This is a genomic window from Paenibacillus sp. Y280 (assembly GCF_056786335.1).
Genome location: NZ_JBXCIW010000012.1, coordinates 115343 through 173013, shown reverse-complemented (window position 1 = coordinate 173013; position 57671 = coordinate 115343). Strand labels below are relative to the sequence as shown.

Annotated in this window: 55 protein-coding genes, 1 tRNA gene, 1 other RNA gene and 1 pseudogene (2 of these 58 running past the window's edge); 48 read left to right on the top strand and 10 right to left on the bottom strand. The window is 47.5% G+C overall.

Annotated features, from left to right (window positions below; genetic code table 11):
• The 24 genes from AC1TPC_RS17035 to AC1TPC_RS16920 form a co-directional block, all read left to right on the top strand.
• On the top strand, positions 1 to 874 hold the 3' portion of the coding sequence (locus AC1TPC_RS17035) for a PucR family transcriptional regulator (protein WP_482068007.1). It extends 269 nt beyond the left edge of the window; only the last 874 of its 1143 coding nucleotides appear in the window; its start codon lies beyond the left edge, outside the window; its stop codon occupies positions 872 to 874.
• 89 nt (positions 875 to 963) lie between these two features.
• Positions 964 to 2085: an ABC transporter ATP-binding protein gene (locus AC1TPC_RS17030; protein ID WP_482068006.1), complete on the top strand. Its 1122-nt coding sequence runs from the start codon at positions 964 to 966 to the stop codon at positions 2083 to 2085.
• 143 nt (positions 2086 to 2228) lie between these two features.
• Complete coding sequence (locus AC1TPC_RS17025; RefSeq protein WP_482068005.1) at positions 2229 to 2819, top strand: sigma-70 family RNA polymerase sigma factor; 591 nt, start codon at positions 2229 to 2231, stop codon at positions 2817 to 2819.
• Complete coding sequence (locus AC1TPC_RS17020) at positions 2764 to 4128, top strand: DUF4179 domain-containing protein (protein ID WP_482068004.1); 1365 nt, start codon at positions 2764 to 2766, stop codon at positions 4126 to 4128. Before AC1TPC_RS17025 ends, AC1TPC_RS17020 begins: the two co-directional genes overlap by 56 nt.
• Positions 4129 to 4249: 121 nt before the next feature.
• Positions 4250 to 5188: an HPr(Ser) kinase/phosphatase gene (hprK, locus tag AC1TPC_RS17015; RefSeq protein WP_482068003.1), complete on the top strand. Its 939-nt coding sequence runs from the start codon at positions 4250 to 4252 to the stop codon at positions 5186 to 5188.
• A gap of 21 nt (positions 5189 to 5209) precedes the next feature.
• Positions 5210 to 6211, top strand: a complete 1002-nt coding sequence (gene lgt, locus AC1TPC_RS17010; protein ID WP_482068002.1) for a prolipoprotein diacylglyceryl transferase — start codon at positions 5210 to 5212, stop codon at positions 6209 to 6211.
• A gap of 19 nt (positions 6212 to 6230) precedes the next feature.
• A complete protein-coding gene (ppaX, locus tag AC1TPC_RS17005) occupies positions 6231 to 6902 on the top strand; it encodes a pyrophosphatase PpaX (protein ID WP_482068001.1) in 672 nt (223 codons plus the stop codon).
• On the top strand, positions 6889 to 7425 hold the full coding sequence (locus AC1TPC_RS17000) for an acyltransferase (protein ID WP_482068000.1): 537 nt from the start codon (positions 6889 to 6891) through the stop codon (positions 7423 to 7425). Before ppaX ends, AC1TPC_RS17000 begins: the two co-directional genes overlap by 14 nt.
• A gap of 213 nt (positions 7426 to 7638) precedes the next feature.
• Positions 7639 to 8871 (top strand): ATP phosphoribosyltransferase regulatory subunit, encoded by a 1233-nt coding sequence (locus AC1TPC_RS16995; RefSeq protein ID WP_482067999.1) that lies wholly within the window; start codon positions 7639 to 7641, stop codon positions 8869 to 8871.
• Positions 8868 to 9512, top strand: a complete 645-nt coding sequence (hisG, locus tag AC1TPC_RS16990; RefSeq protein WP_482067998.1) for an ATP phosphoribosyltransferase — start codon at positions 8868 to 8870, stop codon at positions 9510 to 9512. The genes AC1TPC_RS16995 and hisG overlap by 4 nt, the downstream gene beginning before the upstream one ends.
• Positions 9513 to 9810: 298 nt before the next feature.
• Entirely contained in the window at positions 9811 to 11097 is a 1287-nt protein-coding gene (gene hisD / locus AC1TPC_RS16985) for a histidinol dehydrogenase (RefSeq protein ID WP_482067997.1), read from the top strand.
• Positions 11098 to 11526: 429 nt separating this feature from the next.
• Positions 11527 to 12126 (top strand): imidazoleglycerol-phosphate dehydratase HisB, encoded by a 600-nt coding sequence (gene hisB, locus AC1TPC_RS16980; protein WP_482067996.1) that lies wholly within the window; start codon positions 11527 to 11529, stop codon positions 12124 to 12126.
• Between the two features lies 1 nt (position 12127).
• Entirely contained in the window at positions 12128 to 12751 is a 624-nt protein-coding gene (gene hisH / locus AC1TPC_RS16975) for an imidazole glycerol phosphate synthase subunit HisH (RefSeq protein WP_482067995.1), read from the top strand.
• 59 nt (positions 12752 to 12810) lie between these two features.
• Entirely contained in the window at positions 12811 to 13569 is a 759-nt protein-coding gene (gene hisF / locus AC1TPC_RS16970) for an imidazole glycerol phosphate synthase subunit HisF (RefSeq protein WP_482067994.1), read from the top strand.
• Positions 13566 to 14258 (top strand): bifunctional phosphoribosyl-AMP cyclohydrolase/phosphoribosyl-ATP diphosphatase HisIE, encoded by a 693-nt coding sequence (hisIE, locus tag AC1TPC_RS16965; RefSeq protein ID WP_482067993.1) that lies wholly within the window; start codon positions 13566 to 13568, stop codon positions 14256 to 14258. Before hisF ends, hisIE begins: the two co-directional genes overlap by 4 nt.
• Positions 14259 to 14304: 46 nt before the next feature.
• On the top strand, positions 14305 to 15111 hold the full coding sequence (hisJ, locus tag AC1TPC_RS16960) for a histidinol-phosphatase HisJ (protein ID WP_169091114.1): 807 nt from the start codon (positions 14305 to 14307) through the stop codon (positions 15109 to 15111).
• A 115-nt stretch (positions 15112 to 15226) separates the two neighbouring features.
• On the top strand, positions 15227 to 16177 hold the full coding sequence (locus AC1TPC_RS16955; RefSeq protein ID WP_482067992.1) for a ribose-phosphate diphosphokinase: 951 nt from the start codon (positions 15227 to 15229) through the stop codon (positions 16175 to 16177).
• A 163-nt stretch (positions 16178 to 16340) separates the two neighbouring features.
• Positions 16341 to 18092 carry a tetratricopeptide repeat protein gene (locus AC1TPC_RS16950; protein WP_482067991.1) on the top strand — a complete coding sequence of 584 codons (1752 nt, stop codon included), beginning with the start codon at positions 16341 to 16343 and terminating at the stop codon, positions 18090 to 18092.
• Between the two features lie 20 nt (positions 18093 to 18112).
• Positions 18113 to 19060 (top strand): thioredoxin-disulfide reductase, encoded by a 948-nt coding sequence (gene trxB, locus AC1TPC_RS16945; RefSeq protein WP_482067990.1) that lies wholly within the window; start codon positions 18113 to 18115, stop codon positions 19058 to 19060.
• 185 nt (positions 19061 to 19245) lie between these two features.
• Positions 19246 to 20196 (top strand): ROK family glucokinase, encoded by a 951-nt coding sequence (locus AC1TPC_RS16940; RefSeq protein ID WP_482067989.1) that lies wholly within the window; start codon positions 19246 to 19248, stop codon positions 20194 to 20196.
• Between the two features lie 130 nt (positions 20197 to 20326).
• Positions 20327 to 21214 carry an RNase adapter RapZ gene (gene rapZ / locus AC1TPC_RS16935; protein ID WP_482067988.1) on the top strand — a complete coding sequence of 296 codons (888 nt, stop codon included), beginning with the start codon at positions 20327 to 20329 and terminating at the stop codon, positions 21212 to 21214.
• A gap of 12 nt (positions 21215 to 21226) precedes the next feature.
• Positions 21227 to 22213, top strand: a complete 987-nt coding sequence (locus AC1TPC_RS16930) for a gluconeogenesis factor YvcK family protein (RefSeq protein WP_482067987.1) — start codon at positions 21227 to 21229, stop codon at positions 22211 to 22213.
• 6 nt (positions 22214 to 22219) lie between these two features.
• Complete coding sequence (gene whiA, locus AC1TPC_RS16925) at positions 22220 to 23149, top strand: DNA-binding protein WhiA (RefSeq protein ID WP_482067986.1); 930 nt, start codon at positions 22220 to 22222, stop codon at positions 23147 to 23149.
• Positions 23150 to 23343: 194 nt separating this feature from the next.
• Positions 23344 to 23613: an HPr family phosphocarrier protein gene (locus AC1TPC_RS16920; RefSeq protein WP_028609180.1), complete on the top strand. Its 270-nt coding sequence runs from the start codon at positions 23344 to 23346 to the stop codon at positions 23611 to 23613.
• Between the two features lie 162 nt (positions 23614 to 23775).
• Here the strand turns inward: AC1TPC_RS16920 and clpP are convergent, their stop codons facing one another.
• Both clpP and AC1TPC_RS16910 read right to left on the bottom strand, forming a co-directional pair.
• Positions 23776 to 24360 carry an ATP-dependent Clp endopeptidase proteolytic subunit ClpP gene (gene clpP / locus AC1TPC_RS16915; protein ID WP_482068015.1) on the bottom strand — a complete coding sequence of 195 codons (585 nt, stop codon included), beginning with the start codon at positions 24358 to 24360 and terminating at the stop codon, positions 23776 to 23778.
• A 191-nt stretch (positions 24361 to 24551) separates the two neighbouring features.
• Positions 24552 to 24626 (bottom strand) — tRNA-Arg (locus tag AC1TPC_RS16910).
• 241 nt (positions 24627 to 24867) lie between these two features.
• On the opposite strand from AC1TPC_RS16910, the gene AC1TPC_RS16905 reads away from it, so the two are divergent.
• The 16 genes from AC1TPC_RS16905 (at position 24868) to AC1TPC_RS16830 (ending at position 42831) form a co-directional block, all read left to right on the top strand.
• A complete protein-coding gene (locus AC1TPC_RS16905; protein ID WP_482067985.1) occupies positions 24868 to 25905 on the top strand; it encodes a sugar-binding transcriptional regulator in 1038 nt (345 codons plus the stop codon).
• A gap of 123 nt (positions 25906 to 26028) precedes the next feature.
• Positions 26029 to 27033, top strand: a complete 1005-nt coding sequence (gene gap / locus AC1TPC_RS16900; RefSeq protein WP_053373234.1) for a type I glyceraldehyde-3-phosphate dehydrogenase — start codon at positions 26029 to 26031, stop codon at positions 27031 to 27033.
• A gap of 175 nt (positions 27034 to 27208) precedes the next feature.
• Positions 27209 to 28393, top strand: a complete 1185-nt coding sequence (locus AC1TPC_RS16895) for a phosphoglycerate kinase (protein ID WP_482067984.1) — start codon at positions 27209 to 27211, stop codon at positions 28391 to 28393.
• A gap of 38 nt (positions 28394 to 28431) precedes the next feature.
• A complete protein-coding gene (tpiA, locus tag AC1TPC_RS16890; RefSeq protein ID WP_482067983.1) occupies positions 28432 to 29190 on the top strand; it encodes a triose-phosphate isomerase in 759 nt (252 codons plus the stop codon).
• Between the two features lies 1 nt (position 29191).
• A complete protein-coding gene (gene gpmI / locus AC1TPC_RS16885; RefSeq protein WP_482067982.1) occupies positions 29192 to 30730 on the top strand; it encodes a 2,3-bisphosphoglycerate-independent phosphoglycerate mutase in 1539 nt (512 codons plus the stop codon).
• 26 nt (positions 30731 to 30756) lie between these two features.
• Complete coding sequence (eno, locus tag AC1TPC_RS16880) at positions 30757 to 32049, top strand: phosphopyruvate hydratase (RefSeq protein WP_482067981.1); 1293 nt, start codon at positions 30757 to 30759, stop codon at positions 32047 to 32049.
• Positions 32050 to 32184: 135 nt separating this feature from the next.
• Positions 32185 to 32952 (top strand): sugar phosphate isomerase/epimerase family protein, encoded by a 768-nt coding sequence (locus AC1TPC_RS16875; RefSeq protein ID WP_482067980.1) that lies wholly within the window; start codon positions 32185 to 32187, stop codon positions 32950 to 32952.
• Between the two features lie 99 nt (positions 32953 to 33051).
• Positions 33052 to 33288, top strand: coding sequence for a preprotein translocase subunit SecG (gene secG / locus AC1TPC_RS16870; protein ID WP_169091086.1), 237 nt, complete (start codon positions 33052 to 33054; stop codon positions 33286 to 33288).
• 169 nt (positions 33289 to 33457) lie between these two features.
• Positions 33458 to 36589 (top strand): ribonuclease R, encoded by a 3132-nt coding sequence (gene rnr, locus AC1TPC_RS16865; RefSeq protein WP_482067979.1) that lies wholly within the window; start codon positions 33458 to 33460, stop codon positions 36587 to 36589.
• A gap of 258 nt (positions 36590 to 36847) precedes the next feature.
• Positions 36848 to 37048, top strand: coding sequence for a cold-shock protein (locus AC1TPC_RS16860; RefSeq protein ID WP_028609190.1), 201 nt, complete (start codon positions 36848 to 36850; stop codon positions 37046 to 37048).
• Positions 37049 to 37344: 296 nt separating this feature from the next.
• Positions 37345 to 37824 (top strand): SsrA-binding protein SmpB, encoded by a 480-nt coding sequence (smpB, locus tag AC1TPC_RS16855; RefSeq protein WP_053373226.1) that lies wholly within the window; start codon positions 37345 to 37347, stop codon positions 37822 to 37824.
• 264 nt (positions 37825 to 38088) lie between these two features.
• Positions 38089 to 38454: a transfer-messenger RNA gene (gene ssrA / locus AC1TPC_RS16850) on the top strand.
• Between the two features lie 148 nt (positions 38455 to 38602).
• Positions 38603 to 38896 carry an AbrB/MazE/SpoVT family DNA-binding domain-containing protein gene (locus AC1TPC_RS16845; protein ID WP_482067978.1) on the top strand — a complete coding sequence of 98 codons (294 nt, stop codon included), beginning with the start codon at positions 38603 to 38605 and terminating at the stop codon, positions 38894 to 38896.
• Between the two features lies 1 nt (position 38897).
• Positions 38898 to 39290 (top strand): type II toxin-antitoxin system death-on-curing family toxin, encoded by a 393-nt coding sequence (locus AC1TPC_RS16840; RefSeq protein WP_482067977.1) that lies wholly within the window; start codon positions 38898 to 38900, stop codon positions 39288 to 39290.
• Between the two features lie 343 nt (positions 39291 to 39633).
• Complete coding sequence (locus AC1TPC_RS16835; RefSeq protein WP_482067976.1) at positions 39634 to 40812, top strand: beta-ketoacyl synthase N-terminal-like domain-containing protein; 1179 nt, start codon at positions 39634 to 39636, stop codon at positions 40810 to 40812.
• Between the two features lie 267 nt (positions 40813 to 41079).
• A complete protein-coding gene (locus tag AC1TPC_RS16830; protein ID WP_482067975.1) occupies positions 41080 to 42831 on the top strand; it encodes a putative bifunctional diguanylate cyclase/phosphodiesterase in 1752 nt (583 codons plus the stop codon).
• Positions 42832 to 42950: 119 nt separating this feature from the next.
• Here the strand turns inward: AC1TPC_RS16830 and AC1TPC_RS16825 are convergent, their stop codons facing one another.
• Together AC1TPC_RS16825 and AC1TPC_RS16820 are read right to left on the bottom strand one after the other, a co-directional pair.
• Positions 42951 to 43373: a CHRD domain-containing protein gene (locus AC1TPC_RS16825; RefSeq protein ID WP_482067974.1), complete on the bottom strand. Its 423-nt coding sequence runs from the start codon at positions 43371 to 43373 to the stop codon at positions 42951 to 42953.
• 156 nt (positions 43374 to 43529) lie between these two features.
• Positions 43530 to 43814 (bottom strand): hypothetical protein, encoded by a 285-nt coding sequence (locus tag AC1TPC_RS16820; RefSeq protein WP_482067973.1) that lies wholly within the window; start codon positions 43812 to 43814, stop codon positions 43530 to 43532.
• Between the two features lie 219 nt (positions 43815 to 44033).
• Here AC1TPC_RS16820 and AC1TPC_RS16815 point away from each other — a divergent pair, with 219 nt between their 5' ends.
• Entirely contained in the window at positions 44034 to 45086 is a 1053-nt protein-coding gene (locus AC1TPC_RS16815; protein WP_482068014.1) for a phosphatidylglycerol lysyltransferase domain-containing protein, read from the top strand.
• On the opposite strand, the gene AC1TPC_RS16810 is transcribed toward AC1TPC_RS16815, so the two are convergent.
• Together AC1TPC_RS16810 and AC1TPC_RS16805 are read right to left on the bottom strand one after the other, a co-directional pair.
• The gene (locus AC1TPC_RS16810; protein ID WP_482067972.1) at positions 44990 to 45421 is read right to left on the bottom strand and encodes a helix-turn-helix transcriptional regulator; all 432 of its coding nucleotides are present in this window, start codon (positions 45419 to 45421) and stop codon (positions 44990 to 44992) included. The two genes, AC1TPC_RS16815 and AC1TPC_RS16810, sit on opposite strands and share 97 nt — an antisense overlap.
• Before the next feature lie 434 nt (positions 45422 to 45855).
• Positions 45856 to 48300, bottom strand: coding sequence for a TOTE conflict system archaeo-eukaryotic primase domain-containing protein (locus AC1TPC_RS16805; protein WP_482067971.1), 2445 nt, complete (start codon positions 48298 to 48300; stop codon positions 45856 to 45858).
• Positions 48301 to 48391: 91 nt separating this feature from the next.
• Between AC1TPC_RS16805 and AC1TPC_RS16800 the strand changes: the two genes are divergently transcribed.
• From AC1TPC_RS16800 to AC1TPC_RS16780, 5 genes are all read left to right on the top strand, one after another.
• Complete coding sequence (locus AC1TPC_RS16800; protein ID WP_482067970.1) at positions 48392 to 48931, top strand: DUF6155 family protein; 540 nt, start codon at positions 48392 to 48394, stop codon at positions 48929 to 48931.
• 84 nt (positions 48932 to 49015) lie between these two features.
• Complete coding sequence (locus AC1TPC_RS16795) at positions 49016 to 49213, top strand: hypothetical protein (RefSeq protein ID WP_482067969.1); 198 nt, start codon at positions 49016 to 49018, stop codon at positions 49211 to 49213.
• Positions 49214 to 50000: 787 nt separating this feature from the next.
• Positions 50001 to 52217: a hypothetical protein gene (locus AC1TPC_RS16790; RefSeq protein ID WP_482067968.1), complete on the top strand. Its 2217-nt coding sequence runs from the start codon at positions 50001 to 50003 to the stop codon at positions 52215 to 52217.
• Positions 52218 to 52404: 187 nt separating this feature from the next.
• On the top strand, positions 52405 to 53067 hold the full coding sequence (locus AC1TPC_RS16785; RefSeq protein ID WP_482068013.1) for a TetR/AcrR family transcriptional regulator: 663 nt from the start codon (positions 52405 to 52407) through the stop codon (positions 53065 to 53067).
• 29 nt (positions 53068 to 53096) lie between these two features.
• Positions 53097 to 53861: a CPBP family glutamic-type intramembrane protease gene (locus tag AC1TPC_RS16780; RefSeq protein WP_482067967.1), complete on the top strand. Its 765-nt coding sequence runs from the start codon at positions 53097 to 53099 to the stop codon at positions 53859 to 53861.
• Between the two features lie 258 nt (positions 53862 to 54119).
• Here the strand turns inward: AC1TPC_RS16780 and AC1TPC_RS16775 are convergent.
• From AC1TPC_RS16775 to AC1TPC_RS16765, 3 genes and pseudogenes are all read right to left on the bottom strand, one after another.
• Positions 54120 to 54338 (bottom strand): annotated as a pseudogene (locus tag AC1TPC_RS16775) (group II intron reverse transcriptase/maturase); the annotation flags it as partial.
• Positions 54339 to 55034: 696 nt separating this feature from the next.
• Positions 55035 to 55286: an IS3 family transposase gene (locus tag AC1TPC_RS16770; RefSeq protein ID WP_482068012.1), complete on the bottom strand. Its 252-nt coding sequence runs from the start codon at positions 55284 to 55286 to the stop codon at positions 55035 to 55037.
• Complete coding sequence (locus AC1TPC_RS16765) at positions 55240 to 55497, bottom strand: DDE-type integrase/transposase/recombinase (protein WP_482067966.1); 258 nt, start codon at positions 55495 to 55497, stop codon at positions 55240 to 55242. Before AC1TPC_RS16765 ends, AC1TPC_RS16770 begins: the two co-directional genes overlap by 47 nt.
• Positions 55498 to 55776: 279 nt before the next feature.
• Between AC1TPC_RS16765 and AC1TPC_RS16760 the strand changes: the two genes are divergently transcribed.
• The gene (locus AC1TPC_RS16760) at positions 55777 to 56061 is read left to right on the top strand and encodes a type II toxin-antitoxin system death-on-curing family toxin (RefSeq protein WP_482067965.1); all 285 of its coding nucleotides are present in this window, start codon (positions 55777 to 55779) and stop codon (positions 56059 to 56061) included.
• A 166-nt stretch (positions 56062 to 56227) separates the two neighbouring features.
• Here AC1TPC_RS16760 and AC1TPC_RS16755 read toward each other — a convergent pair whose 3' ends face one another.
• Positions 56228 to 56623 (bottom strand): VOC family protein, encoded by a 396-nt coding sequence (locus AC1TPC_RS16755; RefSeq protein WP_482067964.1) that lies wholly within the window; start codon positions 56621 to 56623, stop codon positions 56228 to 56230.
• A gap of 237 nt (positions 56624 to 56860) precedes the next feature.
• On the opposite strand from AC1TPC_RS16755, the gene AC1TPC_RS16750 reads away from it, so the two are divergent.
• On the top strand, positions 56861 to 57671 hold the start of the coding sequence (locus tag AC1TPC_RS16750) for an S-layer homology domain-containing protein (RefSeq protein WP_482067963.1). It continues 3398 nt past the right edge of the window; the window shows 811 of its 4209 coding nt (coding positions 1–811); it begins with the start codon at positions 56861 to 56863; its stop codon lies off the right edge, out of view.

Below are 57671 nucleotides of genomic sequence, written 5' to 3'. Positions count from 1 at the left end.
CTGGACGCTCCAGCTTAATCGCGGAGCTTTGGCGGAGAAAAAGACAGCGTCGCTTTCTGAAACAGAAAGACAAGCACTTAAGCTAGGCGATTGGATACAGAAGCAGCTGGAGTCGAATGAGCCTGCCTATTCTTTACCGGATCATTTGACCGTCGGCAGCCGATTGTTCAATGAGATGATTCCATTCTTGCTCGTGACCGAACAGTCAGGGACGAAGCAAGCCACGTACACCGAGCTGGAGAAGCTGCTTCGCTCGTTTATGTCTGATGATGTACTGCTCATTCCGCTCAAAAGCCAGGAGTGGCTCATCTGGGGGTCGATGTCGTTATTGAAAGATGAGGATTCGGATGCATTCGACGAGCAGGAGGAAGAAACGCTGGAGGACAGCTTAGCTTCGATTGGGCTTGGACTTCACGAGATGCTTGCCAGCGAGTGGATCGGGGAATGCCATCTAGCAGTCGCTCATCCAACTTCACCAGCCAAGGGGATGGTCGAGACGACCATGCTTCTAAGGGAGACGGTTAATCTCGGCCGCAAATTTCATGTCGGAACGAGTATTCATTTGCCGTGGATGCTTCAACTGGAGCGTCTACTAAACGCGATTCCCGAGGTGCAGCGATCCAAATATTTGGAGCAATCGCTAAAAAGAGCCGATTTGTTCGTAGAGTCGGAAATGCTAAGCACGCTAGACACTTTTTTTACGCTAGATTGTAATGTTAGTGAAACAGCAAAGAAATTATACATTCATCGCAATACGCTATTATATCGTTTGGACAAGCTCAAACAGGAGACTGGACTTGATGTTCGCCAGTTTCGCGATGCCGTATTAGTCAAAATTATATTGCTATTGTACAAAGTTACGAAAAGAAATTAGTTTTTTTGTAAAGAATGTGCATAGTCACAGCTTCCCCAGTGGGATAAGATATAGGCATATCGAAATTTCTTTTTAGGGGGAAAATTATCATGGCAGGCGTACGTTTAGAAGGCATTTACAAAAAATACCCGGGTACTGACAAAGCATCGGTTACTGACGTTAACTTAGATATTAAAGACAAAGAGTTTCTCGTATTGGTCGGACCATCTGGTTGCGGTAAATCGACAACTCTTCGTATGATTGCAGGCCTTGAAGAAATTTCAGAAGGCAAATTGTTCATCGGCGACCGCCTTGTGAACGATGTTGCTCCTAAAGACCGCGACATCGCGATGGTATTCCAATCCTACGCGTTGTACCCGCACATGAACGTTTACCAAAACATGGCTTTCGGCCTTAAACTTCGTAAATTCAAAAAAGCAGACATCGACAAACGTGTTCGTGAAGCTGCTAAAATTCTAGATATCGAGCATTTGCTTGACCGTAAGCCAAAAGCACTTTCCGGTGGTCAACGTCAACGTGTCGCTCTAGGACGCGCAATCGTTCGTGAGCCGCAAGTATTCTTGATGGATGAGCCGCTTTCCAACTTGGACGCGAAACTTCGTGGACAAATGCGCGCGGAAATCAGCAAGCTTACTAAACGTCTTGAAACGACAACTATCTATGTAACGCATGACCAAATCGAAGCAATGACAATGGGTGACCGTATCGTTGTTATGAAAGACGGTTTCATTCAACAAACAGCTTCTCCTGAAGAGCTGTACAACCACCCTGTTAATATCTTCGTAGCTGGCTTCATCGGCGCTCCTTCGATGAACTTCATCAGCGGTTCCCTTACAGAGCAAGGCGGCGCGCTTCGCTTCAAAGCTAGCGGCGTTGACGTCGTTGTTCCAGAAGGCAAAGCAGCAGTGCTTCGCTCGAAAGGCTACATCGGCAAAGAAGTGATTCTTGGCATTCGTCCAGAGGATCTTCACGAAGAGCCAGTATTCTTGGAAGCTTCCCCGCAAACAATCGTGAACGCGAATGTTGAGGTTGCTGAGAACCTTGGTCACGAAATGTACCTATACCTGAACGGTATCGGCACTGACACAGTTATCGCTCGTGTTGACGGCCGCTCCGGTCTACGTGATGGCACAAGCGTTAAGCTTGCGCTTGACATGAACAAAGTGCATTTGTTCGACAAAGCAACTGAACTTAACATTTTCGAAGCTTAATAAATAGGATAGAAGAAGGACGATCGGATTATCCGGTCGTTCTTTTTTTGCGTTTAATCGAAAACCGTTTGAGCGCCCCGTCCGTCTAATAGAGAAAGGAAGCTGAAGGAAAAAGTGGCAGTCTTGGCACAGGGGGTGGAAGCATGAATAAAGAGGAGTTGGCTGAGGCAGCGATTAAAGGCGATGAAGAAGCTTTCCTGCAGCATGTTGAGCTGGATAAGCACCAAATGTATGGCATCGCCTATTCCTATATGAGGAATGAAGCGGATGCGCTGGAAGCAATTCAAGAGACGGTATGTCGGATTTGGGCGAAGCGGCGCGGTTTAAGAGAACCGAAATTTTTTACGACATGGTCGATTCGAATTTTAATACGCGTATGTATGGATGCAAGGAAGAAGCAGACGCGGGAGCGTCCGACTGAGGCTATAACGCAGCAGTATGGCAACGGCATGAAAGCAGACGATGTGGACGCAGCAGCACGGCTGGATATGGCTGCACAGGTGAAGCTGCTTCCAGCTAACTATCGGATGGTCATCGTATTAAAATATTACAGGGACATGACGATTACGGAAATTGCAGAGCTGCTCGAGAAGCCTGATGGGACGATTCGAACTTGGCTGAACAAAGGCTTGAAATGCTTAAGGGCGGATATGACAGAAATGAAGGAGGAGATATGGGATGAACGTGGAAAAGGAACCGGACTACGAGCTGGCCAGTCAAAAGCTGCGGAGTGACAAGGAGCAAATAGAGCTGGAGCTTGAGAAGCTGCCTGATCAACTGCTGGATGATGCGATCCGAAGAGGACTTGAGCAGGGGCGAAAACGAGCGGTACGCGGAAGAAGGAAGAGAATGAGTCTGAGTATAATGGCTTCCGCATTATGTATGTTTTTGCTGCTCACCGCGTTCGTGCGCGTATCTCCTGCTTTTGCGGGAATGCTGAAGGATATACCGGGATTCACCGGATATGTTGATTTCATTCAAGGTGACAAGTCGCTGCTGTCGGCTGTCGAAAATCATTTTTTTCAGCCCGTAAATCTCTCTGACGAGAGAAATGGCTACAAATTCACGGTAGAAGATATTTTGGCAGATGATCAACGATTAGTCATTTTGTATACGGCTGAAGGGCCTGGCATAAACAACAATACAGGTTTCCTAGATTTCGAATTAAAAACGAGCGATGGCGCCGATTTGATGGCTACTATAAGCTCATCGCATTTTCCAAGTGATGATGCCGAGGGCGATAGCGTCCCGGTACATGATTATTTGGATGTTTTATTGGGAGATGATGTTCCAATGCCTGAGAGCCTGCAATTCAGCTTATTGTTGGGTGATCAGTGGCTGAGGGTTGAGTTTCCGATTGAGCATGAACGGTTCGCGGGGATGCGGGAGGATATCTCTATCGAGCAGCCATTCGAGGTTGGTGGACAACGGTTTACGGTGAAGGATGCCATCATCACACCTCTTCAAATATCGCTATCCTTTGAAGCCGATCCGAGCAATAATTTGCGCGCCAATGACTTTATTAATCTAGCTCTAGTTGACGAGAAGGGCAGACGATATGAAACAAATTCGGGCCGTGGCGACCTCAACACCTCATTAACGCGTCATTTCAAGAGCAGCTATTTCGAGAGGCCAAAGAAGCTGACTTTAGTGGCTGACGGAGTGTATTTATCGGAATATCATTTAAGCTTAACGATTGACACGGATAAGATGGAGACGATATCCTCACCGCACAACAGATTTCTGTTAGCTAGTAAAGAGGAGATCCCGGAGGGGTATGAAATAAAGTTGGATTTGCTGGAATTAGATGAAATTGATAAGAAGTCAGGGTACACGCTGTTTGCGCATGGGGGGTCCTTTAAGGATGCGGCTGGCGTATCCTATCCGGTCTCGGATAAGCGCGGGGTGCAGTGGAATTTATTAGAGGATAAAGTAACCCATGTCTTTCAGATTCCAAAGGCAGACTACAAGCAGCCGTTGACGATCGACATCGAGCAGTTTCCCGGCTATGTATTGAAGCCAATAAGCATACCTATTCAGTAATGGAAAGGCGCTGGGCAGCGGAGGAAACGTTGCGTTCAGCGCCTTTTTCCTTTACGATGAAGACATTGGAAAATACCATACATACACACACAAGCAGTTGTCATATGAGGGAGGCCCTACGATGCCGAAAAAAGTGAAAGTATCTGAGCTCGTCAAACAATTTCAGCTCGAAATTATAGCTGGCGAGGACGGAATGAAGCGTGCCATTACGGTAGATGATTTGTATCGGCCAGGCCTTGAAATGGCCGGTTATTTCCATTACCATCCAAGCGAGCGGGTACAGCTGCTTGGCCGAACGGAAATATCGTTCTTGAATATGCTGGACAGCGAGGAACGCAAGGATCGAATGGTGCGTCTATGCAACGAGGACACGCCATGTATTATTTTGACCCGGGGACTGGAAGCGCCTCAGGAGCTCATCGAGCAATCGGGCCTGATGCAAATTCCGCTGCTGCGCAGCAATGTGGCAACGACTATTTTGTCCAGCAGAATTACTGACTTTCTGGAGAGAAAACTGGCGCCAACCGCGACGATTCATGGCGTTCTCGTTGACGTTTACGGCGTAGGCATGCTCATTACAGGCGGCAGCGGCATAGGCAAGAGCGAGACGGCGCTAGAGCTTGTCAAACGCGGACACCGGCTTGTGGCCGATGATGCGGTCGAGATCATGCAAACCTCAGACGCTCAGCTGCACGGCAGCGCGCCGGAGCTCATTCGTCACCTGCTTGAAATTAGAGGACTCGGGATCATTAACGTGATGACGCTGTTCGGTGCGGGCGCGGTACGCACGCAGAAGCGTATTGGACTAGTTATCAAGCTCGAAAATTGGCAGCAGGACAAGCAGTATGACCGCCTCGGTCTGGACGAAGAAACAACGCGCATTATCGACACGGATATTCCGCTCGTTACCGTGCCTGTACGTCCAGGTCGTAACTTAGCAGTCATTATCGAGGTTGCTGCGATGAACTTCCGTTTGAAGCGGATGGGCTACAACGCGGCGCTGCAATTTACGAATAAGCTGACGGAAACGATTGCCGATGATATGGACGAATACGATTGAACCTAAAGGGGATATAAAAGAATGAAGACATTGATACTAAATCCAATTGCCTTCACGTTAGGATCGATTGAAGTGCATTGGTATGGCATTATTTTGGGAACGGCTGCTTTAGTAGGCTTGCTGTTCGCTGTGCAGGAAGGGAAGCGATTCGGCATTAAGCCGGATTTGTTTATGGACTTGCTGCTGCTCGGCGTTCCTTCCGCCATTATTGGCGCGCGAATTTATTATGTCGCGTTCAAGTGGGAAGATTATAAAGGCAACTTTATTGATGTGTTCAAAATATGGAATGGAGGCATCGCGATTTATGGTGCCATTATCGGAGCCTTTATTTGCGGATTCTTCTACTTCCGCTACAAAGGCTATAACTTCTGGCGTCTGGTGGACATTTGTGTGCCCGGACTGCTTGCGGGCCAAATGATCGGACGCTGGGGCAACTTTATGAATCAGGAAGCTTACGGCGGAGAGGTTAGCGAGTCCTTCCTGCGCGAAACGCTGCATTTGCCATCTTTTATCGTTGATCAAATGCTCGTGCAAGGCGTATACCGCCATCCTGCCTTTTTGTATGAATCGATATGGAGCTTAGTCGGTATTATCATATTGCTTGTGCTGCGCCGCCAAAAGTTTTTGCGTGCGGGCGAGCTGATGGCAAGTTACTTTATCTGGTATTCCATTGGCCGTTTCTTCATTGAAGCGCTGCGTACGGACAGCTTGGCATTTATGGGACCAGCGTGGCTTGCTTCATTCATTAATGGACTATGGACGCCGATGGAAGTTCTATTTAAGCAAGGTTATCTAGATCCTTCATACGGCAATGTTAGAATCTCGCAGGTGTTTGCGTTGCTTCTCATTATTGGGGCTATTGTGCTCATTATTGTACGCCGCAAGACAGGCCTTGCATCAGCGCGTTATCTTGATCCGATTGCAACAACGAAGCCGGAGAGAAACGGCGGCTCGGATGCTGCAGCTAAATTGGAAGATGCGGCTACGGTTAAAGAGGAAGAAGCCGGCAAACGACAAGAGTAATTTTCAGGGAGGTCTTACGATGACGGGCAAAATCAAAACGATGCTGTTCGACTTGGACGGCACGATTATTGACACCAATGAGCTCATCATTCGCTCGTTCATAGAATCTTTGCAGGGCGTGACGCCGGAGGGCTTCGGCAGGGAGCATATCATCCCAAGCATGGGACAGCCGCTTACGGACCAAATGAAGCTTTTCTCAGGACTAGAGGATGTCACTCATCTTGTTGCAGCGTATCGCGAAGTTAATTTGCGGTTGCATGACGAGTATGTAAAAGCATTCGATTACGTCAACGAGGTTATCGAAAGACTGCATAAGCATGGGATTCAAATCGGGATCGTTACGACCAAAATGCGTCTGACGACTGAACGCGGTTTGAAATACACGGGATTGTTCGATTACGTGGATGCAATCGTCACGATTGACGATGTCGTCAATCCTAAGCCTCATGCCGAGCCTGTGAGCAAAGCGATTGGGCTGCTTGGAGCAGATCCGGCAACGACTATCATGGTCGGCGACAGTACGGTGGATATCGAATCCGCGATTGCAGCTGGTGCCATTGCGGTAGGCGTAGCTTGGTCACTTAAGGGCGAGCTGAAGCTCAAGGATGCCGGAGCGCATCATGTTATTCATGATATGCGCGATCTTTATTCATTTGTAGGATTGGAGCGGGAGACGCTTGCGCAAAGTTGATCGATATCCAGTGGAAGGACCAAATGCGCTGTGGCAGGTATATTCGACAGTAAGCCGATTGAAGTCGGTCCGTAATTTTATTTTTATCCAGCTTGCGCGTTACTGTCCGGTTCTTCCGCTCAAAAATTGGATTTACCGCCGTTTGCTCGGCATGAAGGTCGGAGAGCATACCGCTTTTGCGTTAATGGTGATGGTCGATGTCTTCTTTCCCGAACGTATTACGGTCGGCAATAATACGATTATTGGATATAATACAACGATTCTAACCCATGAATATTTGATCAAGGAGTATCGGCTCGGCAACGTGGTTATCGGCTCTCATGTCATGATCGGCGCAAATTCGACGATCCTTCCCGGCGTTACGATTGGTGATCATGCGGTAATAGCCGCGGGCTCAGTCGTTCATAAGGACGTGCCTGCTTATGCATTTGTAGGAGGCAATCCGATGCGGGAGATCAAGCGGAGCGAAGCGGCTGCGAGCGGCGAGATTGAAGAGAGCGTACGGAGCTTTTTAAACGAATAGCTGTCAAAAAAGCCTCGTCCAGACGCGTTCGTTTCGCTTCTGGGCGGGGTTTCTTTTTGGCATGCAGAGGGCTGTATTCGAGCTGCATTCGGGCCGCGTTCGGCTTGACGAATTTAAGCTTTTCATGCTAATATTACGATTAAACTCTTTAATTTGTTAGCATGGTAACATGGTATCGCTTTAAACTACTAAAGTAAATGAAGGTGATCATATATGTCCAAACCAAAAGTTTTTGAGAAGCCGACTGGCGTTAAAGATTATTTGCCTGGCGCGGTAGCGAAGCTAAGACACATAGAACGTCAGGTGCTGGCTTGCATGCAGGGCTGGGGCTATGAGCAAATTATTACACCTACGATGGAATATTACGATACGGTAGGCGTTGCCAGCTCCACGTCGGATCGGAAGCTGTTCAAGCTGCTCAACAATCGGGGTACGACGCTGGTGCTGCGCTCGGACATGACGGCGCCAATCGCTCGCGTTGTATCATCGTTATTGAAGCAAGCTGATTTCCCGCAGCGCTTGTCGTACCACTCGAACGTGTTCCGCGCTATTGAGGAAGAGGCAGGCCGCGAGGCGGAGTTTTTCCAAACGGGAGTAGAGCTCGTCGGCGACTCTTCGGCTGAAGCGGATGCGGAGGTCGTTGCTCTTGCGATTGCATCACTGAAAGCGGCTGGCGTTGAACGCTTCAAAATAGCGATTGGGCATGTCGGCTTCCTGAACGGACTCATGGAAGAATCTCTTCCAGGGCAAGTGGAAGCGCAGGAGCAGCTTAAGAGCTGCCTGCTTGGACGTGATTTTGTCGGTTACCGCCAGCAGCTGCGCGAGCTGTCTATTGATGAGTCGGTGCAGCAGGAGCTTGAAGGCATTTTGCGTTTGCGCGGCGGCCAAGAGATTTGTGATCAAGCATTGCAGCTAAGCGTGGATGATAACGCACGCTCATCGATTCGCCATCTCTGCGAAATTTGGGATGTGCTGAAGGCGTATGGCGTTTGCGAGCATGTGCTCATTGACCTGACGATGATTGGGGACTTCTCCTATTATACTGGCATGACGTTCGAAGGTTATGCAGCTGATCTCGGATTCCCGGTTGTGAGCGGCGGACGCTACGACAACCTGCTGGCTCAGTTCGGCAGACCAGCACCTGCAACGGGATTTGCGCTGAAGACGACGCGTATTTTGGAGCTGCTGGGTGATCAAGCGGAGATTGAAACGAAGCGTACGCTAGTTGTCTATGATACTGCGGGTCGCGGAGACGCGCTTGTCAAAGCGCAGGAGCTGCGCGCGCAGGGCGTTAGCGTTGTTACAGAGCGGTTCGATGAGAAGACCGGCGCTCTTATAGAAGGATTGAAATCGAAGGTGCAGAGCTCGTTTACGCATAAAGGCGTGAATTATACGGCTTTGCTGACGTTTAGCGGAAATGGAATTAAAGGAGGCAGCGCCACATGAGCGGAGAAACTAAAGATATATTGAAAGTGGCGATGCCGAAGGGTCGCATTTATAAGGTGGCGTCGAAGCTGTTCCGCGAGGCGGGGCTGCCGATTCCGAGTGATTTTGACGATACGCGCAAGCTGATCATTGAGCTGCCTGAGGTAGGCATGGAGTTTATTATGGCGAAGCCGGTCGACGTGCCGACCTACGTAGAATACGGTGTGGCGGATATCGGCATCGTCGGCAAAGACGTGCTCATGGAGGAAAATAAAGATGTCTATGAGCTGCTTGATCTTGGCATAGCCAAATGCCGCATGTCGGTTATAGGTATGCCCGATTGGAAGCCGACGATCAATCCTCGCGTTGCGACCAAGTATCCGAATGTAGCTTCCGCTTATTTCCGAGAGCTTGGTCAACAGGTTGAGGTGATTAAGCTGAATGGCTCAATCGAGCTTGCGCCGATGATCGGACTGGCGGATCGTATCGTCGATATGGTGGAAACGGGCCAAACGCTGCGCGAGAACGGGCTTGTGGAGATGGAATCGATCTTCGGCATTACGAGCCGCTTGATTGCAAATCGGGTAAGCTACCGGATGAAGAACGAGGCGATTCAGAGCTTGTGTGATCGGCTGCAGGTGACTTTGGCTGCGCGGGTTTAAGGGGCGAAAAGAATACGATTACGTGCTTGAGCTGGTGATCGGGGTGATCACACGCGGGGTTGAGAGCTGGATCGAGCAGCGATGAGCAACTGCGCTGTAGCCAGCGAATTGTCGATAAGAACCTATATCGAGTTTGAGTGAATGCGTGGCGAGTTAGTGCAGTCTCTCGGGGAGCTGGATCGAGTGACAGGGATGATCGACTGTGTTGTCGAGCTAGAACGAATAAGTGCGGGTAAGATACTGGGATGTTTGAGAACACATAGATGAGTAAGTCGAGTATTTGGAAGGAGCGGATGATATGCGCATTATGCGAGCGGAGCAGTTTGGATTAAAGCGCGAGGTGGAGTATGGAACACCGGAGCAAAATGAAGCGGCCTTGAAAATCGTCGCAGACGTAAAGGCCGAGGGAGACGCGGCGCTGCTGAGATATACGGAGCAGCATGACCGCGTTAAGCTGGATGCGGCGTCGCTGCGCGTGACGCAGGAGGAAATTCAGGCGGCGTATGCGCTTGTCGACGCCGACTTCCTCACGGCGATTCGCGAAGCAGCCGTGAATGTTCGGACATTCCACGAGAAGCAAATGCGGACCTCGTGGATGGACCTGCAGCAGGACGGAACGCTGCTCGGGCAAATTATGCGGCCGCTGAAGCGGGTCGGCGTATACGTGCCCGGAGGCAAGGCGGCTTATCCGTCGTCCGTGCTGATGAATGTGATTCCGGCACAGGTAGCCGGCGTGCCGGAGATCGTCATGGTGACGCCGCCTGCAACCGGCGGCACTGCGGGCATCGACCCGTATATTCTCGTTGCCGCCGCGGAAGCGGGCGTCAAGGAGATGTACCGGGTCGGCGGAGCTCAAGCCATTGCCGCGCTTGCGTACGGCACGGCCAGCATTGCTCCGGTCGACAAAATTTGCGGACCGGGCAACATTTACGTGGCGCTGGCGAAGCGCGCCGTATTCGGTGCCGTCGATATCGATAGCATCGCCGGGCCAAGTGAAATCGTCGTGCTTGCTGACGATTCAGCTGATCCCGCGTACGTAGCCGCGGATCTATTGTCGCAGGCAGAGCACGATGAAATGGCGTCGGCGATACTGGTTACGCCGTCGCAGCAGCTTGCGGAGGCGGTTGCAGTGGAGGTGGAGCGCCAGCTGTCCACGCTGCCGCGACAAGACATTGCCCGCAGCTCCATAGACAGCTACGGGGCAGTGCTGCTCGTCGATTCGCTTGAAGCGGGAATCGACGTTGTCAATCAGCTGGCACCTGAGCATCTTGAGGTGCTGACGGTTGATCCAATGCGTCTGCTCGGCTACATTCAGAACGCGGGTGCTATTTTCCTCGGGCCTTACAGCTCGGAGCCTGTAGGAGATTATTTTGCAGGGCCGAATCACATCATTCCGACAAACGGCACGGCACGCTTCTCCTCGCCGGTCAACGTGGATGATTTCTTGAAGAAATCAAGCCTGATCTACTATAGCAAAGAAGCGCTGCTTGCCAATGGTGAAAAAATCATGACGCTTGCTCGCCATGAGGGACTCGAAGGCCACGCTCGCGCAATTGAGATTCGTCTGGAGAAGGAACGGGAATAAACATCTCCTGATGAACTTCGGAACTGTTATATACGAAAATAAATTATAATATTGCGTTGCAGTGTTAATATGAAAGTAATCACTCTTGCGTCCAAAAGCCAGTGCGGATATTTGCTACTCTATGATATTCGCCGGAAGCTGCTGAGCATGGCTACGCTGCAGAAAGTGCAATAGAAACCTGACATGAATCATCGTTTGAGGAGCTACGTTGCAGAAATGCAGCAGAAACCGCCTCGAGTACGGGAGTTCGGATGGATAATGGGGATTCTGTTGCACAAACTGCAACGTAGCTCAGAAACGCAGCTAATCATAAACTTACGTTACACATAGCATAAGAGCTCCAACTAAGCTCCAACTAATCAGATAATTATTTTGCAGAACAGCAACAAAGCTAAAAAACAAACACATCCCAAGAAAGAAGGAATGAAAGTGTCGGAAAATCGGGTACGCGAGGCATCGGTGGCACGCAAGACGAACGAGACGGATATTAAGCTTACATTTGCAGTCGACGGAACAGGCGAAACAAAAATTGATACGGATGTGCCTTTCCTTAACCATATGCTTGATTTGTTTACGAAGCATGGCCAGTTCAATCTAGAAGTGGAAGCGCGCGGCGACATCGACATCGACGATCACCACACGGTGGAGGATATCGGTATTTGCATCGGCCAAACGCTTCGCGAAGCACTCGGCGACAAACGCGGCATTAAGCGTTACGCCAGCGTATTCGTACCTATGGATGAGGCGCTTGCACAGGTCATTATCGACGTCAGCAACCGTCCGCATTTTGAATATCGTGCAGAGTACCCTTCTACTCAGGTAGGCAGCTTCTCTACTGAGCTTGTTCATGAGTTTCTGTGGAAGCTGGCGCTTGAATCGCGCATTACGCTTCATGTCATCGTGCACTATGGCCAAAACACGCATCACATGATTGAAGCGGTGTTCAAGGCTCTTGGACGTGCGCTTGATGAAGCAACGAGCATTGATCCTCGCGTGCAAGGAGTGCCTTCTACGAAAGGAGTGCTGTAGCATGATCGCGATCATCGATTACGGCATGGGCAATCTGCACAGCGTAAGCAAGGCGGTTGAACGTCTTGGTTATGAGGCTGTTATTACGGATAATCCGGAAACGATCGCTGCAGCGGACGGCGCTATCCTTCCAGGCGTTGGCGCCTTTGGGGATGCGATGCAAAACCTGCGCGAAACGAAGTTGGATGAGGTAGCCAAAGCCTATGCAGCCTCCGGCAAACCGATGCTGGGCATTTGTCTTGGCATGCAGCTGCTCTTCAGCGAAAGCGACGAGTACGGTACGAACGAGGGTTTGAATCTGCTGCCGGGCAATGTTATTCGCTTCGCAGGCGGATACAAAATTCCGCATATGGGCTGGAACAAGCTTTCGTTCCTACAGGAGCAGTCGCCGTTATTCAACGGATTGACTGAGGGACATGTCTATTTCGTTCATTCGTTCCACGCGAAGCCGGAGCTAGAGGCCGACCTGCTTGCGACGACGGACTATTATCAGCAGGTGACGGCTATTGTCGGTCGCGGCAATGTATACGGCATGCAGTTCCACCCAGAGAAGAGCGGTGAGCTCGGCATGCAGCTGCTGGGCAATTTTCTTGCGCTTACAAGCAGCCAAGGCCAAAACGACTAGTTAATAAAAGGCAGACATATAGATGAGGCCCGACTAACGGGCATAAAGGAGAGGGCAACATGCTGGCGAAACGTATCATTCCGTGTCTGGACGTGAAGGATGGCCGCGTTGTGAAGGGCGTTAACTTCGTGAACCTGCGCGATGCGGGCGATCCCGTCGAGCTGGCGGCTACCTATGACCAAGAGGGCGCCGATGAGCTCGTATTTTTGGACATTTCGGCTTCCGTCGAGGGACGCGCAACAATGATTGAGGTCGTTAAGCGGACGGCTGGAGAAATTACGATACCCTTTACGGTGGGCGGCGGCATTTCCCATGTCGATGACATGAAGCGGCTGCTTCGCGCTGGAGCGGACAAGATCGGCATCAACACAGCAGCTGTATTGAACCCTTCCCTCGTCAAAGAAGGCTCACGGAAATTCGGCTCACAATGCATCGTAGTGGCAATTGACGCCAAGTTCAATGCGGAGTGGGGCGAGTGGGAGGTATACACGCACGGCGGACGCAAAACAACGGGCATCAAGGCGCTGGAGTGGACGCGTGAAGTAGAGCGTCTGGGCGCAGGTGAGATTTTGCTGACGAGCATGGATGCTGACGGAACGAAGGATGGCTTCGATATCAAGCTTACGCAGGCGGTATCGGATTCGCTTGGCATACCGGTTATCGCTTCTGGCGGAGCGGGTAGAGTCGAGCACTTCAACGATGTGTTCCAGCAGGCTCATGCGGATGCGGCGCTGGCGGCTACGATTTTTCACTATAAAGAAATGACGATCCGTGAAGTGAAGGATGATTTGCGGTTGAAGGGAGTAGAGGTACGATGACGGAAAACAACCAGAGCGAGCTTAGCTCAAAAATCAAATGGGATGATGCAGGGCTTGTGCCTGCCGTTGTGCAGGACGCGCAGAGCAAAGAAGTGCTGATGATGGCTTACATGAACAAGGAGTCGCTGCAGCTTTCCGTGGAATCCGGCGTAACGTGGTTTTGGAGCCGTTCGCGGGGCGAGCTTTGGAACAAAGGCGCGACAAGCGGCCATACGCAGCGCATCGTCTCGTTGGCTTACGACTGCGACGGCGACACACTGCTCGTTAAGGTAGAACAGAAGGGACCTGCTTGCCACACAGGACGTTATAGCTGCTTCTTTAATTCGGTTGAAGTGAGCGGCAATGCAGAAGCATCCTCAGAGGCTGCAGGCGCATCCAGTGACCGCTTCGCTACGCTGGGCCAGCTGGAGAGCGTCATTGCCGAGCGTTACGCAGAGCGCCCTGAGGGCTCTTATACGACCTACCTGTTCGACAAAGGGGTAGATAAGATTTTGAAAAAGGTTGGCGAGGAAGCGTCGGAGGTCATTATCGCAGCGAAAAATCAAGATAACGACGAGCTTCGCAGCGAGGTTGGCGATCTGATTTTCCACTTGATGGTATTGCTCCGCGAGCGCGGTCTGCCTTTTGATGATGTCATCAGCGAAATCAGCAGCCGCCATGGCAAGCCAACGACTAACAAAATGAGATAAATATACATTTGTCATCGAAACTCAATATAGAAAGGCCGGTATGCACATGTTTATCGACTATCATACCCACCACGCCCGCTGCGGTCATGCCGTCGGCGAGCTGGAGGAATACGTAAAGAAGGGGATTGAGATCGGACTCGTGCAGCTCGGCCTCTCCGATCATATGCCGCTGCTCCATGTTGATCCAGCAACTTACTATCCCGAAATGGCAATGCCGATGGATGAGCTCCCGCGTTATGTGGAAGAATGCCTAAATCTCAAAGAAAAGTATAAAGGCCAAATCGACATCCGAGTTGGTCTTGAAGGCGATTATATCGAAGGCTGCGAGGAGCAGATCGGATCGATCGTGAATGCTTACCCTTGGGATTATGTGATCGGCTCCGTTCATTTTTTAGGCGAATGGGATATTACCGATTTCCGTCAAACCGGAGGCTGGGAAGGCCGTGATCGCATGGCGGTGTATGAGCAGTACTACGATGCAGTAGGCAAGGCAGCTGCGAGCGGCTTCTATGATTACATCGGGCATATTGACGTAATCAAGCGTTTTGGCTATCAGCCAGAGGGCGACGTCATTCATTTGGAAAATGCTGCACTGGAGGCGGTTAAGCGGAATGGGCTTGCGATCGAGCTTAATGCATCCGGGCTTCGGACGCCTGCCGCTGAGATGTTTCCGAGCCGCAGAATGCTTGAATATGCACGGGAATTAGGCATTCCGCTGACGGTAGGATCGGACGCTCATCAGCCCGAAAGGCTGGGTCAATATCTGGATCAAGCGTACGCTGTGCTCAAAGAAGTCGGATATACGCAGCTAGCGACATTTAATTGTCGAAAATTAGTGATGATTGATTTTTGAAATATCGCAAATTCCATGTATAATATAGATGATCAAACAAGCTTTGTCGAATGATCCGACAAGGACGAGTACTTGTTCCGTAAAATTAATTGGTTTTAACGCTCAGGAGGGTATCATGTTAAGCGACAAGGTGCGTATTTTTTCGGGTTCGTCTAATCCGGTATTGGCTCAGAAAATTAGTGCGGAGCTTGGTCTGACGCTAGGCGCGATTAAAATGTCCCGTTTCAAAAGCGGTGAGATTTACGTGCATTACGAAGAAACGATTCGGAATTGCGACGTTTTCCTCGTGCAATCATTCTCGCATCCGATCAACGAGCATTTTGTCGAATTGCTTGTTATGATTGATGCGGCGAAGCGTGCTTCCGCAAGAACGGTCAACATCATCATGCCGTATTACGGCTATGCGCGTCAGGAGCGCAAGGCAGCACCTCGGGAGCCGATTTCAGCGAAAATGCTGGCGGATGTGCTCACGACAGTTGGAGCGAACCGCGTTATCACAATCGACCTACATGCTCCAGCTATTCAAGGCTTCTTCAACATTCCAGTCGATCATATGACTGCGCTTGATCTAATCAGCGATTATTTGAAGTCCAAAAACATCAAGAACCCGGTTGTCGTATCGCCGGATGCAGGCCGTGCTTCAACTGCAGAGAAACTAGCGAACTACTTGGATACATCGTTTGCGATCATGATCAAGAAACGTCCGGCACACAATGAATCGGTTATTACACACGTAATCGGGGATGTCGAAGGGCAGACTCCGATTATAATCGAGGATCTGATCGACACGGGATCTACGATTGTCAACGTTGTTGAAGGCTTGAAGGAGCGCGGTGCAGAGGATGTATACGTATGCGCTACGCACCCGTTATTCTCCGGCTCGGCCATTGAGCGTTTGGATCATCCCCATATTAAAGAGGTCATTGTTACCGACTCGATCAGCTTGCCTGAATCGACGCCGGAACGATTCAAAGTACTTTCCGTTGCGCCGCTTCTTGCAGAGGCGACTCGCATTATTTTGGAAGGCGGCTCCATCAGTACGTTGTTCAAAAACAATGGCGTTTAAGCGTTCAGCTTGATTGCTTAGCATGCGAAATGAATAGTAATGCCGCGAAAATCGCGGGTGGCGCTTCTGCCATCCGCGATTTTCCCACATTTCTTTCGTGTTTTGTTGGGTATGGCTATGGTATAATCGTAGAAAATCGGAAGTAACGGGAGGTGCCTTGACAGTGAAAGAGAAGAATCGTGTTGCCGTAGATCAACAGACGAAAGTCATACCGGTTCAATGGGACGCTACGTTTTTTTTCGAACGTGCGGTTCGGTCGCTTGATCGATTCCATTATGACAAGGCACTTAAATATTTTCGTCGCGCCGTAGAATACGAGCCGGAAAACCCGGTAAACCATTGCAATATGGCAGGCATTCTTTCTGAGCTTGGCAATTATGAAGAGTCGAATCGTATTTTAGGCTGGATTGTGGATGAGCTTGATCCCACCATGACGGAGTGCCATTTCTATATGGCGAACAATTTTGCCAATATGGAGCAATATGAAGCGGCCGAGGGCTCGCTTATTAAATATTTGGAAGAGGATTCTGAAGGGCAATTTCTTGATGAAGCGGAAGATATGATGGATCTGCTGCATTTTGAGCTGGAGCGCCCTACGCGTCTGACGAACATTAAATCGCGTGAAGGCATGGTTGAGCATGACCTGGCCCGGACCCTTCTTGAGGAAGGCAAATTCACCGAGGCTGTTCGCATATTGGAAAAAATAATCGAAGGCCAGCCGGACTTTCTGGCTGCGCGCAACAATTTGGCGTTAGCCTATTACTATATGGGCATGTTCGATAAAGCGATGGATACGATTCATGAGGTGCTGGAGATTGAATCCGGCAATCTGCATGCGCTTTGCAACCTTGCTATTTTCTATCAGCATAAGAATGATGAGCAAAGCTTGCAGCCGCTTGTTGAGCTGCTTACGAAGACGGTGCCGTTTCATCAGGAGCATGTGTTTAAACTAGCAACCACTATGGGCATCTTAGGAGAGCACGGAGCTGCTCATAAGCACTTCACCAGGCTGCTGAAAGACTCGGAGCTGACTCAGGATCCTAGCCTGTATCATTATGCGGCTGTCGCCGCTTGCAATATCGGGCGATTGCAGGAAGCCGAGCGGCTGTGGAAGCAAACGATCAAGCTCGATCCGACATCGGGCATTCCACATTATTATATGGAGCAGCTGGAGCTTGTCCGCAGCGGAGAGCATACGGCGTCCATCAGCTATCACTACCATCTGCCCTTTGAGGAGCAGTTCAAGCTATGGGAGAAGTCCTCGGACGGCATTCCCGATCATCTCAAGCGCGATCCGCTTGTACGCTCGTCGTTTTTCTGGGCCTTGCGCCATGGCGACCAGCATACGAAGCTGCAGGTCATTCAAGCGCTCGGCATGATTGCCGACAGCGAAGTGAAGGATGTGCTTCAGACCTTCCTGCTGGAGCGGGATGAGGATGATTACTTAAAGCGCATAGCCATTTTCGTGCTTCGAACGATGGGCGTTCAGGAGCCCTTGCGCGTGGTGCTCGAAGGGAAAGAAACGATCATCGAGCCGAATCGTGTACCTTCAAGACTGCCGGTATGGGAAGATAAATGGCAAGCTGTCGTCGAGACGGCACTGGGCCGCATGAGCAAGCAATATGACTTGGTTCAGCAGCATGATCTGATGACGTTGTGGGTAGAGTTCCTGTCGCGCGTGTATCCGGACGTTCCGAAGCTGACCAAGCCGGAGGGCTGGGCTGCTGCTTTGGAATATTTGACGGCAAAGATGCATCGCCGGGCAATTTCTTACCACGAGGTTTCGGTGCGCTATGGCACTTCGATTGCTACAGTCAGCAAGAACGTCAAAATGATTGACGAGGTTTGCGGCATCAAAGAGAAGATGAAATCAATTAGCAATGTATTCGCTACACAGGAAATGCAGGACGAATAAACTTTTACGAGGTGAATGTTATGTACAAATCCATTATTATCGGTACCGGCCCTGCCGGTCTTACAGCGGCTATTTACTTGGCTCGCGCCAACATGAGCCCGCTTATTATTGAAGGTCCTGAGCCAGGCGGACAGTTGACGACAACGACAGAAGTCGAGAACTTTCCTGGTTTTCCGGAAGGCATTATGGGTCCAGAGCTTATGGAGAACATGCGCAAGCAAGCGGAGCGCTTCGGCGCTAAGTTTATTACCGGCTGGGTGAACAGCGTAGATATGTCCGAGCGTCCTTTCAAGCTTCAAGTGGAAGGTCACGGCGAGCTGGTAGGGGAGAGCATTATCATCTCTACAGGGGCATCGGCTAGATATCTTGGCATCCCAGGCGAGAAAGAAAATGTCGGACGCGGTGTTAGCACATGCGCGACTTGCGACGGCTTCTTCTTCCGCGGCAAGAAGATCATCGTTGTTGGCGGCGGCGACTCTGCGATGGAGGAAGCAAGCTTCCTTACGCGATTTGCATCGAACGTGGAGCTCGTTAACCGCCGGGATGAGCTTCGCGCATCCAAGATCATGCAGGACCGCGCTCGCGAGAACGAGAAAATCAGCTGGAGCCTGAATCGCACGCCGGTTGAGGTTGTTGCAAGCGGCATGGGCGTTACGGGACTTAAAGTGCGTGACAATGCAACAGGTGAAGAGGACGTTATTGAAACGGACGGTATTTTCATCGCAATCGGCCACACGCCGAATACGAAGTTCCTTGCCGGACAAATTGATACAGACGATCATGGCTACATTGTCGTGAAACCGGGCACATCCGAAACGAATATACCGGGCGTATTCGCATGCGGCGATGTGCAAGACAGCAAATACCGTCAAGCGATCACAGCAGCGGGAAGCGGCTGTATGGCTGCTCTGGATTGCGAAAGATTCCTTGAAGGCGCAGTTACGCATGACTGGAGCAAATCGCTTTAATGATTGGCGGACCTGCTTCATAGGATAAAGAAGGGGCTATACCAGCAGAGCGATACGCTTGACGGTATAGCCTTTTCAATAGCCGAGAGCGCTTGATTTACAAGCATTGCGCTATCTTGACCAGAGTGTGAAGGTCGCTTATAGTGTTACAGAGAAGATTAACATATTGATGAGGTGGACTAGTGATGTCTGAAAAGATTTACGTTGGAGTCGATGTCGGCGGAACTGCTATTAAGGTTGGCATTTGCAATGCGGATGGACAATTGCTTCATACGTATGAAGGTCCGACGGAAGCGAGTAAAGGAACGGACACTATCCTTCAAAATATTGCAAAATACACGCAGCAAATCGTAGTCGAATCAGATTATGATTGGGAGCAGGTTGACGGGGTAGGCGTCGGTATTGCAGGCTTCCTGGACATTCCAAACGGAATTGTGAAATTTGCGCCAAACCTGAAAATTGAAAATGTCAATTTGAAGGCTTACTTGGAGCAAGCGCTGAACAAGACAGTAAAGGTTAATAATGATGCAAATGTTGCTGCATTAGGCGAAGCTTGGGGCGGAGCGGGTAAAGGCATTGGGCACTGCGTATGCTACACGCTCGGAACAGGCGTAGGCGGCGGTATTATTATAGAGGGTAAAATCGTTGAGGGTTACATGGGCATGGCAGGCGAGCTGGGTCATATGGCCATTGTGCCTGATCTGGAAGCTATTCAATGCGGCTGCGGGAAGATGGGCTGCTTGGAATCCGTTTCCTCGGCAACGGGCATTATCCGTATGGCGAAGGATGCTGTAGAACGCGGCGATCGCACATCGCTCTCGCAGGTAGAGGATATTATGGCGAAGGACGTTCTTGATGCAGCAAAAGCTGGAGACGAAGTAGCGAAACGTATCGTTAATCGCGCAGCTTATTATTTGGGCAAATCGATGGCGATGATCGCGATCGTGCTTAATCCGCAATATTTCATTATTGGCGGCGGCGTATCGAAAGCGGGAGATTTCCTGTTCGATCAAATTCGCGAAGTATTTGAAAAGTATACGCAAGATCAAGCTAAAGAGAACGTGAAAATCGTTGCGGCAACGCTTGGCAACAACGCTGGTGTCGTTGGTGCAGCAGGTCTTATTCTAAGAGGCTAGTATCCTTACGAAGTGACTTTGCATTCGCAAAGTCTAAGTATATCCTTACGAAGTGACTTTGCATTCGCAAAGTCTAAGCATATCCTTACGAAGTAGGTTTGCATTCGCAAACCTTTTGGGAGGTTTATTCATGGAAACGACAGCAACAGTAGCGAAGCTTGTCATAATAACCGGGATGTCTGGCGCGGGCAAGACCATTGCTGTTCAAAGCCTGGAAGATCTCGGTTTCTTCTGCGTAGATAATTTGCCGCCTGTTCTTATACCTAAATTCGCAGAGCTGATAGAGCAGTCGAACGGTAAAATCGGAAACGTTGCGCTTGTAATTGATTTGCGCGGACGAGAATTTTTTACGGCGCTGTCCGAATCGCTAGCTTACATCAAAGAGCATTATACGATTAGCTGCGAAATATTATTTTTGGATGCAACTGATGCTGTGCTTGTTCAGCGCTACAAAGAAAGCCGTCGTCGCCATCCGCTTGCCCCTGACGGAATGCCGCTTGAAGGCATTCGCAATGAACGCCGCCTGCTTGAGGACTTGAAGGGCTGGGCGTCACAAGTTATCGATACGAGTATTTTAAAACCGGCTCACTTGAAGGAACGGATTATTTCTCACTTCACGAATTTGGAGCAAAACAGCCTGTCGATAAACGTAACCTCCTTCGGTTTCAAATACGGCATTCCGATTGATGCTGACCTCATTTACGACGTTCGCTTTTTGCCTAATCCGCATTATATCGAGCATCTGCGCCCGAATACCGGTCAAAATCCCGATGTTTACGATTACGTCATGAAATGGCCCGAAACTCAGCAGTTTCTTACAAAGCTGCTAGACATGCTGCAGTTCCTTATTCCGCTGTATCGCAAAGAAGGGAAAAGTCAGGTTGTTATCGGCATTGGCTGTACGGGTGGAAAGCATCGTTCCGTTGCTATTGCTGAATATCTGGGACGCATGCTCGGCAGCAGTGATACGGAACGTGTGCGTGTCAGCCATCGCGATGCCGAACGTGACAAGCATTGACGGGGTGAGAGAATGCAGAGTAGACACAAAATTTTGAGACGTCCGAAGATCGTCGTAATTGGCGGCGGTACCGGACTCTCTGTCATGCTGCGAGGGCTGAAGGAAAAGCCGCTCGATATTACGGCTATCGTGACGGTAGCCGACGATGGAGGCAGCTCGGGTATTTTGCGCAATGAGCTGCAGATCCCTCCTCCTGGCGATATTCGAAACGTGCTTATGGCACTGGCTGATGCGGAACCTTTGCTCACCGAGGTGCTGCAGTATCGTTTCAAAACGGTGCCAGGGCTTGCGGGACATAGTCTCGGCAACCTCATGCTTGCAGCGATGACCGATATTTCAGGTGACTTCGTCACTGGCATTCGCGAGCTAAGCCGTGTCCTTGCCGTTCGAGGAAGAGTGCTCCCAGCAGCGGGCCGATCGATTGTGCTTAAAGCGGAAATGGCCGATGGTTCCTTTGTTACCGGGGAATCGATGATTCCGAAGGCGGGCAAGGTAATCAAGCGGGTGTTTCTGGAGCCTGCCGATGTGGAGCCGCTGCAAGAAGCAGTTGAGGCGATTGAGCAGGCTGACGCTATTTTGATCGGGCCTGGCAGCTTGTATACAAGTATCATTCCCAATTTGCTCGTTCCAAAGCTTGCGAATGCGATTGTAGAATCAGAGGCAGTTAAGCTATTTGTTTGCAATGTGATGACTCAGCCCGGCGAGACGGATAATTACTCGGTTGGCGATCATTTGGATGCGATTCATGCTCATATCGGTCATCATTTATTTGATTATGTCATTGTGAATGACGGCGAAATTCCGCCGCAAATCGAAAGCAAGTATGCAGAGATGGGCGCGAAAGCCGTTTATTTGGATCTAGATGCGGTTACGCAAAAGGGTTATGAGGTCATTGCGGATAAACTTGTTTTATTCCGTACTTTTTTAAGGCATGATGCTGAACGTTTAAGCCATCATATATATAAGCTGGTAGAGAATTGGATGTTACGAAAGAGGTGATACACAATGTCGTTTGCGGCACAAACAAAGAAAGAGCTGACATTGATTGAAGCGGACAGCTGTTGTGAGAGAGCGGAGCTATCCGCGCTCATACGGATGAATGGTTCGGTTAGCGTATCTAGCCGCAAAGTCGTTTTGGACATCTCAACGGAAAATGCCGCGATCGCCAGAAGAATTTATTCCCTGCTCAAAAAACATTATGAGCTGCATGTTGAGCTGCTCGTCCGCAAGAAGATGAGGCTCAAAAAAAATAATGTATATATTGTCCGTATTCCAGCAGGCGTACAGGAATTATTGAGCGAGCTCAAAATTGTATCCGAAGGCTTTATGTTCAATCTTGGCATCGACAAGGAAATCATTCGCAAGCCATGCTGCAAGCGTTCCTATTTGCGCGGCGCGTTCCTTGCGGGAGGTTCCGTTAACAACCCGGAGGGCTCCTCTTATCATTTGGAGATATCGTCGATGTACCAGGAGCATTGCGAGGCGCTCGTTGACCTTGCGAACAAATTTGATCTAAACGCTAGATGCATTGAACGTAAAAAGGGTTTTATCTTCTACATCAAAGAGGGCGAGAAAATAATCGAGCTTCTCAATATTATTGGCGCGCATCAAGCCTTATTCAAGTTTGAGGATGTCCGAATCATGCGTGATATGCGAAATTCGGTAAACCGAATCGTCAATTGCGAGACAGCCAATCTGAACAAAACGATTGGAGCAGCTGTTCGTCAGATCGAGAACATCAAGCTGCTGCAGCGTGAGGTTGGCCTCGATAGCCTCCCTGATAAGTTGAAGGAGGTAGCCGAAATCAGGCTGCTGCATCCGGATATGAATCTGACAGAGGTTGGCGAAATGCTTAGTGGAAAGGTCAGCAAGTCAGGCGTGAATCACCGTTTACGCAAAATTGACGAACTTGCGGAAAAAATCCGTGGGGTCTGAGCTTTTATCCTAGTGCATGAGCTGGTATAATGATATAATAATTCAAAAGACTTAATTTAAAAAAGATAAGGAAGCCAAGCTATACTTATCTTTGATCGGAAACGAGCTTTTGCAGCCAGAAGACGGCAAATTAGAGCCGTTAACGCTTTTGCCGCATGCTAATGATTGAGTAAAATATAGGGGGTATGGTTTCCATGACAAGGCTTCCGGTTGTTGTTCGTCTTAAGACGGGACTTCATGCAAGACCTGCAGCATTATTCGTACAAGAAGCGAACAAATTTTCCTCCGAAGTATTTGTAGAGAAAGACGACAAAAAAGTGAATGCGAAATCCATAATGGGAATTATGAGCTTAGCAATCAGCTCTGGCACTGAAGTATCCATTAGTGCAGAGGGTTCGGACGCAGAACAGGCTGTAAACGCTTTAGTCGCTTTGGTAAGCAAAGAAGAGTTGGAGAATCAGTAAGAAAAAGGGAGAAGTCACGCAGGTTCGTTCAGAGCTTGCGGCGACAGCTCTTTTTTTTGTATACAGGGTACAAAAAAGTCATACATGAAATGCAAACAGCAAAAAGAGCAGGTCCGGAGATTCCTCCGACCTGCTCTTTTTGCTTATCCGCTAACTTAACAATTAGGCCAGCTTCTCGATTACTTTATCGACCAAGCCGTACTCTTTGGCTTCAGTTGCGCTCATGAAGTAGTCGCGGTCCGTATCCTTCTCGATACGCTCCAGCGACTGTCCGCTGCGTTCTGCCAATATGCCGTTCAGCTTGTCGCGCATGCCGATGATGCGTTTCGCACGAATGGCAATATCGCTTGCTTGGCCTTCTGCGCCGCCAAGCGGCTGGTGAATCATTACTTCGCTGTTCGGAAGCGCGTAACGTTTGCCGATCGCGCCTGCAGTAAGCAAGAAAGCACCCATGGATGCGGCCATGCCGACGCAAATGGTGGACACGTCCGGTTTAATGTACTGCATCGTATCGTAGATAGCCATGCCTGCCGTAATCGAGCCGCCCGGGCTGTTAATATAAAGAGAAATGTCCTTCTCTGGGTCGTCTGCTGCCAGGAAAAGCAATTGAGCGATGATGGAGTTGGCCACCACGTCATTTACACCTGATCCTAGAAAAATAATGCGGTCTTTCAATAGGCGAGAGTAAATGTCATACGCACGCTCACCTCGATTGTTTTGCTCAATAACCATAGGAACGAAATTCATATCCAACGTAAGCCCCCTCCTCAAAAACAATGAATGGTTAAATCGTATTCTCATAATAACGGATGAATAGTCAAAAGTCAAAGATAGTCAAACAATTCTATCCATCCAATAAAAAAACCGTTCCTGCGTATAGGAACGGTTAGTCTGTATCATTATAGGTGTTGCAAGCCTGAACGGCTGATTAGTTGTAATGGCGCGCCCGCAAGGAATCGAACCTAGATCTCAGCCTTCGGAGGGCTGCGTCATATCCATTGGACCACGGGCGCATATGGTTAAAATAGTCGCAAAAATGATTATATGATATTAAAGATGTTAAAGCAAGGGGCGTTCAAAAATTAAATTTGTGAAAAATGTGACGGTAACCGTTTTCAATAGGAAATCGGCTATTGCTACTATCACCAATTTCCGATAAACTAAGGGTGGGACTTGAAATGATACCGCGGGACATAATGAGTCCAATGCATTTGAACCGAATACGCTAGAGGCCGATGGAGTGAAGGATGAGAGATGCGTCAGATCGTTGAACTGCAGCAGCAGCTTGTGCCTGATCTGCTCGACGTCATGAAGAAACGGTATTCGATCCTGCATCAGGTGATGCTGTCGGATTTAATCGGACGTCGCACATTGGCGTCAACATTATCGATGACGGAGCGCATGCTTCGTGCGGAGACCGATTTTCTGAAATCGCAGGGACTGCTCGAGATTCATTCGGGGGGCATGCGAATTAGCGATTCAGGCAAGCTTTTATTAGAACAGCTTGAGCCTTTCTACAAGACGATGTTCGGACTATCCGAGCTCGAGGAAACGATCCGCAATCATTATGGATTGTCGCAGGTCGTCATTGTAGCCGGCGATTCCGAGACGTCTGCTCAGACGAAGCGAGAGCTTGGCCGTGCAGGAAGTCAGGTGCTTAACAAGGTTATGCAGCCACATGACGTGGTCGCGGTAACAGGCGGAACGACGATCGCACAGGTAGCAAATCAATTGGTAAGCTCCTCGCAGCTCAAAACGAACTGGTTTGTACCAGCTAGAGGCGGCCTTGGAGAGAGCTTGGACTATCAGGCCAATACGATTGCTTCTATGATGGCTAAACGTACAGGAGCGCAATACAGGCTTCTACACGTACCTGATCATTTGGGCGAGGAAGCGTTCGCGTCCATCATGCAGGAGCCTAACATTAAAGAAATCGTGGATGTCATCCGCAGTGCTCGCATCGTTGTACATGGAATCGGAGATGCTATGGTCATGGCAAGGCGCAGGCGGCTTGACCGCGAGATTATCGATGCTATGGAAGCTGAAGAAGTGCTTGCAGAGTCGTTCGGATTCTATTTTGACCGCAAGGGCGCTGTCGTGCACAAAATGCAGACGGTGGGGTTACGGCTTGAGGATATTGTGAACACTGAGGTTGTTATTGGCGTAGCCGGCGGCAAGAGCAAAGGCGAGGCTATAGCGGCGATTATGCGCTTCGGACACAATGACGTACTCGTAACAGATGAAGCGGCAGCAATGGAAATAGTAGCCTTAACCGAGCAAGAGAAAGATTAAGCAGCAAAGAAGCTATTGGAATCATGATGATTTGCAAGGTGCTATACTCGCAAACCAGCAAACCAGCAAAACATCTTGAAATATATTTATTAATCTTTTAAAAATGCTTAGGAGGAAACAAAAATGGTTAAAGTTGGTATTAATGGTTTTGGTCGCATCGGCCGTAACGTATTCCGCGCAGCACTGAACAATCCTGATGTTCAAATCGTAGCAGTAAACGATCTTACGGATACTGCAACACTAGCACATCTTCTGAAATATGACACAACACACGGTCAACTTGACGGTACTGTTGAAGCAAAAGAAGGCGCGCTTATCGTTAATGGACGCGAAATCAAAGTTTTCGCAGAGCGCAACCCTGCAGATCTTCCTTGGGGATCCGTTGGCGTTGAGATCGTAGTTGAATCAACTGGTATTTTCACAGCTAAAGAAAAAGCTGAGCTTCACTTGCAAGGCGGCGCTAAAAAAGTTATCATTTCCGCTCCGGCAACGAACGAAGATATTACAGTAGTTATCGGCGTTAACGAAGATAAATACGACCCTGCGGCACACACCATTGTTTCCAACGCTTCATGTACAACTAACTGTCTTGCTCCTTTCGCAAAAGTATTGAACGACAAATTCGGAATCGTCAAAGGTATGATGACAACTATTCACTCATACACAAATGACCAATCCGTTCTAGACGTTCCTCATAAAGACCTGCGCCGCGCTCGTGCAGCTGCAGAAAACATCATTCCTTCTTCAACAGGCGCAGCGAAAGCTGTTTCGCTAGTTCTTCCAGAGCTTAAAGGTAAATTGAACGGTATGGCTATGCGTGTTCCTACGCCTAACGTTTCCGTAACTGACCTTGTTGCTGAGCTTAAAGTTAACGTAACGGTTGAAGAAGTTAACGCTGCTTTCAAAGAAGCTTCAGAAGGCGCTCTTAAAGGCATCATGAACTACAACGAATTGCCGCTTGTATCAAGCGACTACAACACGGATCCTGCTTCTTCCACAATCGATGGTCTTTCGACTATGGTTGTTGAAGGCAACATGGTTAAAGTTATTTCTTGGTACGACAACGAGTGGGGCTACTCGAACCGCGTAGTTGATCTTGCTGCTTATATTGCAAGCAAAGGTCTGTAAGCAAAGAAGGCGGACGGATCTCGGCTTTCGCCCATGCGGAGCACAAGGTCTTTGATTTGCGGCTTCTAGGAGTCGTGAATCATGGGGGCGTTTCTTCTTTGAAGGAACGCCCTTCTTTTTTTTGTGGTCCTCTATTTATACCTTTCCATAAACACATTCTCGGGAGGTTTCATTGATGAACAAGAAAAGTGTACGTGATGTAGCAGAGCTAGCTGGTAAACGGGTATTTGTTCGCGTTGATTTTAACGTGCCGCTAGAGGATGGCAAGATAACGGATGACAAACGGATTCGCGAGACGCTTCCTACAATTAACTACCTGATCGAAAAAGGCGCTAAAGTTATTCTTGCAAGCCACCTTGGCCGTCCGAATGGTCAAGTAGTAGAGGAGCTTCGCCACACGGCTTCCGCAGTACGCTTGTCTGAGCTGCTTGGCAAGCAAGTAACGAAAGCAAATGAAGCAATCGGTGAAGCGGTAGAAGCTCAAGTTGCTGCACTCAATAACGGAGATGTTCTTTTGCTTGAAAACGTACGTTTCTACGAGGGCGAAGAGAAGAACGATCCGGAACTGGCAAAAGCATTCGCTAAGCTTGCTGACCTATTCGTAAACGACGCTTTTGGCGCTGCTCACCGCGCTCACGCTTCAACGGAGGGCATTGCGCATGTTCTTCCGGCTGTATCTGGTCTGCTTATGGAAAGAGAGCTTGAAGTACTAGGCAAAGCGCTGAACAACCCTGAGCGTCCTTTCACGGCTATCGTTGGCGGTTCCAAAGTAAAAGACAAAATCGCGGTTATCGACAAAATGCTTGAAATTGCAGACAATGTAATCATCGGCGGCGGCTTGTCTTATACATTCTTCAAAGCACAAGGCCATGAAATCGGCAAATCGCTCGTTGACAACAGCAAGCTTGATTTGGCGCTTGAGTTCATAGAAAAAGCGAAGAAGCTCGGCAAAAACTTCTTGATTCCGGTTGATATCGTAGTAACTGACGATTTCAGCGCAACAGCTAACACGCAAATCGTTGACGTTGACAGCATTCCTGCTGATTGGGAAGGCATCGACATCGGACCGAAAACACGCGAGCTTTATGCGGATGTCATCAAAAACTCCAAATTGGTCGTATGGAACGGACCTATGGGCGTATTTGAAATCGAGCCATTCTCCCACGGTACTCTAGCGGTTGCTCGCGCATGCGCAGAAACAACGGGCTATACGGTTATCGGCGGCGGCGATTCTGCTGCGGCAGCTGAGAAGTTTGGTCTTGCTGACCAAATGGATTTCATCTCGACAGGCGGCGGCGCTTCCCTAGAGTTTATGGAAGGCAAAGTGCTTCCAGGCGTTGTAGCTCTTAACGATAAATAATAGCTTTATCCCTATACATGAAATGAGGAGGATTACGCATGAGCACTAGAACACCAATTATTGCTGGTAACTGGAAAATGTTCAAAACGGTATCCGAGGCTGTTACATTTTTCTCCGAAATAAAAGGCAAGGCTGAGGTAGAAGGCGTAGAGAGCGTTATTTGCGCGCCATACACAACGCTTCCGGCACTTGTTGAAGCTGCAAAAGGAACTTCGATCGCGATTGGAGCTCAAAACGTTCACTTCGAGGACAACGGCGCATTCACAGGTGAAATCAGCGGCGTTATGCTGAAGGATCTTGGCGTAAAATACGTGATTATCGGCCACTCCGAGCGTCGCGCTTATTTTGCAGAGTCGGATGAGATCGTGAACAAGAAAGTCCATGCTTCATTCAAAAACGGCCTTCTGCCAATCGTCTGTGTAGGCGAGAAGCTTGAAGAGCGCGAAGCAGGACAAACGAAGGACGTATGCAAAGTGCAAACGGAAGCGGCTTTCCAAGGCGTATCCGCAGCACAAGCAGCTGAAGTTGTAATCGCATATGAGCCAATCTGGGCAATCGGAACAGGCAAATCGTCAACTTCCGAGGATGCACAGGACGTTATCGGTTATATCCGCGGCGTGGTTGCAGATCTTTATGATCAAGCTACAGCTGACGCGGTTCGCATTCAATACGGCGGCAGCGTTAAACCTAACAATGTGGCTGAGTACTTGGGTCAAAAGGATATCGACGGCGCGCTTGTCGGAGGCGCTAGCCTAGAGCCAGCATCGTACATCGCACTGGTCGAGGGGGCCAAGTAAGATGTCTGCTCCGAAACCTGTAGCGCTTATTATTCTTGATGGCTTCGGTTTGCGCGATGATGTGACAGGCAATGCGGTCGCACAAGCAAAGAAACCGAACTATGACCGTTACTGGTCAACTTATCCGCATACGACACTGACGGCATCTGGCGAAGCAGTTGGCTTGCCGGAAGGTCAAATGGGCAACTCTGAGGTTGGCCATCTGAACATCGGTGCAGGCCGCATCGTGTATCAGGATTTGACTCGTATCAGCAAGTCGATTCGCGACGGTGAGTTTTACGAGAATGAAACGATTCTTGGCGCCGTACGTCATGTGAAAACAAATAGCAAGAAGCTTCACCTGTATGGCCTTCTGTCGGACGGCGGCGTACACAGCCACATTGAGCACTTGTTCGCTTTGCTTGATCTAGCGAAGAAGGAAGAGCTTGAGGAAGTATACATTCATGCTTTCCTAGACGGTCGCGACGTGTCTCCGGACAGTGCGAAGGGTTACCTAGAGCGTCTGCAGGCGAAAATCGAAGAGGTTGGCGTAGGCCGCATCGCAACGGTCCAAGGCCGTTACTATGCGATGGACCGCGACAAGCGCTGGGAGCGTACGGAGAAATCCTACCGCGCCATGGTGTACGGCGAAGGCCCTCAATATTTCGATCCGATTCAAGCGGTAGTTGAATCCTACGAGAAATCGGTTTATGATGAATTCGTTATGCCAACGGTTATCGTAGACGGGGAAAACAAGCCAGTTGGTCTTGTTGAATCCGAGGACGCTGTTATTTTCTTCAACTTCCGTCCTGACCGTGCGATTCAATTGTCGCAAGTGTTTACGAATGAGGACTTCCGCGGTTTTGACCGCGGCGAGAACCATCCGGTTAATCTGTATTTCGTCTGCTTGACGCTATTCAGTGAAACCGTTGGCGGTTTCGTAGCGTATTCACCGAAGAACCTTGACAATACGCTTGGCGAAGTGCTCGTGCAAAACAACAAGACACAGCTGCGTACTGCAGAAACCGAAAAGTATCCGCATGTAACGTTTTTCTTCAGCGGCGGACGCGATCATGAGCTTCCTGGCGAAACTCGCGTGCTTATCAATTCCCCTAAGGTCGCAACGTACGACCTGAAGCCGGAAATGAGCGCGTATGAGCTTGCCGAGTCGACCGTTCGCGAGATTGAATCAGACAAGCATGATGCAATCATTCTAAACTTCGCTAACCCGGATATGGTTGGCCACTCCGGCATGCTGGAGCCAACGATCAAAGCGGTTGAAGCGACGGATGAATGCCTTGGCAAAGTCGTTGAAGCGGTGCTCGCCAAAGGCGGCGTTTGCATCATCACAGCTGACCACGGCAATGCAGACATGGTATTCGATGAGAATGGCCGTCCGTTTACGGCACATACGACGAATCCGGTTCCGCTTATCGTAACGAAAGCAGGACAAACGCTTCGCGAAGGCGGCATTCTTGCCGATATCGCGCCGACGCTTCTTGATTTGCTTGAGCTGGCTAAGCCGATTGAAATGACTGGCGTTACTCTAATTAACAAATAAAAAATTTTAAAGGAGTGTTTTCTCTCATGTCAATTATCGTTGATGTATACGCACGCGAAGTACTGGATTCCCGCGGGAATCCAACGGTTGAAGTAGAAGTTTCCCTTGAGTCCGGCGGCAAAGGCCGTGCAATCGTTCCATCCGGCGCTTCCACTGGCGCTTACGAGGCTGTTGAGCTTCGTGACGGCGACAAATCCCGTTACCTTGGTAAAGGCGTTTTGAAAGCTGTAGAAAATGTTAACACTGAAATCGCTCCTGAAATCATCGGCCTAGATGCTCTTGATCAAGTAGCTATCGACCGTAAAATGATCGAGCTTGACGGTACACCAAACAAAGCTAAGCTTGGCGCTAACGCGATCCTAGCTGTATCGATGGCAGTAGCTCGCGCAGCTGCTGACGCGCTTGATGTACCTCTTTACACTTACCTTGGCGGATTCAACGCTAAGACGCTTCCAGTTCCAATGATGAACATCATCAACGGCGGCGAGCACGCTGACAACAACATCGACGTTCAAGAATTTATGGTTCTTCCTGTCGGTGCTGAAAACTTCAAAGAAGCGCTTCGTATCGGCGCTGAAATCTTCCACAACCTTAAAGCAGTATTGCACGATAAAGGCCTTAACACAGCTGTAGGCGACGAAGGCGGCTTTGCTCCTAACCTTGGTTCCAACGAAGAAGCAATCACAACAATCATCTCCGCTATCGAGCGCGCAGGCTACAAGCCAGGCGTTGACGTATTCCTTGGTATGGACGTTGCTTCGACTGAGTTCTTCAAAGACGGCAAATACGTGCTTGCAGGCGAAGGCAAATCGTTCACACCTGCTGAGTTCGTTGACCTTCTTGCTTCATGGGCTGACAAATACCCAATCCTTACAATCGAAGACGGCTGCTCCGAAGACGATTGGGATGGTTGGAAATTGCTTACTGAGAAGCTTGGCGGCAAAGTACAACTCGTTGGTGACGATCTGTTCGTAACGAACACGGAGCGTCTATCCGATGGTATCGACAAAGGCGTAGGCAACTCGATCCTGGTTAAAGTTAACCAAATCGGTACGCTTACCGAAACGTTTGATGCAATTGAAATGGCTAAACGCGCTGGTTACACAGCAGTTATCTCTCACCGTTCAGGCGAGAGCGAAGACAGCACAATTGCTGACATCGCAGTAGCTACAAACGCTGGTCAAATCAAAACAGGCGCACCGTCCCGTACGGACCGCGTTGCAAAATACAACCAATTGCTTCGCATCGAAGACCAACTTGGTTCAACTGCTCAATACGCAGGCAAACAAGCATTCTACAACTTGAAAAACTTTAAATAAGACGCTAGTTAGCGGCTTATCGAGAAGGGTGTGTCCCATTAGGGCACGCCCTTCTTTTTTTATGTGGAATAGATCGCAGCCGATCGCCTCACATTAACAGAAAGCAAAGCATTAAGCGATTAGGCGGTGGCAAGCGTGGCGAAACCGGTAATAGGCATTTCGATGTACTCGCTTAGAGATCAGTCCGAGATTGATTTCTTGGGGACGCTTGAAAAAGTGGCGGAGCTCGGTTATAAGGCAGTGGAGTTTGTTGGCTATTTCAAAACACCGGCAATTGAGCTGAAGAGCAAGCTGGACGAACTTGGTCTTATCGCTAGCTCCGCGCATGTGCCTCTTAATTATAGCGATTCAAAGCAAATGGAATCTGATTTTGCAGGGCAGATCGAATATGCGAAGGAGATTGGCATCCCATATATCATTACACCGTGGGCACCTCTTCCGGAGAAGCCGTCGATGGATGATGTGCTGCATTTGGTCGATATTTTCACGAAATGCGGCAAACAGGTAAAGGCATCGGGCATGCAGTATGTTTTCCATACGCATGATGCTGAGTTTAAGCTCGTTGATAAAATGCCGATTATCGATCATATACTGGCACGGGTATCACCTGACCTTATGAATGTGCAATTCGATTTGGGCTGGATGTATTTGGCTGGCTATAAGCCGGCTGATTATCTAAAGAAATATAAAGGCCGCGTCCCCTTGGTGCACATGAAGGACTTCTTGAAAGGTCGCAAGGATGCGGAGATTGGCAAGGGTGAGGTGGGCTTTGATCGGCTTATGGACGAATTGGAACCAGCGGGAGTCTCATATCTGATCGTGGAGCAAGAGCAGTTCAACGTGAGCTCGCTGAAGAGCGCAGAAAACAATTATCAATATATAAAGTCGTTCGGATTTGCATAATTAATGGCATATGCAGGTTGTCCTATTGTAAAAAGCGCCTAGCTATGGTACACTCAGTCTACGTGTTTTTACGGAGCTCCTATGCTGGAGGTGGAATAAATGGAAATCTTATTGAAGATCGTGCTCGTTATATTTTCTGTCGGCCTGATTGCGGTTGTTTTGTTGCAAAAAGGTAAGAGTGCAGGCTTGTCCGGAGCAATTACGGGCGGCGCTGAGCACCTGTTCGGCAAACAGAAAGCGCGCGGTTTGGATTTGTTCTTGCAGCGTTTAACAGTTGTTTTAGCAATCGGCTTCTTCATATTGGCGCTTGTTGTCTCTTACTTCGTAAAACAATAATCAATACACAAGCAGAAAGCGAGGATAATCCTCGCTTTTTTTGTATTTTCATCATATTCGCGGATGCGCGACTGACATTTCGTGTATACTACATGGTATATGATAATCTATCAACCTGTTGCAAAGACAATCATGTTCAGTCGCAGGTTTATGAGGAGAAAAAACAATAATGACCATCTACGAGCAGCAACTGCTTGATTTTATGAGAGAAACGGCTTATAAGCCGATGACATACCAAGAGCTGGAAAAGCATTTTGGTATCGAAGATGCAGCGGAGTTCAAGGAATTCCTTAAGCTGCTGAATAAGCTGGAGGACGAGAGCAAGATCATTCGTACGCCCAATGATCATTACGGCGTGCCGGAACGAATGAATCTGCTTCGCGGCAAGCTGCAATCCCATGCGAAGGGCTTCGGCTTCCTGATTCCGGATGAGAAGGAGCATGGCGACGTCTATTTGCATGCCAATGATCTGAAGAGCGCGATGAATGGCGATATTATTCTCGTTCGTGTCACTTCCAGAAGCGAGCATGGCGGTCGCATGGAGGGTGAGGTCGTCCGAATTGTAGAGCGCGCCGTTACGCAAATCGTCGGAACGTTCGAGGACCATGAGGTATATGCCTTCGTCGTGCCGGATGATAAACGGATTAACCGGGATATTTTTATACCAAAGGGTGGCTACCAAGGGGCTGTATCTGGGCAGAAGGTAGTCGTAAAAATTGTGTCGTATCCAGAGGGCCGCAATGCTGCTGAAGGGGAAATTGTCGAAATTTTGGGACATAAGAATGATCCTGGTGTCGACATCCTGTCGATTATTCGCAAGCATCAGCTGCCAGAGGGCTTCCCGGATGAAGTAATGGCTGAGGCTGAAGCGGCGCCGGACTCAATAACGGACGAAGAAATTGTGCAGCAGGGCAGACGTGACCTTCGGGGCGAGGTTATCGTAACGATTGACGGCGAGGATGCGAAGGATCTTGATGATGCGGTGCATGTGAAGCGTCTGGAGAACGGCAACTATTTGCTTGGTGTACATATTGCAGATGTCGGGTATTACGTAAAAGAAAATTCACAGCTTGACCAAGAAGCTTACAGAAGAGGCTGCAGCGTTTATTTGGTTGACCGCGTTATTCCGATGCTGCCGCATCGTTTGTCGAATGGCATATGCTCGCTCAATCCGCAGGTTGATCGTCTAACGCTTTCTTGCGAGATGGAATTTGATGCGGATACGTTAAAGCGTGTACGCCATGATGTGTTTACGAGTGTGATCCGTACGAAAGAGCGGATGACGTATACGAATGTGAAGAAGCTTTTGACGGCAACGGAAGAGGAGCCGCAAACGGAGCTTAAAGAGCGGTATGCAGATCTGCTCGGCATGTTTGGACTCATGGAAGATCTCGCCATGCGTTTGCGAGGCAAGCGAATGAAGCGAGGCGCAATCGACTTTGATTTTCAGGAATCGAAGGTTATCGTCGATGAGAACGGCAAGGCCATTGACATCATAAAGCGCGAGCGTTCGGTGGCGGAGCAAATTATCGAGGAATTTATGCTTGTAGCGAATGAGACGGTTGCCGAGCATTTTCACTGGCTGCGCGTTCCTTTCCTTTACCGTATCCATGAAGACCCGAATCAAGAGAAGCTGCTTAATTTCGTACAGTTCGCAGCAAACTTCGGCTATACGGTGAAGGGCAAGGGCAATGCGATTCATCCAAAGGCGCTTCAGACGCTGCTTGAGGAAATCCGCGGCACGAAGGAAGCAACCGTTATATCGACCGTTATGCTTCGTTCGATGAAGCAGGCTAAATACGATGCAGAGAGCTTAGGACATTTCGGCCTAGCGGCTGAATTCTATTCGCACTTTACGTCGCCGATCCGTCGCTATCCTGATTTAGTTATCCACCGCGTGATCCGCGAGGTGCTGGATGGCAGAGGACAGCTTACGGAAGCTCGTCATGAGGCGTTAACTGCGCGTATGCCGGAAATTGCTACGCATTCATCGGAGCGCGAGCGGGTTGCTGTCGATGCGGAGCGTGATACGGAGCAGCTGAAAAAATGCGAATTTATGCTTGATAAGGTCGGCGAGGAATTCGAGGGCATTATTAGCAGCGTAACGAGCTTCGGGATGTTCATCGAGCTGGAGAATTCGGTCGAAGGACTCATTCGCTTGAGCGATATGTCTGATGACTATTACAACTTCCACGAGCAGCATATGATCTTGGTCGGCGAGCGTACGTCTAAAGTGTACCGAATCGGCGATGAAGTGAAGATTCGTGTAACGCGAGTCAGCATGACGGAGCATACGATTGACTTTGAGCTTGTTGATATGATGCCGCGCAGCGGCTTTAAGGGCGTACCTGGAGCTGGCTTTGGCGGCGGTGATCGCGGCGGCAAGAGGCGCGGAGGCTCGGGCGACCGTGGCGACTCTCGCGGCGATCGGGGCAAAGGCGGCAGAGGCGGAGCAGCCGCTGGAGGACGCGGCGGAAAAGGTGAGCGTGGAGCTGGTGCAGTTGGAGGTCGCGTAGGAAAGGACGAGCGTACAACTGGTGCAGGAGGCAAAGACAGTGGCGGGAATAGCCAAGGAGCGCCAGGCGAAGGAAATCGCGGCGGCAAGGGCCGTGGCGGGAATAGCCAAGGAGCAGCAGGCGAGGGAAATCGCGGAGGCAAGGGCCGTGGCGGGAATAGCCAAGGAGCGCCAGGCGAAGGAAATCGCGGAGGCAAAGACCATGGCGGGAATAGCCAAGGAGCAGCAGGCGAAGGCAATCGCGGAGGCAAGGGGCGAGGCGGCAAAAACGGTGGCGGCCGCGGTGGATTTGGCGGCGGCGTGGACCGCAGCGTAGTTGGTATTGTAGAGCAATCGAACCCTTGGAGGCTCGATGCACCTGACAGCGGGCGCGGCGGTAGCAAGCGGCGCGGCCGGGGAGGCGCAGGCGAAGCCGGAGATGGCGCGAACGACGGCGGGCATTCGCCGGTGGAGCGCGGGCCGGGGCAAGAGGCGAATATGTCGCCGGGCCAAGGCAGTGAGCAGCCGCGCGGACGCGGTGCGCGCACGGATATGTGGGGCTTGCCCATCCGCGGAGGCGGCGGGCAAGGCGGCAATGGCCGTGGAGCCGAGAAGCGGCGGAGCGAGGATGGTGGCGCGAGGCGGAAGAATGCGGCGCCGAGCGGTGTATTTAATGGCGGCGAGCGGAGTGCGGGAGCGCCGAGCGTGGAAGGCAGTGAAGGCGGCGGCCAAAGCAAGAGCAAACGGAAGAAGAAAAGCGGAGACGGGAATTCTACAGCAGCTTTTGTACGCAAAAATCGTAAATAAATAGGAGGTCGACGACTTCCGTTCTATGGCATAATTGGAAGTCGTCGAGTTCTGTATGATATGGGAAAAGATATTTAAGCTCGTCACTTGCTTTTTAATTCTGGGTATAGTACACTCAAATCAATCGATAATATGAACCTGAATTCACATATTGAAAAGGGTGTCATTATAGTCATGAAACCCTTTCCAATGTGTGAATTTTTTGTTTAAAGACAAACCAGGCGCATATTAATATTATTTTTTTGGAGGTTTTTACACATGCAACAAGGTACAGTTAAATGGTTTAACGCAGAAAAAGGTTTCGGCTTTATCGAAGTTGAAGGCGGCAACGATGTATTCGTACACTTCTCCGCAATCACTGGCGAAGGCTTCAAAACTCTTGAAGAAGGACAACGCGTAGAATTTAACGTTGTTCAAGGCAACCGTGGACCACAAGCAGAAAACGTTGTAAAGCTGTAGTAGCTTACGAACGTTGATAAAACCGCCTTTGACCTTATGGGTTGAGGGCGGTTTTTTTGTGTTTCAATGGGTGTGTTCCATTATTTAGTTATAGCATGTCCTTAATTTGCTTGAATAATCAGTTCATTTGATTAACGGTTTGAGCTTTTTTCAGGTAAGGATCATTACGATCCAAATTGGTACAGCCTATAGAAAGGCTCGCCGCCACCGCCTTGATTTCCACTGCAGAAGTTGTTACAATGAACACCAGTGTATCTTCAACAATATTTTAGCTTAACAAAGTCGAGGTGACTAGCATGGGTAAGAAAAGTGACGGCAAGCAGCTCGCCCAGAACAAGAAGGCTTCCCATGACTATTTCATTGAGGAAACGTTCGAAGCAGGCATGGTGCTGCTGGGTACTGAAATTAAATCGCTGCGTAACGGTCGAGCGAACATAAGCGATGCGTTTGCGACGATTCGCAACGGAGAAATATTCATACACAACATGCATATCAGTCCGTTCGAGCAAGGGAACATTCATAATCCTACTGATCCAACGCGTGCTCGCAAGCTGTTGATGCATAAGGCTCAGATTCATAAGTTGTTTGGCTTGTCCAAGCAAGAAGGTTATGCAATCGTGCCTCTGAAGATCTATGTGCGCAATGGATATGCGAAGCTGTTGATCGGACTCGGTAAAGGTAAGAAGCAATACGATAAGCGGGATACGGCAGCTAAGCGTGATGCTCAGCGCGATATCCAGCGTGTCCTTCGCGAGAAGCAGAAGGTTGCACGTTAAGCTGTTTGATTGCCATGGAAGATAGCAACCAATGCTGCCAGTAACATTAGTGCACGTTAGCTGGCCATTCGTGGTATACTAAAGCAGTAGCAAAGGCAACACAAACAAAGCAAGTGCAATCGTGCTAGACAATCGGTACAGCCTGACAGATGATCAATCTGACGGATGCTGCGCCTTAATCCTAAAGCTTCAATTGAGCTAAACGTTAGTGCAGAGCGTCACTCTTACGGGTGTAGGTCGGCAGCTAACCGTTTATGCAAAATTGGGGGCGTTTATGGATTCGACGGGGATTGTACGAGCGCGGGTTGCGGGTAGCAGGGAGTCGTCTGCTTCATCAACGCTAAAGCCTATTAAACGGCAAACAACAAACAAACTACGCTTTCGCAGCCTAAGAAACTGTGTGCGTGCTTCTACCCAGCATCGTCCATGTGACTGGAATAGGGGCTAACAAGTAGTGGAATACGCTGTCTCATCTCCGCCTGCGGTGAGCTGAAGAAGACAATCAGGCTGACCTTAGCGAAAGCCGGTTACGGGGCGTTTGCTTGGGTGACATCAAAACTGTGACTACACCCGTAGAAGCCTGTGTGGCGTGATCTTCGGACAGGGGTTCAAATCCCCTCGCCTCCACCAAACCATGAGAAACCCGACCGCATTAGGTCGGGTTTTTGCTTTATAAGTATTGAGAATTTTGATAAGATGTACATACGTTATAAAAGTAATAACAGTTATAAGGTATAACCTGTCGAAGGCCGATCATAATATAGGAAGGAGAATAAATATGAATGGTGTGATCAAAGTGTCAAATGATAGGCAGAGTGTGAAGCGTTATTCTCGCAAAATCGGAAGAATGGGCAACAGCTTGGGAGTAAGCTTGCCAAAAAGTCTGGCTGAAAAGTTGAATGTCTCACAAGGCGATGAGATTGAATTTCTTGAAAATGATCGTGGTGAAGTGGTATTGAAAAAGGTTCGGCAAGTTCAGCTCCCCGATAATGTAAGACCAGAAGTTCTTGAAGCGTTCTTTGACGTGTTTGAAGAAGATGAAGGTATCCTTGAGGATTTAAGGGATAGATGAAATGACAACATTCCTAACCAAAGAAGAGGTTATTTCTGCCCACTACTTCATGATGAAGAAAATGAACGACGCAGACCAAGCGGGTGTGAAGGCTCACGGCCTACTGGAATCTGCGGTACATAGACCTCAGCAAAGTGTTTTTGGAGAAGATGCTTATCCAAATTTATTTGACAAAGCTGCTGCCCTACTAGAGTCTCTGGTGAAGAACCATTGCTTCCACAATGGCAATAAACGGACAGCCTATCTGGTTACAAAATCATTCCTTATGTTGAATCAAAAACATCTAAGAATGGAACGTATATACGCAGTGGAGTTTATCGTAGATATTGCAAAAGGAATTCATTCATTGGAGACTACTGCAAACATTTTGAAAGAACATTCTGTAGACAGATGATTCATAGGGGCGTCCTCCTGGGTGACATCAAAACTGTGACTACACCCGTAGAAGCCTGTGTGGCGTGATCTTCGGACAGGGGTTCAAATCCCCTCGCCTCCACCATGTAAATCCACAACCGCATGAGGTTGTGGATTTTGCTTTTCATCAGCGGCTCTGCGGTCTGTGGCCTGCTCAATCAGGTACATCAAGTAGTTGTAAGGATGCAGTCCGTTTTCCTATTGCATTGTTTGACTTAGACCTCTAATTGCTATTTTTTATCATTAAGTAGGGTTTTGGAGAAAAATGTCGAATTTTAATGCTTGAGTCTTATTGTGTTAAGTCTTACCCCGGGAGGGTCAAAATGGATAAAGTAGTCATCACAGGTTATGGGATCAAAGCACCAAATGTAGGAGATAAGATGCAATTCAAAACGGTATTGGAGCATGGAATATGTACTCATCGAGTCATGAAAGACCGGATAAACGGTTTAAACATGGTTTGCGGTGTTATTGATGATGATTTTAAAGTGATTCGCGGGAAAAATCTGAAACGTTATCCAAGGTTGAGCCGATTTGCAATGTCGGCAGCTGATGATGCGATGGATATGGCCGGATTTACAGACAAAGACTCCCTTCGAATCGCAGTCATTTTGGGAACTTCAGCGGGGGGGATTTCCGAGATAGAGCAATATTCCTCGGGTGGAGCGGTATATGAGAAAATCCCTTTGCATAGCGTGGCATTAGCTAATACGCACAGTTTATCAGCCGCAGTAGCCCATCATTTGGGCATAAAGGGTCAGGTTTTTACCATTACTACCGGCTGTACTTCGAGTTCGGACGCGATCCTGTTAGGGAAGCTGCTTCTTGAAACCGGACTAGCTGATGCCTGTGTGGTGGGCGGTTCGGATGCAGCGAATACCGATTGGAGCTTCAAGGGGTTTTTAAAAATCCAAGGGGTTACTCCCAATGTTGACGTTTTTGAAACCGGGGTTCCTTTCTCCAATGCTCATCAAGGATTCGTAATGTCGGAAGGAGCGGGCGTTCTCCTATTGGAACGCGAAAAAGAAGCCAAAGCGAGAGGCGCGTCAATTTACGGGGTATTAGAAGGGGTTGCTTCCCTTAACGAGGGAAAGTCCATTTATCAAAGCGATGAAACGGGACAAAGTATGCTGAAATGTCTTAAGGCCGCAGTAGGCGAACATACTCCGTCCTACGTGAACAGCCAAGCTCTTGGCTTAACGGTGAATGACAGGATCGATCGTACGGTGCATCAGACGTTATTCGGCCAATCCGTGCCGATTACTTCGATTAAAGGGATGACAGGACATATGCTCGGGGCGATGGGGGTCATTCAGGTGATATCGTCTCTGCTGAGTATGGAGTACGGCTTTATACCTCCGACCATTAAAACTAGGGCTGAAGGATTTGAAGAACTGCCTCTCGTGCTTGAAACCCAATATCGAGATATTCACAGTGTAGCGATTACAACACATGGATACGGAGGTAATGATACTTGTTTATTTGTCACCAAGATTAGCTAAGAGGTGGTCTCCGTGTTTCTCTTATTGCTTTTTATTATTGCTTTAGTTCCATTTGTCGTCGGATTGATCACGTTATATATTTTCGAGAAGACAGAGATGGCGAAAGCTATATTTTGGTTTTTATTTTTTGCTTCGATGTGGGAGCTGGATTCAGCTTCTTTATATGCGCATCATCTTCTGCCTGAAACGGTAGTTGAAATTTTATTTCGCCTCTTCCGCATTGGTCCGATTATGCTTACTCCCTGTCTGTTCTATGTTGCATACAGTATGTCCAAGGAAGTGGCAGAGGATCGGAAACCCTTATGGCTTCGCTTTGCCGTGCATAAGACCATGGTGTATCTGATCTTTGCCTGGGGGCTGATTGTGTATCTCGCCGGGTGGACGAAGTTTGGGATCGAGGGCATATATCTTGTCCAGGCGGACCGATCTACTGATTTTATGTTTCCGGCTAACGGATCTTGGGCTGGTCTTTTTATTGTAAACGTGCTGCTGTTTATGATTAGTTTATTGATTTCCTTTTCGATCAGCTTGAGAATATCGGATCCGAATAAACGTGTTTTTCTGCTTGTTTTTAGTTCAGCCGTAGCGATTGGGTATGGGGTTGGGATATTGAATCTTTTCCCAGGAAGCAGATTGTTCCCGAGTGCTATTGCCGTGATGATTTTTGCGGTTACAACTTTCAGCGCTTTCACTTACATGCATACGAAAATTGTCAGGCATATGGCTTATCATGATGCATTAACGGGACTGCCTAACCAAAGATTATTCAAAAACAGGTTAACCCTAGCATTAGAAGAGGCGAAGCGAAGCGGCCACAGCATTGCGGTTATGTATATGGATTTGGACCGCTTTAAGCTTATCAATGACACATTGGGACACAATGTTGGAGATCTGCTGCTACAGCATGTAGCTGAGAGAATAACCGGTTGCTTGCGTAAGCAAGATACGGTTTCACGCCAAGGGGGGGACGAGTTTACGTTTTTATTGCCCGGTCTTACGCATCGGGAAGCAGAACAAGCAGTGCAGGATGTTTTGAATGCGATTAACAAACCCTTCACATTGCACGGACATCAATTATATGTCACCCCGAGCATTGGCATCAGTTTATATCCGTCTTGCGGTGACCAAGTGGACATCCTGATAAAAAATGCCGATACGGCCATGTACCGCGCCAAAGAAAAAGGGAAGAACACCTATCAATTCTTTAATGAGAGGATGGGGATTCAGAGCCTTCAAAAGCTCAACATGGAAAATGCCCTTCGCGCAGCCTTGGAGAACGATCAATTTGTTCTGCATTATCAACCAAAGGTAGATTTGAAAACAGGAGGGATGATCGGGGTCGAGGCTTTAATCCGTTGGCAACATCCGGAATTGGGATTTGTCGCTCCCGATGAGTTTATTCCTTTAGCTGAAGAGACGGGATTAATTGTTCCAATTGGTCAATGGGTGCTATACAAGGCATGTGCGCAATGCAAAGAATGGCACAATAATAAAATGACTCAAAACCTGTCTGTAGCGGTTAACCTGTCGATGATGCAGTTGAAGCAGGAAAATTTAGTAGAGATGGTAAAGCGGGTATTGAATGAAACCGGACTTGATCCGCAGTTTCTGGAGATCGAAATTACGGAAAGTATGGCAATGAACAATATGGATAATTTCATACAAAAATTAACGGATATAAAAAATATGGGAATCGGCATTTCGATTGACGATTTTGGGACAGGTTATTCTTCGTTCGGGTATTTAAAGCAATTGCCTATTGATACCTTGAAGATCGACAGGTCGTTTACCAACGACATAACCAATTCGGAAGAAGATAATGCGATCGTACAGGCGATTATCGCGATGGCCCATGTTTTAAGACTCAAGGTCATTGCTGAGGGCGTCGAAACGAGCAAACAGCTCACGCTTTTACAACAGTATAAGTGTGACGCCGTGCAAGGATATTATTTGAGCCGGCCATTGGCGGCTGAGGATATTGTGTGGATCATAGGGGGCAGCTTACCTGCTGAGATGTGAATGTATACAGAAAAATCGCAGCATTACACGGCGGCGAATTGTGGTTTTACACAGCCACGGCTCGCCTCCACCATCAAGAAAGCCGACCGCATGAGGTCGGCTTTTTTGTGTGGTTGGAATTACGAAATGATTTGGCCGCGAATTTCTCCATTTGGATTTTGTATGGTGTGTACATTAACATATGCATTGCCGCTTTCAATTTGAAGAACTAGATCACGGATCGTCTTTCCGCTTAGAGGGCCGACTAAATCATTTTGAGTCAGGGTTCCCCGAATAACTCCTCGTTTTACGGAAATGCCAAATTTCGAGGGCCCGAATAGAAAGGCTACTACGGGACCATTTTCATTTCTTCGCCCAAGATGAATATGGGCTTGGGTTACTTTTTTAATATTTTGAATAACTAACCTAAAAAACAACTTATTACCATCACGGTTTAGCTGAAAAACAGCATTTCCTGTAGAAATTGTCCTTACAGGAGGTACTTCGTTTCTTCCTTTTAATTTTGCTTTAAACGTTCTGATATCCCTCACCCCTCTTTTCATTAATAAGGTATATTATTCGATGAGGAAGGGGGAGGTTTGTACATCTGTCTAACGCTTGGAGATTTTTCAAGTGAATGAAGATGAAGTTTATAGGGGACATCAAAACTGTGACTGCACCATAGAAGCCTGTGTGGTAACAATCACAGGGCATCAGAATTATTTTGGCAATAGCTTGTCATCCTGTGCTAGTTGGAGCGTTAAATAGATCTTCTCGATGTCTCTATTGATGAACAGTTTAGAGTTGTAATTGCTTGCGATGGAGTGAAGCAACTGAGGGTTTGGCACATCTTGATCGAGTATGCTAAGGAAGGCTTGGATATCGTATTTGATAGCAACGATCTCTCCTCCCGAACATTGAATTCCGACCGTTGGCGCTTCTAATTGCTCCCCAAACTCCAAATTCACGAGTCTATCTCGAAGTGAGGGCTCTTGAAAACTCATTCGTCGGACAGACTCCTAGCCAAGCTACTTATAAAAGAGGCATTGAAGTCAAATACAGATCGTCTAAAATCAATTCTTGTAATTAATACAACAAGCTTGACCTAGTCAGAACTCTCTCATCTCTTAAATCTTCCATGCCAAAATCGATGAGTATCAAGTATAATTATATCGACAATACAAGCAGCCTGGATACTGCATACCTTGGAGGATTTACTGTTGATGGACCGCACTTCCGAACAAAGACTTCGCCGACTGCTCGATAGCCTGGGCTATAATTCTCATTCCCATTTGTACGAATTGGGCGACAAACAATGGTTTTGGGAGGCCGGCCACGAGGCGCTGATCGTATACCGCTCAGCCGGCAAACGAAGAATCGTGCTTGGCGACCCGATCGGGAGCCCCGAAGCCGTGCGCAGGGTGCTCGTGCAATTTATGGCCGACTGCAGCAGGATCAAGTGCGTGCCGGTGTTCTATCAGGCGAAAGCCGACTATCTTCCCTACTATAAGGAGCTTGGGCTCCTATGCGCCAAATTCGGAGAGGAAGCGCAAGTCGACCTGCCGGATTTTCATCTGAACGGAAAAAAATGGCTGAAACTGCGCACCCGCATCAATAAATTTGCGCGGGGCGACTACTCCCTGAAGGTGCATTCCCCGCCTTACGCCGCTTCCTTCCTGAGCCGCCTGCAAGCCATATCCGACGATTGGCTCGGAGGCCGGAAGGAAAAAAGCTTCTCCGTAGGCTCCTTCTCGCCCGAATATGTCTGCCGGTTTCCGGTGGCCGTGCTGGTGGGTCCGGATGGCTGCGAGGAAGCGTTCGTCTCGCTGGCGGGGGATCACCGGCCGCACAAGGCGTCCCGCGGCACGGACGTGCGCCGTCAGCTAACCATCGACCTGATGCGCTATACGAAAGACTGCCCGCACGGCACGATGGACTTTCTGTTTCTGTCCCTGTTTATGTGGGCCAAAGAGCAGGGCTACGACGTATGCAGCCTGGGCATGGCTCCGCTTGCAGGCGCCGACGAGCTGCTTCTGACCAAGCTGTTCTACAAATACGGCTGCAAGCTGTACAATTTCAAGGGGCTTTACGAGTACAAGAACAAATTCGCCCCAAGGTGGGAGTCCGTCTATCTGGCTTATCCTCCCGCCACCTTGCCCGTTACGCTCGCTTCGCTCGCTTACATTATCCACCGGCCATATGCCGGCAAGGCGGCGGAGCAGTATACGCTTCCGGACCGTAACGAGGAAAAATCGATTTTGCGCAAGAGAGCCTGAATCGCGTCAAGAAGCCCTCCGCTGCCGGAGGGCTTCTTCATTCGGTCATTAAGATTGAGAAACAAATCTGCTTCTATAATGCTGTGGAGTTTCGCCGGTGTACTTTTAAACGAATAACTGAAATAATGGGAGTTCTCATATCCCAATTGCTCAGCAATTTCAAGCACGTTCATTTTTGTGCTTTTCAGCATTTTTTTCGCTGAATTCATTTTCGTTTCGATGATGTTTTCATTAATGGTGTTTCCCGTTTCTCGCTTAAACACAGCACAAATATAGCTGGGCGATATAAAAACCTTATTAGCATTATCGGCAAGCGAAAAGCTTTTGTAATTCAACGAGCCTTGCGGTCCCCTCCATATCGCTCATTTGTCGGCGGCGCCGGCGTCCATAATATCGTTTATATGAATAATCGAGTTATTCCCTGAATAAAATTTGTAGCTTTTGGCGTTGCAAGCATAGTTATAGGAATGACTTACCGCTTTCATGCTGACGCAATGACCAACCCCATCGAAAGCGTGATCCCGTCAAAATCATGAAGCAGCTGCTCTATGCTCTCGAAGATCTGCGTCATTTTATCCTCGTGGCAGAACTCCCCACACTGAATAGATGAGCATTACGCCACCTCCCCAAACATCCTAACCATTACACTCCGGCGAATTGTGGTTTTACACAGCCACGGTTCAGTTTCTAGAATCCCTTTCCCAGAAAGGCATTAAGGCCATTTTAGGGAAAGGGGTTCAACACGCCCATTCTATTTTTATGCACTTTTCTACAACTCCGCCCCCTTATACCCCATCTTCCGATAACCCTTCACTCTTTTCTTGAACATCGCCATCAACATAGGCACCTGAAGATCGATATAGTCATATATTTTCACTTCTTCTTTATTGGCATGACTTCGGTGCAAGCGGCCTGCATATTGCTGCAAGGTGCCTGACCAAGAGATGGGATGGACAAGGAACAAGGTGTCCAGTCTGGCGTCATCGAAGCCTTCGCCTATCAGCCTGCCGGTAGCGATGATTACCCGTTCTTGATCATCCGGAATAGATGCGATTTGGGCGCGTAGAGCTTCTCTCTGCTTTTTTCCCATTCTGCCTCTAAGCACAATTACGTTTTTGGCAAAGGCTTGCAATCTCTCTGCAAAATATTCAGCATGAGCAGTCCGTTCAACCAGCAGCAGCGGAGAGCGGCCTTCATTCAGGCAGATAAGCAAATCGTCAAAAATAAGCGTGTTGCGCTCCTCGTTATCTACAAGCTGCTGATAAATATCCTGAATACCGGTAACCGCTTTTCCAGGTGTAAGCTGAAAATGGGTATACCGGGGAATGACTCTTAGTGTAAATCCTCTGGAGCTGCTTAAAGTTTTAGCATCCACCTTCAATAGCACTGGTCCAAGCTGGAATCGTACGATAGCTTCTTGTCCGTCCTGACGTTTAGGGGTGGCAGTTAAGCCAAATACATACTTTGCGCGGACTTCCCGTAGAACCTGTTCGAAGCTGTAGGCTGATACGTGATGGCACTCATCCACAATGACTTGACCGTATTCACTTACGAAGGGTTTAACATTCCCTTTATAGTTGAGGCTCTGAATGACAGCAATGTCGATAATGCCGGTTCGTTTATTTTTGCCGCCGCCAATCATACCGATTGCTTGTTTGGGGATTTTCAAAAAGGTTTGCAAACGTTCCTGCCATTGCTCCATAAGCTCCCGGCGGTGCACCAAAATAAGGGTATTTGTCTTTCTTGACGCGATGATGCTGGCGGCTACGACCGTTTTACCGAATGCGGTTGCCGCCGCGAGAACGCCTATTTCCCGGTTTAGAATTGCTCTGGCTGCAGTATCCTGAAGAGTAGTCAGCGTACCGGTGAACTCTGCCTCTATTGAAGTTCCAGACGAACGTTGATCGTCAAGTAATACTTTAACTTGATTTTGCTCAAAAAAGGATATTAAATCCAGCAAGCATCCCCTTGGAAGAGCTATATGATTCTCCAGATCCTCTGCGCATGAGATAACCCGAGGTTTACCGTAGGTGGAGAGCCGCATAGCTTGTGCTTTATAAAAATCGGGGTTCGAGAACGATGCAAGTTTAATCAGAGAATGAACGGCACTTGAAGGAAGTCCGGATTTAGGAAAATAAAGTCGATCTGATTGTAGAATCTGTATTTCAGAAGGCAATGATTTCATCAAAATCGGCTGCTCATGAATATATTTACGCTGTTCCTCTGCCATTCCGGCCAATTTATCGTCAGTTTCTGCAATCAGGGTGTCATTGTTGAACAGTCTATGTTCCCCATGCTTGTATATAAATTGCTTCACCTCATCCTCGGTTAGTTTGCCAAGTCCGGATAATATACCCCATTGGTCAGCATAGGGCTCAAAGTGTTCATCAACAAAGACGCTGTTTCCCTGTTTACGTGGTCCGCCTTGAAGCGGAAGAGCAATGAGGTTCCCGAATCCGCCTTTGGGCAGTGTATCCTGATTGGGAAACAGACGGTCATAGGATTCCATGCCGAGCTGATATCTTTTGTTCATGGTTAAACTCAGCAAAGTCATTCCCAATCTTCTGGCTGTAGCCGCTTCAATATTTTGACTGAAGAAAATCCAAATGTGGCCACCATTGCCGGAACGTGAGCGCTCCAACAGTGCGGGTATTTCATGACTTGTGCATAGCTGCATCACGGCAGCAACATCCTGCTTCCAATCGTGTTTGTCAAAATCCATGGCCAAAAACCAGCAGGTCTCATCGGGCAGCATTGGATATATACCAATCGTTCGGTCCTGTCTTGCATCTAAATGGGCTGACAGCACTTCGTTTGTAAGAGGCATGAAGCTCTGGTGTTTGCAGACGGAGCATTTTACTCTGGGTTTCTCGCAAACGGAAGTCCACTCATTGGCGCAGGCGGGCGAGTATCCGGACTTGCCTTGTTTGTTGCTCCAGCGAATCGGATATACATCATCTCTGCCTCGAAAATAACTTCTATATAAGGCGAGCTTATCCCCTACCGTAGAGTACTGGTGAACATTGGTCTCTCCACCAGTTGTCTCCTTGCTTTCTTTTGCCGGGGAGGTGGAATAAGACATTATTTGTACATTTGTACTTGTTATATTTTCATCATCACTAAGTCCCAGGAGATTTCTCAACCGGGAGATTTCCAGCTTAAGTTCTTCAATATGCGCTAGAGCCGCGTTATACTTATCCTCCATATTGTCCATTGCTTAGTCCTCGCGTTTTATTTATATTATACCTTGTAAGCTGTAGAGTAATAATGCTGGGAATTATAACCTGATTAAGGGGATTAACATCATGCTGAAATTAAGAAACTCAACCATTAAAAAGCATTTGAACAATTTTACGAGGGAAGAGCTTGAGGCTGAAATCTTGAATTTGGTCAAGAAATACCCGATCATTCAAGAACATTATTTTTCAGTGTTATTTCCTGATCAAGGCGAGGTCTTAGGCAAGTATAAGAAAATTATTGAGAAGGAATTTGGCCACAAGGGAGAGATTTTGCGGTACCCGATTGTGAAGAAAGCAATAAAGGACTTTAGTAATGTTTCAAACAACAAGGAGCAAATTGCAGAAATAATGGTTTTTACAGTGGAATGTGGAGTGGACTTCACACTTTCATTTGGAGACATTGATCAAAAATTCTACCATACTATAGCAAGCATATATGAACAAGCCTTAAAGTATATTGTAAACAATCAATTAGAAGACAAGTTTGTAGATCGATGCAAAAAATTGATGCAGAGCAGTCAGGATATTGGCTGGGGTTTTGGATTTGATATGATGGATTTGTATCATGACTATTTGGGACACATGGATGAAGAACACCTTGAGTAGCGAATACGGACGAATTATTTAACCGCAAGGATTGTGTCATAATATTATAAATAAAAATCGAAATCTGAGCGAAGTGCTATCCTAATGCTGCCCCAAAGAGAAGAATGGCAACGGTTATTGAAAAAGGCCAATCAGCATGCAGTCGCAGAGGCTAAAAAGGCTGGAGCCTCCATTTATTATATAAAGGACGGCAAAAGGATACGTGAAGATGCTACAGGACAAAAATTCGAGATTACTTACGATTTAGCCGGAAATCGTACTGAGCTTGTTAGTCATGACTGAACTTGAGTCCGTAATGACGGTTTTGCTGCACTAATGGAGCCGGGAAAAGTACAATCAGCCTTCAAATGAGGGATTATGTTGGAACCATTATTGATCCTGACCAGATTGCCAAAAGGATTAACCCGGAAGATCCCAGAAGTGCAGACCTGTCTGCCGGACGAGAGGCTGTAAGGCAAATAAGGGAATTAATCGGGTAGCTTCAAGTGTGGATATCTCATACAATTCCAGCAACAATCCCCGCCAAATTGTAGTTTTGCACAGCCACGGTTCGCTTCCACCATAAATCCACAACCGTAAGAGGTTGTGGGTTTTTGCTTTTTATGGATACATCTCGAACAAGTTTTAATAAGCAACAGTAAAGGCTAAAGCCTTAAAGTATTCTTTTAAACGGAAGCGCTGTGTCTAATGATTTTGGGCATGGTATTTTTTCTTGTGGACGACAATAATTAGATCGGAGGATGTGTAGATGATTCTATTGGTTCTTTGGTATGGGGACAGCAAGGAATAGACGACTTCCCTTCCACCCCTCCTTATTGAAACTTTTTCCAATTAATTTCGTCTAATGGATGTGGCTATATTGGGATGGATAAAAGGGGTGGCTGTCATGAAACAGCGTAGGCGATCTTTCATCATAATGGGTTGTATTATCGTTATAACGCTTTCCATTGTATTGTTCTTCTCAATAGTTAATAAGAAAGACAATCATGTACCTGCTGTGGAGCCCGCACCTTCTGTACAATCTCCTGATGCAGGAGAAAGTGCTTGGAAGCCCCTGGAAGGCGAATTTATGACAGACAAGAAGGAGCCTCAGGTGCTGTGGAAGCGAGGTCCGCAAACGATTTATGTGCAGGATCTTCATCTCTACAACATCTCGGACGGAGCGGGTAAGGAAGTGCTGCACGAATGGAAGAAACCGCTGGCTGCGCAGGCATGGCTGAATGGACAGTATATGCTCATTGGCACCCAGCTTTTAGAGGAGGGTTCCGGGAAAGAGGGACGACGAGGAGATTGGATGGCTGTTCGTATAGAGCCTAAGCCAGTCGTGATTGCTCAGCAGGAATTATTTTTTGGGCCGCAAGAGGTGCTAACCATGACGGCGGCAGAGGAACCGCGTCTATTCTTCGTCAAGGTGCTCAATGGACCAGGCTTCTCGGAGCATATTTTTGATCCTTCCAGCAATGAGTGGGTATCTTTGAATAGGGAGTTCATGGATGATGCTACAATGAAAATGCCGGCAAAGGTACAGGGCTTGCGTTACTTCTCTGATACTCAATCGTTTCAAGGGACTTCAATATACTCTTTCACCGATGAGAATGGCAGCATTGTTTATATCCCAGAACCTAATAATGATGCGTGGCGCTATACCGGTTATGAGCTGATTGACGCCAAACGGGTGACCTTTCTGGAGGATTCCCCGCAGTTCTTGGGACGTTTCCGCAGCCAGGACGGGCAGGAAGCATGGACGTTTATCAACAATGGTTTTAGCTCCTTGCTTCCGGCAGAGCCAAGATTGTGGCAGAAAGATTGGCAAGCGCTGAATCCCCGTACGTTCACGTATGCTTCGCCTGACCGGTTGGAGGTTATTCAGTACAAGGACGGGGACGCGAAAGAACTTAACCCGCCAATATACACGCAATTCTCAACCCAAGGTGCAAGGCTTGTAACTGCTAAAGGGTCGTTCATGGAATTTGAATTAAATGGGGAAACAAAATATATTTCCTGGCATGATCTCATTCATACCGAGGATTCAATTCCGGAAGCGATCTGGGCGTCCTCTATAAACGATGTCACCGTTAAGCAAGAAGATCGGCCGCCCTATTCCTTTGATTGGGTTAGTCACGATGTCCTGGAATGGAGCTTCGAGGAGGATAATACAAACGCTTCAGTTCCAGCAAAGGTTAAGCAGGCGGTAGACGAGGTACATCAGGATTCAGATTATAGTTTTGCGAAGACATACCGTAAGCTCGGTTCCCGGTGGTATGTGCTCGTTGACCGGCATTTCTACGAGTACAAAGACAACAAACTTGTAAAAATCGGCGAGTTGCCGATAACGGTCTCTGTTACTACTGGAGAAGGGTTTGCCGGTCGCGGAGCCAGAGATTACGTTCGCGTGAATGACGGATGGATCGTTGCGGATACGGAAGGCTCTCGGGTGCTCATGCTGAATGATAAGCTGGAGATCGAGACAAGACTCGAAGTTGCAGCTCCGTATCAGCTTACGCTTGAAGGAGAGCAATTGCATATCGCTTCAACTGCCTACCGCTACTCCACAGATATGGCATTGAAGCAAATGAGTGCCAAGCCGCAACCGTTTCAATTTACAGCCGGTATGAAAAAGACGGTGTTCGAGCATTTTCACCCCCAGGAGTGGTATCAAGATCGGCAAAGCGGGCTCACGTGGTACTATCTTAACGGTTATTTATATCAGTATGATGAAGGGAAGCGGGAGTATCGTTCATTCTACATCGGTTATAATGAGAACGCGATAGCGGGTGTGCGGATTGTTCCCTATGAAGACGAGGTCATTGTGTTGCTTGACCGCCGTTTAGAGCGTTTTGACCGGCAAGGAAAGTGGCTTAGCTCTTTAGCGTTCCCGCGTTCTGAGCCTGATGGCATCTATGACCGTACGACACAAGGGGAAAATAGTTTGATCATCGACGAGGCGACAGATGTCTTTTACCTTGTGCAGGGCTATCGCATTCTCGGAATTGATTGGAAGCGGAATGAGGTGAAAACGATCTTTCGGCAAAACTATGCGGACATTGGCGAGCTTATTAAGCATGGGGGCCATTTGTACTTTATGCTGCGCAGCAACGAGAATGATCGATATCGGCTTCAAGAGGAAGGCAAGATCGCAAGGACGAAGATGTATACCGAGATTGTGAAGATTGATCTGCGATCTCTCCGTGTGCACCGTTCCTTAGCAGAGGGCTATTATGATGAAATGTCCATAGATGCCGACGCTGACTCTCAGCCTGCCTTCGTCCTGATAAGTTACCCCTAAAGACTTAGCGGCTAACATGAGAATGCAGAAAAAGTAATGGAAATAGCGGAGGGAGCATTAGATTTGCGGAAAAGACACCGTGCTAGGTGTCTTTTTTGCTTTGTGTTATCTGTTTGACGGGCAACAGGTATCAAGGTATCATTTGGATAACGAACGTTAGCTATCTTGTGAATAAGGAGGATTAGTTATCATTACTAATCAAGTAAACATAACCTATCTGAATCTTGATTCGACGCCGATAAAGAATGCTACTAAGAATGAAATCATTAATATTGCGATTCACTTATTTTCTCAAAGAGGGTACAGAGGAGTATCGATTCGACAAATCACCAAGGAGGTTGGCATAAAGGAGAGTTCGTTGTACAAGCACTTTCAAAATAAGGACGAGATTTTAGCAACGATCTTTTTTAATTTTCGCAAAGAAATTGCCAAGATCTTACCTCCGCAGGATAAGCTGGATGAAATTGCTGCGGTAATGAGTCCAATCTTATTTCTGGAACAAGGCCTGGCTAACTTCAAAGCACATATTGATAATATAACCATGCGGAGAATTTGGCGGATCATCTACATTGAAATGTTTTGCGATCTCACGGCGAGAGAAATATATTATGAGCATATTGTTAATAGGACGATTGATTGTCTGGAGATTGTATTTTCTAAGATGATAGCACTGAAGAAAATAAGACCGCAAAACCCGAGGATGTTGGCTATAGAATATCAGTATTGTGTTTTTGAATTAATTAAGGAGTATAATCTATTAAAATTTGAAGATAAGAGTACGGATAAGGTCGAACAGAAGTTAAATAACCATATTATCTTTTTCGTTAATGCCATAACGGCGGATCAATAATCCGTATCACCTAATTAGGAGAGATTAATATGGAGAAGTTAGAGCTAAATAACCTGCAAAACATTGCTTTACGATTTCAAATAAATACTATATCTTCCTATTGGCCTCTATGGATGCTTGCAAGCAGAACTATATTGTTTGCTGTTGTCCAGGGGCTTTTTATAATTGTTTTTGGATTATCGTTGGCTGCATCCGCTGTTTGGTGGCCTATATCAGCAATTATTGCCAATATGATTTGCTTCATAATACTACGTTGGCTCGTGGCCAAAGAGGGGATAAGCTACCGAGATCTCATTCATTTTGATAGAAAAAAGATTAAACAAGATGTTAGGTCATCTATTATCATTTTGTTTGTTGGGATTGTATTCGGGTTTGGCGGAATTTATGGCGTTTCTTATCTCATGTATGGGGTTGCAGTCCCCAATGAGGCAATGGCACAACCACTTCCTATCTGGGCAGCAATAATTGGTTTACTGGTATGGCCAATAACAAACGCTTTGGTTGAATTACCTACTTATATGGGATATTGTTTGCCTCGGTTGGAAGTCAAGTTGAATTCAAGGGTTACTGCGTTAACCCTTTCAGCATTCTTTTTAGCGTTTCAGCATTTTACGCTACCTGTAACTATTGATATGAAATTTATGATTTGGCATGTTGGTTGCATGATTCCTTTGGCATTTGTGGTAGGGGGCTTGTATTTGAAATTAAAACGACTGGTTCCTTTCATGATCGTTCACTATATAATGGATCTCATGTCTGTTATGGGTGTCTTTATAATATCGCTTAATGTTTAGTCGATGTACAATCAAATGGTTCATGGAGCGGGGCGTTTGCTTTGGTGACATCAAAACTGTGACTACGCCATGTGTGGCGTGATCTTCAGGGGTCTCCCCTTTAAATATTGAATATTTTCATACACCAATAAGCTTTAGTTTCCCGTCCATATCGTAAGTCCAATGAATGTTTGGAGATAATGTATTCGGAGTGAGCAAAAGATGGCGGCTCCTTCACGGTCATAATATTGTTTTAAACTAATCGATGCCGCATCAAGACGTTAATACTTGCGTAATCGCTTGCTGGATGAGACGGTCTGTCAAGGTGGGTATGCCTAAGAATTGAGTTCCACCGCTCGGTTTCGAGATTTTGACCCTTCGTACTGGACTTGGTTCATAGGTTCCGCTTTCGATTTTTTCTCGAATCGTTTGCCAGTTTTGCACGATGTGTCTGCGTAAGTCTTTTACCGACATGCCATCTGCGCCGTGGCTCCCTTTTTGAGATAATGTTCATGCTGGGCGCACTAAAAAGAAGGAGTAGCTCAGCGATAAAGCTTCTCCTTCAATATTTCAACTATACTAAATGGTTAGATTTCTATTCTCTTTATTGAAATAATTATTTGCACTCTTATTAAACAAAGCTATCGATAGAATTACTATATATACGATTCTTGGTAGAATAAAGTCAGCATAAATTACTAATGTGAAAAGACACCAAATTATTATTATTATTCTCCCCCAACTCTTCCCTTTTAACATAACTATTCCACTTAGTAATAATACAAGTGAACTTAAATACATAATAATTATTTTAATTATATTTGAAGATGGGAAGATTATTATCTTTAATTCCATGTCGTAGAATATTCTTAATGTGTGGGAGAAAGCGGTAATTGCGGATAGAGCAATTAATATAATCGAAATAATTGTTATAAGTACTGGTCTTTTATTCACTAATTAGCCCTCCTTTAAATTTTGGTTTTCCTTTTTTTCTTCGCACTTTCATCTAACGTCTTATTTCCGAGCTTCGCAAAATAATTCCATACTTGACATATTCTCGAAATCGTTGAATTATCCTGCCCGTGGACTTGGATCCCGAGAGCTATTCTGTTCATCCCCTACTTGTTCAACCTTGGTTAGGCTGGCTCAGACGTTGATCCCGTATCACATGCGATAGTGTGGAAGACAAGAAGGTTAGGGGTTGCCGGTGAAAATACTACAGGTAAGTTTGGCTTGCATGCGTTGATAATTATAAAAATAGATGTACTCTTCAATCGCTTGATGAATCTCCGGTTCTGATTTAAACTGATAGTGATACAACTTCTCTGTTTTGAGATGCGAAAAGAAGGATTCGATGCATGCGTTTTCCAGGCAGGTTGCTTTGCGAGAGAGGCTGCCTTTAACGTTGAACGCTTTTAATCGTTGGTTTGTACGCTTGAGACGTATACTGGAAGCATTGATCCGAATGGAGCACGGCGCCTGATACGTCTCTTTTCTTGGTCCATTGATCCACCGTATCTAGAACAAGTTTGACGTCATTCCGACCGGATAATTGCCATGCTACGATCTCATTGTTAAACAGATCCTGAATGACTGACAGGTAATAAAAACGTGGGCCATACGAGATATACGTAATATCGGTGACCATCTTCTGCATTGACCTATCGCATGAAATTGGCGCTTTAATCGATTAGGATAAACGACTGAAGGTGTGTAGCTGGAATAATTTCGTTTCTTGCGAATGACAGACTGGATGTCACATTCTTTCATAAGTCGCCATACTTTTTTGAATGTGTCATGGAATTCTTAGCAGGAGAAGGCGCTGCGTACGGCTATCGCAAGCTACCCGATAATGTTAGACCAGAAGTTCTAGAAGCGTTCTTTGATGTGTTTGAAGGAGATGAAGGCATCCTTGAGGATTTAAGGGACCGATGATATGCCAATCTTCCTAACCAAAGAAGAGGTTATTTCAGCCCACTATTTTATGATGAAAAGAATGAACGACGCAGAGCAAGCGGGTGTGAAGAATCATGGCCTGCTGGAATCTGCCGTACATAGAACTGAGCAAAGTGTTTTTGGAGATGATGCTTATCCCAATATATTTTGTAAAGCTGCGGCTCTACAGGAATCTCTGGTGAAAAATCATTGCTTCCACAACGGTAATAAACGGACGGCCTATCTAGTTACAAAATCATTCCTTATGTTAGATGGAAAACATTGAAGAATGGAACGTAAATATGCAGTGGAGTTTATCGTGGATATTGCAAAAGGCATGCATTCGTTGGAGACTGCTGCACATATTTTGAAAGAATATTCTGTAGACAGATGACAACAGCTCGACCGCGTGAGGTCGGGCTGTTGTATATATATGAGGAGAAGGCAAACGACTATTTTGCGTTCTCATCTGGCTGATGAATTCCAAATGTATTTCCTTCTGTATCAATATAATACCCTTGCCACGCCATCCCAGGCAGTGCATACTTTGGCAATGCGAGCTTGCCTCCAAGGCTAACAATTTTTGCTTCAGTAGAATCGTAATCTTCTACTCCCATTGTGCATGCATAACCATTCATAGCTTGGCCTGGTTCTGGGGAGGCGCATTGACGCTGCATTAAAGCTCCGTTGATTCCAAGCTCAGTAGCTTCTCCAGTCACAGCTCCAAAGTAGGGCATTCCAGCATAACTGCTCCAATCCTCAAATGTCCATCCAAATACCTCTCCATAAAACTTCTTGGCACGCTCCATGTCATCTACATGAATCTCGAAATGAACTAATCTTCCCATGACTTCCTCCTTTGATTTGTCTTTCTTAATTCTTTCTTTAATTATGTTCCCCTTTCCTACCTCTATATAAATAAAATTATTGAAAATTTTTATTCTGTGGAACGCTCATGAGATGGAAATTTATTTTGCACCATGAATTAAATAGTAGTTTTTTAGTGTGAATGCCATAGAAAATATTGGGACATTATAGTATCATTAATTTGGTAGGTATACTAAAAAATAGAAGGGAAACAGTTCATGAAAACAGGGAGAAAAAAATTAACTTTATTATTACTATTACTATTGATGTTTAACTCATTGGGGGTTGTGGCCCCAATTGCCAGCGCAGATTCAGCAACGGAATCTCTTGAGCTCCCTCTCCCGAATGATTTGACAGACTGGCTGCTGGACGAAGATGCGGGTTATATTTATGCAATCTCTAGCTCGTCAAATAATCTTTATTTTATTCGACTTAGCGATTTTAAGATCGAAAAAACGCTGAATGTTGGTTCTAACCCGTATTATCTTGCAAAGGATGGGCAGTCTCTGCAGATTGCGCTTTCAGGAGCGACTATGATAAAGACGGTTGACCTCTCAACTCAAAACATATCGGACACGATTATTACAAATGCAGTACCTACCTCGGTGGCTGCCTCTTCCAAATATCTTTTCTACGGGACAAGTGACAGGAAGGTTTACAAATATGACAAGGCTACTCGAAAGAGCAGCGAATTAAAAATTGGTTTTTGGTTTGATAATGTAGCTCTTGCGGTTGATGAGTTATCCAATACACTCTATGTCGGTAATTTGTCTTCTTATGCCGGAATAACGGCTATAGACGTTGAGACCGGAGCAGAGCTAAGTAAAGACATTGATGACGATATGCAGATTGGAGGGCCTTCTTTATCGCTCAAACATATATTTATAGATGATCAATCCGTATATTTTGGCGGACATCAGTTCAATAAAGATAATCTGGCAGAAACCACAGGCACCTATACTAGAACGAATGGCTACTATACTTACCTCGAAGCTGTAATATTGGATGTAACGGATTCCTATGTTCTTA

What these genes read in the sequence shown, in the direction of transcription:
- AC1TPC_RS17030 (WP_482068006.1), top strand. Translation starts at nt 964, where the DNA reads ATGGCAGGCGTACGTTTAGAAGGCATTTACAAAAAATACCCGGGTACT.
- AC1TPC_RS17025 (WP_482068005.1), top strand. Translation starts at nt 2,229, where the DNA reads ATGAATAAAGAGGAGTTGGCTGAGGCAGCGATTAAAGGCGATGAAGAA.
- AC1TPC_RS17020 (WP_482068004.1), top strand. Translation starts at nt 2,764, where the DNA reads ATGAACGTGGAAAAGGAACCGGACTACGAGCTGGCCAGTCAAAAGCTG.
- hprK (WP_482068003.1), top strand. Translation starts at nt 4,250, where the DNA reads ATGCCGAAAAAAGTGAAAGTATCTGAGCTCGTCAAACAATTTCAGCTC.
- lgt (WP_482068002.1), top strand. Translation starts at nt 5,210, where the DNA reads ATGAAGACATTGATACTAAATCCAATTGCCTTCACGTTAGGATCGATT.
- ppaX (WP_482068001.1), top strand. Translation starts at nt 6,231, where the DNA reads ATGACGGGCAAAATCAAAACGATGCTGTTCGACTTGGACGGCACGATT.
- AC1TPC_RS16995 (WP_482067999.1), top strand. Translation starts at nt 7,639, where the DNA reads ATGTCCAAACCAAAAGTTTTTGAGAAGCCGACTGGCGTTAAAGATTAT.
- hisG (WP_482067998.1), top strand. Translation starts at nt 8,868, where the DNA reads ATGAGCGGAGAAACTAAAGATATATTGAAAGTGGCGATGCCGAAGGGT.
- hisD (WP_482067997.1), top strand. Translation starts at nt 9,811, where the DNA reads ATGCGCATTATGCGAGCGGAGCAGTTTGGATTAAAGCGCGAGGTGGAG.
- hisH (WP_482067995.1), top strand. Translation starts at nt 12,128, where the DNA reads ATGATCGCGATCATCGATTACGGCATGGGCAATCTGCACAGCGTAAGC.
- hisF (WP_482067994.1), top strand. Translation starts at nt 12,811, where the DNA reads ATGCTGGCGAAACGTATCATTCCGTGTCTGGACGTGAAGGATGGCCGC.
- hisIE (WP_482067993.1), top strand. Translation starts at nt 13,566, where the DNA reads ATGACGGAAAACAACCAGAGCGAGCTTAGCTCAAAAATCAAATGGGAT.
- hisJ (WP_169091114.1), top strand. Translation starts at nt 14,305, where the DNA reads ATGTTTATCGACTATCATACCCACCACGCCCGCTGCGGTCATGCCGTC.
- AC1TPC_RS16955 (WP_482067992.1), top strand. Translation starts at nt 15,227, where the DNA reads ATGTTAAGCGACAAGGTGCGTATTTTTTCGGGTTCGTCTAATCCGGTA.
- trxB (WP_482067990.1), top strand. Translation starts at nt 18,113, where the DNA reads ATGTACAAATCCATTATTATCGGTACCGGCCCTGCCGGTCTTACAGCG.
- AC1TPC_RS16940 (WP_482067989.1), top strand. Translation starts at nt 19,246, where the DNA reads ATGTCTGAAAAGATTTACGTTGGAGTCGATGTCGGCGGAACTGCTATT.
- rapZ (WP_482067988.1), top strand. Translation starts at nt 20,327, where the DNA reads ATGGAAACGACAGCAACAGTAGCGAAGCTTGTCATAATAACCGGGATG.
- AC1TPC_RS16930 (WP_482067987.1), top strand. Translation starts at nt 21,227, where the DNA reads ATGCAGAGTAGACACAAAATTTTGAGACGTCCGAAGATCGTCGTAATT.
- whiA (WP_482067986.1), top strand. Translation starts at nt 22,220, where the DNA reads ATGTCGTTTGCGGCACAAACAAAGAAAGAGCTGACATTGATTGAAGCG.
- AC1TPC_RS16920 (WP_028609180.1), top strand. Translation starts at nt 23,344, where the DNA reads ATGACAAGGCTTCCGGTTGTTGTTCGTCTTAAGACGGGACTTCATGCA.
- clpP (WP_482068015.1), bottom strand. Translation starts at nt 24,360, where the DNA reads ATGAATTTCGTTCCTATGGTTATTGAGCAAAACAATCGAGGTGAGCGT.
- AC1TPC_RS16905 (WP_482067985.1), top strand. Translation starts at nt 24,868, where the DNA reads ATGCGTCAGATCGTTGAACTGCAGCAGCAGCTTGTGCCTGATCTGCTC.
- gap (WP_053373234.1), top strand. Translation starts at nt 26,029, where the DNA reads ATGGTTAAAGTTGGTATTAATGGTTTTGGTCGCATCGGCCGTAACGTA.
- AC1TPC_RS16895 (WP_482067984.1), top strand. Translation starts at nt 27,209, where the DNA reads ATGAACAAGAAAAGTGTACGTGATGTAGCAGAGCTAGCTGGTAAACGG.
- tpiA (WP_482067983.1), top strand. Translation starts at nt 28,432, where the DNA reads ATGAGCACTAGAACACCAATTATTGCTGGTAACTGGAAAATGTTCAAA.
- gpmI (WP_482067982.1), top strand. Translation starts at nt 29,192, where the DNA reads ATGTCTGCTCCGAAACCTGTAGCGCTTATTATTCTTGATGGCTTCGGT.
- eno (WP_482067981.1), top strand. Translation starts at nt 30,757, where the DNA reads ATGTCAATTATCGTTGATGTATACGCACGCGAAGTACTGGATTCCCGC.
- secG (WP_169091086.1), top strand. Translation starts at nt 33,052, where the DNA reads ATGGAAATCTTATTGAAGATCGTGCTCGTTATATTTTCTGTCGGCCTG.
- rnr (WP_482067979.1), top strand. Translation starts at nt 33,458, where the DNA reads ATGACCATCTACGAGCAGCAACTGCTTGATTTTATGAGAGAAACGGCT.
- AC1TPC_RS16860 (WP_028609190.1), top strand. Translation starts at nt 36,848, where the DNA reads ATGCAACAAGGTACAGTTAAATGGTTTAACGCAGAAAAAGGTTTCGGC.
- smpB (WP_053373226.1), top strand. Translation starts at nt 37,345, where the DNA reads ATGGGTAAGAAAAGTGACGGCAAGCAGCTCGCCCAGAACAAGAAGGCT.
- AC1TPC_RS16845 (WP_482067978.1), top strand. Translation starts at nt 38,603, where the DNA reads ATGAATGGTGTGATCAAAGTGTCAAATGATAGGCAGAGTGTGAAGCGT.
- AC1TPC_RS16840 (WP_482067977.1), top strand. Translation starts at nt 38,898, where the DNA reads ATGACAACATTCCTAACCAAAGAAGAGGTTATTTCTGCCCACTACTTC.
- AC1TPC_RS16835 (WP_482067976.1), top strand. Translation starts at nt 39,634, where the DNA reads ATGGATAAAGTAGTCATCACAGGTTATGGGATCAAAGCACCAAATGTA.
- AC1TPC_RS16830 (WP_482067975.1), top strand. Translation starts at nt 41,080, where the DNA reads ATGTCCAAGGAAGTGGCAGAGGATCGGAAACCCTTATGGCTTCGCTTT.
- AC1TPC_RS16825 (WP_482067974.1), bottom strand. Translation starts at nt 43,373, where the DNA reads ATGAAAAGAGGGGTGAGGGATATCAGAACGTTTAAAGCAAAATTAAAA.
- AC1TPC_RS16820 (WP_482067973.1), bottom strand. Translation starts at nt 43,814, where the DNA reads ATGAGTTTTCAAGAGCCCTCACTTCGAGATAGACTCGTGAATTTGGAG.
- AC1TPC_RS16815 (WP_482068014.1), top strand. Translation starts at nt 44,034, where the DNA reads ATGGACCGCACTTCCGAACAAAGACTTCGCCGACTGCTCGATAGCCTG.
- AC1TPC_RS16805 (WP_482067971.1), bottom strand. Translation starts at nt 48,300, where the DNA reads ATGGACAATATGGAGGATAAGTATAACGCGGCTCTAGCGCATATTGAA.
- AC1TPC_RS16800 (WP_482067970.1), top strand. Translation starts at nt 48,392, where the DNA reads ATGCTGAAATTAAGAAACTCAACCATTAAAAAGCATTTGAACAATTTT.
- AC1TPC_RS16795 (WP_482067969.1), top strand. Translation starts at nt 49,016, where the DNA reads ATGCTGCCCCAAAGAGAAGAATGGCAACGGTTATTGAAAAAGGCCAAT.
- AC1TPC_RS16790 (WP_482067968.1), top strand. Translation starts at nt 50,001, where the DNA reads ATGACAGACAAGAAGGAGCCTCAGGTGCTGTGGAAGCGAGGTCCGCAA.
- AC1TPC_RS16780 (WP_482067967.1), top strand. Translation starts at nt 53,097, where the DNA reads ATGGAGAAGTTAGAGCTAAATAACCTGCAAAACATTGCTTTACGATTT.
- AC1TPC_RS16765 (WP_482067966.1), bottom strand. Translation starts at nt 55,497, where the DNA reads ATGCAGAAGATGGTCACCGATATTACGTATATCTCGTATGGCCCACGT.
- AC1TPC_RS16760 (WP_482067965.1), top strand. Translation starts at nt 55,777, where the DNA reads ATGCCAATCTTCCTAACCAAAGAAGAGGTTATTTCAGCCCACTATTTT.
- AC1TPC_RS16755 (WP_482067964.1), bottom strand. Translation starts at nt 56,623, where the DNA reads ATGGGAAGATTAGTTCATTTCGAGATTCATGTAGATGACATGGAGCGT.